Here is a 56,421-nt window from a genome sequence, read left to right on the forward strand (position 1 = left end):
TTTGCGACTTCCTTATGTTAACATCTTCATTTTTCAATGTCAACTAAGTTTTTCAATTTCTTTTTTGTCGTTTTCTGCGTTTCCGCATCAGCGACGTTTATTAATTTACCATATACAAACTATTAACGTCAATACTTTTTAATAAAAAGTTCTTCTTCTTACATAACGAATACATTCCTCTGCGTTAGCAACTCTCCGAAACAAACAAAAAATGATTTTATATCTTTCTTCCATCGCCTTTTTTACAACTTCATGAATACGCTCATCTTCAAAATCAAATAAAAGTTCCTCTAACTCTCTCTTTAATATGTATTCCATCTCTTTTCTCTCTTCTTTTGTCAACATCAGCCCAAGCAAATGATCACCTCAATAATTCCTTACGTAACAATAAACGTTCCGCTCATTTTCACTTATTACAATCCTATCATTCATTATATCCACTACTTACGATATTAATCCTTTGTTCTCTTTTTTATATTTCCAGCATATATGTAACTGAAAAGGATTGGACAAAGGGGCGTAATATTATGTTTTTCTTTTTTATTACGAGTAAAAGAACTTTTAAACACATTAGCTTAATAGTGATACTTTCCTTATTTACAGCATGGCTACTCTTTTTAAAAACATATTCACATGAATCTGCTTTTTCAACTGCTACAGGCCCTAAAGTAATTTACAAAGGAGATACCGCTAAAAAGCAAGTTGCATTTACGTTTGATATTAGTTGGGGAGACAAAAAAGCAATTCCAATCCTTGATACTCTTAAAGAAAGAGAAATTAAGAATGCAACCTTCTTCCTTTCTGCTGCATGGGCCGAAAGACACCCCGATATTGTAGAGCGCATCATGAAAGATGGACACGAAATCGGTAGTATGGGTTACAATTACACATCTTATACTTCTCTAGAGACGAATGAAATAAGACGAGACCTTTTACGAGCACAAGATGTTTTTACAAAACTTGGTGTAAAACAAGTCAAACTGTTACGTCCACCTAGTGGCGAATTTAACAAGGCAACCCTTAAAATTGCAGAATCACTTGGATACACCGTCGTGCATTGGAGTAATAATTCAAACGATTGGAAAAACCCAGGTGTAAACCACATCGTTTCCACCGTCTCTAATAATTTGAAAGGTGGAGATATTGTCTTATTACACGCATCCGATTCTGCCCTTCAAACAAATAGAGCTTTACCGCTGCTCCTGCAAAAATTAAAAAGTGATGGATATGAGCAAATATCCGTATCACAACTTATTTCCAACACAAGTACGAAAAGTGAAGATGTGAAATAGCTTCGTCCCTACTACTCTTCACGTATAAAAAGCTCTACTACCTTTCAAGAAGGTGGTAGAGCTTTTTTAATCACACCATTTCCAGTAATATAACTGCCGGTGTATAAAACCTCTCTCTATTAAGCAGGTTTACTCGTTTTTCCGATTAAACGATGTAATACAAGTAATTGATATGCATTACATAACAATAGCGGTATAACCATTAAATATAACCAATCTGTATCATTAATCCGAAGCGCCGGTACCCATTCAAGAATTGTTACAACAACCATAAAGAACAGAGCTGGCACAAATGCTTTTTTATTTGTTTCTTTACTTTTTACATAAGCAACAATTGCTCCAAACACAAATAAAATTCCAGCAACAAGTATGTTATTCCCCAATGAGACTTCCCCATTTGCAATAAGTACAGACCTTAAATACACAAAATCAAATAATACGAATGCAATAAAGAAGAGCTGGACTGCATTCCATAAAGACGATGAGCGAAACATCCCTAGTCCAAAACGATGGATTGTTAAATATGCAAAGAATCCCATTTGACTTATAACGCTAAAAATAAATCCTACACCCATCAACCAGAAAGATACCGCTAAAATCTCCTTAACGTCGAAATTTTGAAAAAATTCATTGTACCTGTCCCACTCCAAAACAAAACCAATAATAACTGTGCTAATCCCACCAAGAAACAACGTCGTTAAAAATAGTCGTACCCACTTGCGGCTATTCACAACACATCCCCCATTATCCTTATATTTCTAATTAAATTGTATCAATGACAATTTCAAAAAGCTAGCCATGTTCATGTATAAATTCCTTAAAGATATTTATATTAAAAAGAGAGAACTGTGCTGAAAGGAGTTCCAACTTATGAAACGGATACTATTCATTTTCGTTTCTTCTTTTCTACTTATCGCACTTGTAGCATGCGCACAAGGAAAAGAAACGAAATCCGAACTAGATTACGATCAAACAAAGAAAATGATTGTTGATATTTTAAAAACAGATCAAGGTAAGAAAGCTATTCAAGATGTATTAACTGATGAAAAAATGAAACAAGCACTCATACTAGATGAAACAGTAGTAAAGAAAACGATTGAAGATGCAATGGTATCCGATAAAGGGCAACAATTCTGGGAAAAGCTCTTTAAAGATCCTGAGTTCTCATCGAAGTTCGCTAAAAGTATGGGGAAAGAACAAACCCAATTAATGAAAACCTTATTAAAAGACCCTGAATACCAAGCAGGCGTTATAGAAATCATGAAAAATCCTGAAGTAGAAAAAATGATGTTACAAACAATGAAGAGTAAAGAATACCGTCAATATCTACAACAAGTACTAACAGAAACTGCTGAAAGTCCACTCTTCCAATCCAAGATGATTGATATCATTAGTAAAGGTGTACAAAAGGCTGAAAAAGGTGGATCTGATAAGAAAGAAGCAGGCGGTGACGGTGGTTCTCAAGGCGAGAAGAAGGAAGAACAGTGAAAATAATAACTATAATAACGAGTGGACAATGTATAAATTGTCCACTCGTTATTACTTTATCTTGCTATTAACAGACAAAATGGCCCTCTAGTTAAGCGAAAAGTTTACTAGTAACAAAACCCTTATTGTTGCCAGTAACAGATGAACTCCACTGATTAAAGTTTCACTTTATTTTTGTGTAACAGCTGTTTTATCAATTACCACTTCGGCTATTTTACTATAAATAATGCCGGTTGTATGTGTATCTTCATATACTGAAGGAGCAAAGTCTTCTTTATTCCAATCAGGTTGTTGCAGCGGAATACGACCAAGAACATTTGTTTGTAGTTCGGTAGCCAACTTATCTCCCCCGCCTCTTCCAAATACATATTCTTTCTCACCAGTTACCTTACTTTCAAAATATGCCATGTTCTCAACAACACCGAGAATACTATGTTCAGTGCGTAATGCCATCGCTCCAGCACGCGCTGCTACAAACGCAGCTGTTGGATGAGGCGTCGTTACAATAATCTCTTTGCAAGATGGCAACATTGAGTGCACATCTAACGCAACATCACCTGTTCCTGGTGGTAAATCTAGTACTAAATAATCTAAATCGCCCCATTCCACTTCTGTGAAGAAGTGGTTTAACATTTTCCCAAGCATAGGTCCTCTCCAAATAACTGGTGCATTATCCTCTACAAAGAAGCCCATTGAGATTACCTTTACACCTAAACGTTCCACCGGAATTATCTTGTCACCTCTTACGATGGGACGTTTTTCTATCCCCATCATGTCTGGCACACTAAAACCGTAAATGTCCGCATCAATAATACCAACTTTTTTTCCTAAACGAGCTAAAGCAACTGCAAGGTTAACGGAAACGGTTGATTTTCCCACGCCACCTTTTCCACTCGCTACTGCTAAGAATGTCGTTTTTGAATTTGGTGACAATAAAGATTCACTTTGCTCTGCTTCTTGTTCTAGTGCAAACTGAGCTAATTCCTCTTCTGTAAATTCTGCAAAACGAAGTCCAACTGTTGCTGCTCCAAGTTCTTTTACTAACTTTACAATTCCAGACTGCAACTGCATTTGTTCCGCTGTACCAGTTTTTACGATTGCAATTTTGACACTCACATGTTCCTTCTCAGGCTTGACTGTTACCTCTTTAATTGCACTTGTTTCTTTTAATGTTTTATGTAAAAACGGATCTACAATCCCTTCTAACGCTTCAACCACTTGTTCTTTCGTTACCATAATTAACCCAGCCCCCTGTATGAAAAATAACGTAATGTTAATTGAATTCATCTTTGTTTATTCTTCAAATTAATGCGTTTACATTTCCAGTATAACATATTTTCCGAAAACTTCGTTAACGAGAGAAACTCAAAAAAATCCTCCTTATTCTGGAGGATTTCCTTTTTCCGTGAAATAACGCAATATACCACGGTATATTGCAGCTGCTACCTTCTGTTGATATTTCTCCGAATTTAACATATACCTTTCGTTCACATTCGATAAAAAGCCGGCTTCAATTAAAGCACCTGGTGTTTTCGCATACTTCAATAAGTATACGTGAGAGATTGTTTTAGCAGAACGATTCGTATTTTCTAAACTCGTTCTCAATTCAGCCTGTATAAATTTAGCAGCACGTTCATTTTCAATTGAAGAGCGATAGTAGAATGTTTGTGCGCCTTTCGATCCACTACTAGTTAAAGCATTTAAATGAATGCTTGCAAAAAAGTCTATATCTGGTTTATTGATGATTTCTACACGTTTTTTTAAATCCTCCGCTTTACGTCTACTATATGACTTTGTATCTTTGTTAGCTAAATCATAATCTCCCTCACGCGTTAAAATAACTAGTGCACCTTGTTCTTGTAAATAGTCTTGTACCTTTTTTGTAATTTCAAGCGTAATATCCTTTTCTATAATATCCTTTCCACCAACAGCCCCTCCATCTGGTCCACCATGCCCAGCATCTAATACGATTACTTTCCCTGATAAGGGTAAATTCCAAGCTCGCCACGATTTTGTGATTTGAAATTCTTGTTTGACTAAAAAAAACAAAACAACCGCAGCGAGTGCAAAAGAGATAATTCGAATTCTCTTCATACCTTTCCTCCTCCAGCTAGTCCCTCTAATTACTTATATGGGACAAGAGGAAAGTTTATGCTTGTCTTAATGAAGCTTTAATCGATATCTTCTTTCACCTTTTTCATACCCTTCTTGCCACCACAATCCTATAAACTGCTGACAAGATTCAAAAAGTAATTCCTCATCTTTCAACTTTATTTCTCGCATAGTCATACTCGTTAAAAATTGAAATAGCGTTTCAGTTAATTGTTGTTCTTCTTCTAAAGCTCTATATTTCACATCAAAAAACGATTCACCATAATAACCAAATTTACTATATCTCGCTCCTAATAAATAAGATTCTATCCCTAATTCAATACAGTAATCTTCATACTGACGATGAAGCTCTTGCATTTGAAAGGCATCACGAATATTTGAGCGCAATGTTTTTAATGATAATTCTCGCAGCATCTTCCGCTCGTATTTTAACTGCTTTTCTTTTTGTTTTTCTTGTAAGCTGACAATGACATTCATAGTACTTATAAACCTCCCTAATACGTATAGTCTAAACTTCTAAAGAAGAAGCATACGCGAGGCCGTAGCACTAAAATATTCCAAGCTAAAAAAATTGTAAAAGAGGAATGAAACACAAAAAAACCCCAACCAAAATGGTTGGGGTTTGTAGTTCGCAAAAATTAACGTTTTGAGAACTGAGGTGCACGACGTGCGCCTTTAAGACCGTATTTTTTACGCTCTTTCATACGTGCGTCACGAGTTAATAGACCTGCACGTTTTAGTGTTAGACGGTATTCTGGATCAGCTTTTAATAAAGCGCGAGAAATACCGTGACGAATAGCACCAGCTTGACCAGTGTATCCACCACCATTTACGTTTACAAGTACATCGTAGTTACCTAAAGTTTCTGTTGCAACTAGAGGTTGTTTCACTACTTCACGTAATGCAGCAAATGGGATATAGTTTTCAAAATCACGACCGTTAATGATAACGCGTCCTTCGCCTGGAACTAGGCGTACGCGCGCTACTGAACTCTTACGACGTCCAGTGCCATAGTATTGAACCTGTGCCAAAGTAAGCCCTCCTTTAATTAATTATCCGCGAAGTTCGTAAACTTCTGGTTTTTGTGCTTGGTGTGGATGCTCTGCTCCAGCATACACGTTAAGTTTCTTAGAAACTTGACGGCCTAAGCGTCCTTTTGGAAGCATGCCTTTAATTGCAAGCTCTAACATTTGTACAGGGTAGTTTGTACGCATTTCAAGAGCTGTTCTTTGCTTAAGTCCACCTGGGTGGTTAGTGTGACGGTAGTAAATTTTATCGTTTAATTTATTACCTGTTAAATGAATTTTCTCAGCGTTAATAATAATTACATGATCACCCGTGTCAACGTGTGGTGTAAATGTAGGTTTGTTTTTACCACGTAAAATGGATGCTACTTCAGTAGATAGGCGACCTAAAGTTTGACCTTCAGCATCAACCACATACCATTTACGCTCAACTTCGTTAGCTTTTGCCATAAAAGTCGTACGCATGTGTTTCCCTCCTCGTTATCTTTTCCATAGAAAAAATCTATTGTTTATCTTAAACACGATTTCCTTCCGGGGCTAATCGTGGTTTTAGAAACAATACCATATGTTATGATATACTTTTGAGTTTCTAATGTCAAGCAAATGTTACACCAGGATTAGTTGTTATAGTTTACCTCCCATAGGTAAAGCCCATGACCTGGAGCCATCTTTCCAGCAAACTGACGATTTTGTTTCGCTAAAATCTCTGGAATGCTATCAGGATCAAGCTTTCCTTGCCCTACGTTAAGTAACGTACCAACAATAATTCTGACCATATTATATAAAAATCCATTACCTACAAAACGAAAAATTAATTCATCATCTTGCTCAATTAACTCGATTTCATAAATTGTTCGCACTTTATCTTTTTTGTCAGTTTTTGCCGAGCAAAAAGAAGTGAAATCATGCGTTCCAATAAAATAAGGAATTGCTTTTCTTATAGAATTGATTTCGAGCGGATATGGATATTGATATACGTAATTTCTACGGAATACATCCGCAGTCTTTGATAATAATACACGATAACGATATTCTTTTTTCTCAACACCGTAACGTGCATGAAATTCTTCTGTTTTTTTCTCTACTCGCCTAATAACAATATCATCTGGCAACATTGTATTTAAAGCGTTATTCCATTGCCACTCCTCAAGAGACAAAGGAGTATCAAAGTGTATTACTTGCCCTTTTGCATGAACCGTAGAATCTGTTCTACCAGACGCCTGAACACGAACAAGTTCTCCCTTATGCAATTTCTGTAATGCTTTTTCTATCTCCTGTTGAACAGTACGATGCTTCGGCTGAATTTGATAACCACAAAAATGCATACCATCATATGCAACCGTACATTTTATTCTATCCATTTCTCTATTCTCCATTACGATCGCACCCATGCCAAAATACAAGCTAAACAAAATAAGCTTACAATCGTTACTGTATCGCTTGTTTTCCAGCGTAGTTGCCTAAATTTAGTACGTCCTTCACCACTTTGATATCCACGAGCTTCCATCGCAATAGCTAAGTCCTCTGCACGCTTAAAAGCACTGATAAACAGAGGAACGAGCAGTGAGATAATAGCTTTCATTCTATCTTTTATCGGTCCACCAGCGAAATCAATACCACGTGATGCTTGTGCTTTCATTATTTTACTCGTTTCATCCATTAATGTCGGGATAAAACGAAGAGAAATTGACATCATTAATGCGATTTCATGAACAGGAACCTTTATACGCTTCAATGGCTTTAATAACGTCTCCAAACCATCTGTAATTTCAATAGGTGTCGTCGTTAACGTTAATAATGTCGTCATTAAAATAATAACGAAGAACCGTACAGAAATGTATATCCCTTGCTCTAATCCTTTTTCATGTATCGAAAACCAACCAAGCTGGAGTAGTACATCCCCCTCTTTATTTGTAAAAATATGCAGGAAAAATGTAAAAAGAAAAATCCATAAAATTGGTTTTAAGCCCGAAAGTACATAACGAATCGGCACTTTTGCAAAAAATAAAGCAATGAGTGCATATAAAAATAAAAATCCATATGAAATCGCATTATTTGCTAAGAAAACAACAAATACATATAAAAAGACAATCAGCAGCTTCGTACGTGGATCAAGTTGATGAATAAGTGAATTCCCCGGGATATATCTCCCAATAATCAACTGCTGCATGATTCATGACCACCTTTTCGTAACACCTGCACAACTTCATGAGTAAGATCCTCTAAAGATAAGGTAGCCTTTGGAATTGAAATACCAAACTTCTCTTCAATTGCACGTTTATACTTTAATGACATAGGAAGATCCACACCAATTTTCTCTAGTTCATCAGCATGTGAAAATACTTCCTCTGCACTTCCTTGCAAAAAGACCGTTCCTTTATGCATAACTACAATTTGTTCCGCATACTGAGCAGCATCTTCCATATTATGCGTTACAAGGATAACTGTAAGCCCTTTCTCCTTATGCAACTTATAAAACATCTGCATAAGTTCGTTCTGCCCTTTTGGATCTAGACCTGCTGTAGGTTCATCTAATACAAGCACTTCAGGTTCCATTGCCAGTACACCCGCTATAGCAACACGTCTCATTTGTCCACCACTTAATTCGAACGGAGAACGTGTTAACAGTTCCGGTTCTAGCCCTACAAGTTCTATTGCCTCTCTAGCCTTTTGCTTCGCTTCGTCTCCAGATACCCCGAAATTAGTAGGTCCGAAGCAAATATCTTTCTCCACAGTTTCTTCAAACAACTGATGTTCCGGGAATTGAAAGACAACCCCTACTTTTTTACGTAGTGACTTTAGCTTTTTTTCTTTCTTTCCTGCCGAAATCAAATGTTCACCAATTTGAACTGTACCATTTGTCGGCTGCAATAAACCATTTAAATGTTGAATCATCGTCGACTTACCTGAACCAGTATGACCGATAATGGCATAATAGCCCCCACTTGGAAACGACACGTCTACATCATAAAGTGCGCGTCTTTCAAATGGAGTTTTATATTGATAACGATGTTCTACTTTTTGGAATGTAATCTCCAAAGTTCGTTCACCAAGCTTTCCATTGTAAGATGCGTATTTTGCAAAAGAATTTCATTTCTTTTTAATAATTCTGCTATTTTCACCGAAAACGGTACATCTAAGCCAATTTCTTGGAGCATATGAGAGGACTTGAAAATTTTCTCTGGAATCCCTTCCTCTAATATTTCTCCCTTATTTAAAATAATGACACGATCTGACTGCGCCGCTTCTTCTAAATCGTGCGTAATTGATAACACGGTAATACCTTTTTGATTAACAAGTTGTCTAACCGTTTCTACTACTTCACGTCTTCCTTGAGGATCTAACATTGACGTTGCTTCATCTAATATTAAAATAGATGGCTGAAGTGCTAAAACGCCTGCTATTGCCACTCGCTGTTTTTGCCCACCAGATAAGGAATGAGGCTCATCATTAAGAAAATCTTCCATACGGACAAGTCGTAAGGCCTGTTCTAATCTTTCAATCATTTGTTCTCTTGGCATTCCGATATTCTCTAAACCAAATACAACATCATCTTGCACTGTTGTTCCAACAAATTGATTATCTGGATTTTGAAATACCATTCCAATTTGTTTTCGAACATCCCATACCGTTTCCTCTGATAAAACCATTGAATCATTTACTGTAATAGTCCCTGCTTCGGGCAAAAACAAACCATTCAATAATTTTGCAAGTGTAGACTTTCCTGAACCGTTTTGTCCAATAATAGATACCCATTCTCCCTCATATAAGGAAAATGAAACATCTTTTAATGCATACGTGGCTGCCCCAGGATATTGAAATGATATATTTCCTATCCGAAGTTTCTCTTTTTTCAATAGAAGGCACCCTTTCCTTCGCCAAGCTCGCCTATTTTTATATTTAAAAAAAAGGGCCATGACCAGTTTCTTGAAAAGAACTGTCCTGCCCTTTTAATTATCATTATACTAACTCGATAATTACCATTGGTGCTGCGTCTCCGCGACGTGGACCAATTTTTGCAATACGAGTGTATCCGCCTTGGCGCTCAGCATAGCGTGGAGCTACATCAGCGAATAATTTTTGAAGTGCATCTTGACCAGTCTCAGCGTTAGCTACTTCATTGCGAATGAAAGCTGCTGCTTGACGACGAGCATGAAGATCTCCGCGTTTACCTAAAGTGATCATTTTTTCCACTACAGAACGAAGTTCTTTTGCACGAGTTTCTGTCGTTTGGATGCGCTCGTTGATAATTAAATCAGTAGCTAAGTCACGTAACATAGCTTTACGTTGCGCACTTGTACGGCCTAATTTTCTGTATGCCATTCGTAGTTCCCTCCTTTGTTCATGGGTTTAAATCCTCAGTCGTCTTTACGTAAACCTAAACCTAATTCCTCAAGTTTATGTTTAACTTCTTCTAAGGATTTACGTCCTAAGTTACGAACTTTCATCATATCTTCTTCTGTTTTGTTCGCAAGCTCTTGTACAGTATTAATTCCTGCACGTTTTAGGCAATTATAAGAACGAACAGAAAGGTCTAGTTCTTCGATAGTCATCTCAAGAACTTTCTCTTTTTGATCTTCTTCCTTCTCGACCATAATCTCAGCATTTTGTGCTTCATCAGTTAAACCAACAAAGATATTTAAATGCTCAGTTAAGATTTTGGCACCTAAAGAGATAGCTTCTTTTGGCCCGATGCTTCCATCCGTCCATACATCAAGCGTAAGCTTATCATAATTAGCCACTTGTCCGACACGTGTCTTTTCCACTTGGTAAGTCACACGTGATACTGGAGTATAAATAGAATCAATAGGAATTACTCCTATTGGTTGATCTTCGCTTTTATTTGCATCAGCTGGCGTATACCCACGGCCACGCTTTGCAGTTAAACGCACGCGGAAATGCGCATCTTTTGCTAACGTTGCAATGTGTAAATCTGGATTTAAGATTTCTACATCACTATCGTGAGTAATATCAGCAGCTGTGACAATACCTTCGCCCTGCACATCAATTTCCAACGTCTTCTCTTCTTCAGAGTAGATTTTAAGAGCTAACTTTTTCAAGTTTAAGATGATCGTCGTAACGTCTTCTACTACGCCCTCAACTGTTGAAAATTCATGTAATACGCCATCGATTTGGATAGCAGTAACAGCGGCACCAGGGAGTGAGGATAAAAGAATACGACGTAAGGAGTTACCCAAAGTAGTACCATATCCACGCTCAAGCGGTTCAATTACGAATTTACCATATTTAGCATCTTCGTTAAGTTCAACCGTTTCGATTTTCGGCTTTTCGATTTCAATCATTAACTAAACCCTCCTTCAAAACGTCGAAACCCCGGTTAAACAAAGGTATAACCCCTGTCTAACCGAAAGTCCCCCTTAGGCAGTTCCCGATTGTGCACAACAAGCGATGTTTCTGTACGAAATTTCTCGATAATGCATCATATCCATTATAGACAAAAGGGAAAATTCTATACAGAAAAATTACACACGACGACGTTTTGGCGGACGACATCCATTATGAGGAACTGGAGTAACATCTCTAATTGCTGTTACTTCTAGACCTGCAGCTTGAAGAGCACGAATTGCAGCTTCACGACCAGCACCAGGACCTTTAACAGTAACCTCTAAAGTTTTTAAACCGTGCTCCATTGCAACTTTAGCAGCAGCTTCAGCAGCCATTTGCGCAGCGAATGGAGTAGATTTACGAGATCCACGGAAACCAAGTGCACCAGCACTAGACCAAGAAAGTGCGTTACCGTGAGTATCTGTAAGTGTTACGATTGTGTTGTTGAAAGTAGAACGAATATGAGCTATACCAGCTTCGATATTCTTTTTCACACGTTTTTTACGAGTGTTTGTTTTACGTGCCATTGTTAGTTCAACCTCCTTTACTTATTATTTCTTTTTATTTGCTACTGTACGACGTGGACCTTTACGTGTACGAGCATTGTTTTTAGAATTTTGACCACGAACTGGTAAACCACGACGGTGACGAAGACCACGGTAAGAACCGATCTCCATTAGACGTTTAATGTTAAGAGATACTTCACGACGAAGGTCTCCCTCAACTTTAATACGATCGATAACATCACGGATACGTCCTAATTCGTCTTCCGTTAAATCACGAACTCGTGTTTCTGAAGAAATACCAGCTTCAGTAAGAATTTTTTCAGCAGTTGTGCGACCAATGCCGAATACGTAAGTTAAAGAAATAACAACGCGTTTGTCTCGAGGAATATCTACACCTGCGATACGTGCCATTCTGAATGCACCTCCTTCTGATTAACCTTGTTTTTGTTTATGTTTAGGGTTTTCACAAATAACCATTACTTTTCCACGTCTACGAATAACTTTACATTTTTCGCAGATTGGTTTAACTGACGGTCTTACTTTCATGTCTCGAACCTCCTTAAAGATTACGGAGTGCTATATTATTTAAAACGGTACGTAATACGACCACGATTTAAATCGTACGGAGATAATTCTACCGTAACTTTGTCTCCTGGTAAAATACGAATGAAGTTCATACGGATTTTACCAGAAACGTGAGCCAATACGACATGCCCATTCTCTAATTCTACTTTGAACATAGCATTTGGCAACGTTTCAAGAACGGTACCTTCGACTTCAATTACATCATCTTTAGCCATTCAATAGTTCTCCCTTCTTCAAATCAGTAACATTTTACACTGCTCTGAAATCCCGGAGAGCCAGCTACTTATAAAGTGGTAAGGATTTCGTATCCTGCTTCTGTAAGAGCAATCGTGTGCTCAAAATGGGCACACCATTTACCATCTACCGTTACCACTGTCCAGTCATCAGATAGTGTTTTTACATATCGTCTTCCTTGATTCACCATCGGCTCAACACAGATGACCATTCCCGGCTTTAATCTAGGGCCTCTATTTGGTGGACCATAGTGCGGGATTTGAGGGTCCTCATGTAAGTCTTGCCCGATTCCGTGACCAACATACTCCCTAACGATCGAGAATCCATTCTCTTCAGCATGGGTTTGAACCGCATGTGAGATATTTGATAATCTCTCGCCTGGTTTTACTTGTTCTAGACCAAGATACAACGATTTTTCTGTGACATCAAGTAGCTTTTGAACAGATTCAGAAATGTTTCCAACTGGATACGTCCATGCAGAATCTCCATGGTACCCATTGTATTTCGCACCAATATCGATACTGATGATATCGCCCTCTTTGAGCTTGCGCTTTCCTGGAATTCCGTGTACAAGCTCTTCATTTACAGAAGCACATATGCTCCCCGGAAATCCGTTGTATCCTTTAAAAGATGGCGTAGCACCATATTTTTGAATCGTCTTTTCCGCTATTTGATCGAGCTCTTTCGTTGTAATTCCTGGAGTAATGTGCTGTTTCAACTCTTGATGAGTTAAAGCAACGATTCTGCCAGCTTCTCGCATGATTTCTATCTCGCGAGGAGTTTTGCAGATGATCATTACGCTAAGCCTCCGATGAGAACATCGATATCAGCAAATACTTTATTGATATCTTGCTCACCATTAATGCTTTTTAAGTAACCAAGCTCGTCGTAGAAATCAAGCAAAGGTTTTGTTTGCTTAATATTTACATCTAAACGATTTGCTACAGTTTCTTCATTGTCATCAGAACGTTGGTATAATTCGCCACCACATTTATCGCACACATCAGCTTTTGCTGGTGGATTGAATTCTAAGTGGTAAGTCGCACCGCACTCTTTACAAATGCGACGGCCTGTAAGGCGTTTTAATAACAACCCTGAATCCACATTAATGTTTAAAACATAGTCGATTTTTTTGCCAAGATCTTTCATAATCTCTTCAAGAGCTGATGCTTGTGCAACAGTTCGTGGGAAACCGTCTAGTAAGAAACCTCTTACGCAGTCTTCTTGACTTAAACGTTCACGAACAATTCCGATTGTAACTTCATCTGGAACAAGTGCACCTTTATCAATAAAAGATTTTGCTTGTAGACCCATTTCAGTTTCAGCCTTCATAGCTGCACGGAACATATCTCCTGTTGAAATGTGAGGGATGTTATACTTGGCTACAATCTGTTCGGCTTGTGTACCTTTACCAGCACCAGGAAGCCCCATTAAAATTAAGTTCATCCTTGTTCCCCCTCAGTACATGAGCATGTAGGGAAGATAGTTCTTCCCACTTACTCACTGCTTGATAAACCCTTTGTAATGGCGTTTTACCAGTTGGCTTTCTAGCTGCTTCATTGTTTCTAAAGCAACGCCGACAACGATTAACATACTCGTTCCACCAATCTGTGCAGATGGAGGAAGATTTCCCAATTTCGTAAAAATAACTGGTAAGATTGCAATCGCTGCTAGGAAAATTGATCCTACAAAGGTCAAACGATACAAGATTTTTGTTAGATATTGTTCTGTATTCTTACCCGGACGAATACCTGGAACATATCCACCTTGCTTGTTTAGATTCTCTGACATTTGCTCTGGATTAACCTGAACAAATGCATAGAAATATGTGAAGGCTACAATGAGCGCAACATATATGATCATTCCCACTGGGTGAGAATAGTTAAAGTTTGCAATAATCCACTGCGATACATCATGTTTCGGGAAGAACTGTGCAATAGTTGGAGGCGTAATTAAGAATGAAACAGCAAAAATGACTGGAATAACACCCGCACTATTTACCTTAAGCGGTAAATGTGTGTTTTGTGCTCCAGCATGATTCCCATTCCCTCCTGTTACACGCTTCGCGTATTGAATTGGGATCTTTCTAACAGCTTGTTGAATGAAAATAACACCAACAATAACTGCTAGCACAGCTAGTAAAATCAATGCAACTTTAACGATACTCATGAACAATTGATCTCCGATATTTTGAAACTGTTGTTGATACACTTGAGATATAACACTTGGAATCGCTGCAGCAATACCGCCAAAGATAAGGATGGAAATACCATTACCTACACCTTTAGCTGTAATCTGTTCGCCTAACCACATTAAAAATGCAGTACCAGCAGTCAGTACCGTAGCAATGTATAAATAAGTGCTCCAACCAGGATTCAAAATTAATTGCCCACCTACCATACCGTTAAAACCGATTGACATACCAAACCCCTGAATAAACGCAAGAACAATTGTAAAGTAACGCGTGAATTGCGTTAGTTTACGACGGCCCATTTCACCTTGCTTCGACCATTCCGAAAATTTAGGAACAACATCCATCTGCAATAATTGCACGATGATGGATGCTGTAATATACGGCATGATTCCCATCGCGAAGATGGAGAAGTTTTTCAAGGCGCCACCGCCAAATGTATTTAGGATGCCTAAAGCATTTAATTGGTCTTGTGCTTTCAGTACGTCTCCATTTGTAAATGGCACTGGGATAAACGTGCCAATCCTGAATACGATTAACATCGCTAAAGTGAATAATATTTTACGTCTTATCTCAGCAACGCGCATAAAGTTGGAGATTGTACGAAACATTAGATCACCTCAACTGATCCGCCAGCTGCTTCAATTGCTTCTTTAGCACTTGAAGAGAACTTGTGCGCTTTAACAGTTAGTTTTTTCTCTACTGCTCCGCTTGCAAGAATTTTAACACCGTCGTTTAACTTGCTGATAACGCCAGTTTCCAGCAATAATTCAGGTGTTACTTCTGTACCATCTTCAAAACGATTTAACGTTGATAAGTTTACAATAGTAAACTCTTTACGGTTAATGTTTGTGAAGCCGCGTTTTGGTAAACGACGGAATAATGGAGTTTGACCACCTTCGAAGCCAAGACGAACACCGCCACCAGAACGTGCGTTTTGTCCTTTATGACCTTTACCAGCAGTTTTACCGTTACCAGAACCGATACCACGACCGACACGGTTACGTACTTTACGAGAACCTTCTGCAGGTTTTAATTCATGAAGTTTCATTCCCAGGCACCTCCTTATATTAATGAGTTATCCTTAAGCTTCTTTTACAGTTAAAAGGTGAGAAACTTTGTTGATCATACCAAGAATAGCAGGAGTTTCTTCCTTAACTACAGTTGAATTCAACTTTTTAAGACCTAAAGCTTCTACCGTCGCACGTTGATCTTGTGGACGACCAATTACACTACGAGTGAGGGTAATTTCTAACTTTTTCGCCATTTGTTTTCCCTCCTTAACCTAGTAGCTCTTCTACAGATTTACCGCGTAATTTTGCAACATCTTCAGCGCGCTTAAGTTCGCTTAATCCGTTCACAGTAGCGCGAATCATGTTGATTGGTGTGTTAGAACCAAGAGATTTCGAAAGAATATCTTGTACACCAGCTAATTCAAGAACCGCACGAACAGGTCCACCAGCAATAACACCAGTACCCTCAGCAGCAGGTTTTAAGAATACTTCACCAGCTCCAAAGTGACCGTTGATTGTGTGTGGAATTGTTGTACCAACTAATGGTACAGCGATTAAATTTTTCTTAGCGTCTTCGATAGCTTTGCGAATTGCGTCTGGTACCTCTTGTGCTTTACCAGTACCGAATCCAACATGACCGTTTTTATCGCCAACTACAACTAGTGCAGCAAAGCGGAAACGACGACCACCCTTAACAACTTTCGCGACACGATTTATCGTAACTACACGTTCTTCAAGTTCTAATTTACTTGGGTCAATGCGATGCATCAATTTTCCCTCCTTTGACCATTAAAATTGTAATCCAGCCTCACGAGCAGCTTCAGCTAGAGCTTTAACACGGCCATGGTATAAGTAACCACCGCGATCGAATACTACTTCTTTAACGCCTTTCTCTACAGCACGCTTAGCAACTGATTCTCCAACTTTCGTAGCAGCTTCAGTATTGCTAGTACCGTTAAGAGCAAGGTCTTTATCAAGAGTAGATGCACTTACTAACGTTACACCATTCACATCATCAATAACTTGAGCGTAAATATGTTGGTTAGAACGGAACACGTTTAAACGTGGACGCTCTGCAGTACCAGTAAGTTTAGCACGTACACGTGCATGTCTTTTCTTACGAGTCGCATTTTTATCAGCTTTAGTGATCATTTTCTTGTCACTCCTTTCTCTCACCTAACGGGTTTACTTAGCAGTTTTACCTTCTTTACGACGAACAACTTCGCCTTCGTAACGAATACCTTTACCTTTGTAAGGCTCAGGAGCACGTACAGCACGGATGTTAGCAGCAAATTCGCCAACACGTTGCTTGTCGATACCTTTAATTACGATTTTAGTTGGTGCAGGTACTTCAACTTCAAGACCTGCTTCCGGAGTCATTTCTACTGGATGAGAATAACCTACGCTTAAAACAAGTTTATCTCCTTGTTTTTGAGCACGGTAACCAACACCGACTAATTCAAGTCCGCGTGCGAAACCTGCAGTTACACCTTCAACCATGTTTCCGATTAAAGCACGAGTTGTACCGTGTAATGCACGGTGTTCCTTCTGTTCAGATGGACGCTCAACTGTTAGTGTATTTTCTTCAATTTTGATAGACATATCAGCATTGAATTTACGAGTTAATTCACCTTTAGGGCCTTTTACTGTTACAGTATTGTCTTCTGCAATTGTAATAGTAACACCTGCAGGGATTTCAAGAATCTTTTTACCAATACGAGACATGTGGTCACACCTCCGTTCGTTTTAAATATATATTACCAAACGTATGCTACTACTTCTCCACCAGTTTGTAATTGACGAGCGTCTTTGTCTGTCATTACTCCCTTAGATGTAGAAACAAGAGCGATACCTAATCCGTTAAGTACACGTGGTACTTCGTCAGCTTTAGCGTAAACGCGTAAGCCAGGTTTACTGATACGTTTTAATCCAGTGATTACACGTTCATTGTTTGCACCATATTTCAGGAAAATACGAAGGATACCTTGTTTGTTATCCTCGATGTATTCTACATCACGAATGAAACCTTCACGTTTTAAAAGTTCAGCGATCTCTTTTTTGATTTTAGAAGCAGGAACCTCTAATTTCTCATGACGTACCATGTTCGCATTACGGATGCGAGTAAGCATGTCTGCAATTGGATCTGTCATCACCATGTGTTTTACCTCCTTCCCATTTGTGGGTTTTACCAACTAGCTTTTTTAACACCAGGAATTTGACCTTTATATGCAAGTTCACGGAAACAAATACGGCAAAGTTTAAATTTGCGGTATACAGAATGCGGACGACCGCAGCGTTCGCAACGTGTATACTCTTGTACTTTAAACTTAGGAGTACGCTTTTGTTTCGCTATCATAGATTTTTTAGCCACGTTTTCGCCTCCTCTACTTAGCGTTGGCTTCCATTATTTTTGGAATGGCATACCGAATTGTGTTAAAAGTTCACGAGCTTCTTCATCAGTTTTCGCTGTAGTAACGATTACGATGTCCATACCGCGTACTTTGCTTACTTTATCATAATCAATCTCAGGGAAGATAAGTTGCTCTTTAACACCTAATGTGTAGTTCCCACGACCATCGAATGATTTCTTAGAAACACCACGGAAATCACGTACACGTGGTAAAGAAACCGATACTAATTTGTCGAAGAACTCATACATTTGCTCGCCGCGTAAAGTTACTTTCGCACCGATTGGCATACCTTCACGAAGACGGAAACCAGCGATTGATTTTTTAGCACGAGTTACAACAGGTTTTTGACCTGCGATTTGTGTTAATTCTTCTACTGCATTGTCTAAAGCTTTTGAGTTAGATACCGCGTCACCAACACCAGTGTTGATTACGATCTTTTCGATTTTCGGTACTTCCATCACAGATTTATAGTTAAACTTGCTCACTAGAGCAGGAGTAATTTCCTTTTGGAACTTCTCTTTAAGGCGATTCAATGAAGTGACCTCCTTTCTTAAGAAAATTATTTATCTAATAATTCACCAGATTTTTTTGCAATACGAACTTTTTTACCATCTTCTACTTTGAAGCCTACGCGAGTAGGTTCACCTGTTTTCGGATCTAAAATCATAACGTTAGAAACGTGAATAGGTGCTTCTTTAGTAATAATTCCACCTTGTGGATTTAATTGAGATGGCTTAGAGTGTTTTTTAACGATGTTAACACCCTCAACGATAACACGGTTTTGCTTTGGGAAAGCCACAAGGATAACGCCTTGTTTTCCTTTGTCTTTACCAGTGATTACCTGTACTTTATCACCTTTTTTTACATGCATCTTAATTCTGCACCTCCTTAGCAAGGCAATACCTTAAATTATAGAACTTCTGGAGCTAAAGAAACGATCTTCATGAAGTTGCTATCACGTAATTCACGAGCTACTGGTCCGAAGATACGAGTACCACGTGGGCTCTTATCGTCTTTAATGATAACCGCTGCGTTTTCATCAAATTTGATGTAAGAACCGTCCGGACGACGAGCTCCGCTCTTCGTACGTACTACTACTGCTTTAACAACGTCACCTTTTTTAACAACGCCACCTGGTGTTGCTTGTTTTACCGTAGCAACGATAATGTCACCAATGTTAGCATATTTACGACCAGAGCCGCCTAATACTTTAATTGTTAAAAGTTCACGTGCACCAGAGTTGTCAGCAACTTTCAAACGAGATTCTTGTTGGATCATGTTATGAAACCTCCCTTCGGACTAAAAATTCCGATTCGTCTATTTAGATAATAACCGCTTCTTCAACGATTTCAACTAAACGGAAACGCTTAGTAGCAGAAAGCGGGCGAGTTTCCATGATTTTAACGATATCGCCAAGTTTCGCTTGGTTTTGCTCATCATGGGCTTTGTACTTCTTAGAATACTTAACACGTTTTCCGTACAAGGAATGAGTTTTGTAAGTTTCAACTAAAACTGTAATCGTTTTGTCCATTTTGTCAGACACTACACGACCAGTATAAACTTTGCGTTGGTTACGTTCGCTCACTATGCAAACCTCCCCTCAATTTATCGATTAATTCCGATCTCTCTTTCACGAACTACAGTTTTCATACGAGCAATTGCTTTACGCACTTCACGAATGCGAGTTGGATTCTCTAATTGTCCTGTAGCAAGTTGGAAGCGAAGATTAAACAACTCTTCCTTTAAAGCTTTAACTTTTGTTTCGATTTCGGCAGTGGTTAATTCACGAATATCATTAGTTTTCATTAGATTCACCACCATTTTCTTCACGTTTTACGAATTTACATTTCACAGGTAACTTGTGAGCTGCAAGACGTAATGCTTCGCGTGCTACCTCTTCAGATACACCCGCGATTTCGAACATAATTTTCCCAGGTTTTACTACTGCTACCCAGCCTTCTGGTGCCCCTTTACCGGAACCCATACGTACTTCTAGAGGTTTTGCAGTGTAAGGTTTAGAAGGGAAAATTTTAATCCATACTTTACCGCCACGTTTCATGTAACGAGTCATTGCACGACGAGCAGCTTCGATTTGACGGTTTGTAATCCATGAAGCAGCTTGTGCTTGTAAACCGAATTCACCGAAAGCAATTTCAGTTCCACCTTTAGCACGACCACGCATTTTACCACGATGCTCTCTACGATATTTTACGCGTTTTGGCATTAACATATTATTTTCCTCCTTCCTCAGAAGCTTTCTTTTTTGTAGGAAGGACTTCTCCACGGTAGATCCATACTTTTACGCCTAATTTACCGTATGTTGTATCAGCTTCAACTGCTGCATAGTCAATATCAGCGCGAAGTGTATGAAGTGGAACAGTTCCTTCACTGTAAGATTCTGCACGAGCGATATCAGCTCCGCCAAGACGACCAGAAACCTGTGTTTTAATACCTTTAGCACCTGCACGCATAGCACGTTGAATAACTTGCTTTTGTGCACGACGGAATGATACACGGTTTTCTAATTGACGAGCGATGTTTTCGCCTACTAATTTAGCGTTAAGATCAGCTCTCTTAACTTCTAAAATGTTGATGTGTACACGCTTGCCTGTTAATTGGTTAAGAGCTTTACGAAGTGCTTCAACTTCAGTACCACCTTTACCAATTACCATACCAGGTTTTGCAGTGTGAATTGTAACATTTACACGATTTGCTGCACGTTCGATTTCTACTTTAGCAACAGCAGAATCTTTTAAGCGTACATTAATGTACTCACGGATTTTGATGTCTTCATGTAATAATGTAGCGTAATCTTTCTCAGCGAACCAACGAGATTCCCAGTCACGGATAACACCGACACGAAGACCAATTGGATTAACCTTTTGACCCATCGATTATCCCTCCTTCTTTTCTGATACCACAACTGTGATGTGGCTTGTGCGTTTGTTAATTTGGCTTGCACGACCCATTGCACGTGGACGGAAACGTTTCAACGTTGGACCTTCGTCAACGAAGACTTTTTCAACAACTAGGTTGTTAATATCCATCTCATAATTGTGCTCTGCATTTGCGATTGCAGATTTTAAAACTTTTTCTACAACTGGAGAAGCAGTTTTTGGTGTGTGGTTAAGGATAGCAATCGCTTCACCCACTTGCTTACCTCGGATTAAGTCTACTACTAAACGAACTTTACGAGGAGCAATACGAACTGTTCTCGCTACTGCTTTAGCTTGCATTGAAGTGCCTCCTCTCATTATCTTCTAGTTTTCTTATCGTCAGCAAGGTGACCTTTATACGTACGAGTTGGTGCGAATTCACCTAACTTATGGCCAACCATATCCTCAGTGATGTACACAGGTACGTGTTTACGACCATCATATACAGCGATTGTGTGTCCGATGAACTGAGGGAAGATTGTTGAACGGCGAGACCAAGTTTTAACAACTTGTTTTTGCTCAGATGCAACTAATTTTTCCATTTTGCTCATTAAGTGATCATCGACAAATGGTCCTTTTTTTAAGCTACGAGCCATTTTGGTGCCTCCCTTCGTGATTGGCGTACGGTTCTAGAAATGAACCGTACTACAATCCCATTATTTTTTACGACGACGAACGATAAATTTGTCAGACGCTTTGTTTTTCTTACGAGTCTTGAATCCAAGAGTTGGTTTACCCCATGGAGACATTGGAGACTTACGTCCGATTGGAGAACGACCTTCACCACCACCGTGTGGGTGATCAACCGGGTTCATTACAGAACCACGAACTGTTGGGCGTTTACCTAACCAGCGAGAGCGACCTGCTTTACCGATTTTGATAAGTTCATGTTGTTCGTTACCTACTTGACCGATTGAAGCGCGACAAGCAGATAATACAAGACGTACTTCACCAGAAGTTAAACGTACAAGTACGTATTTACCTTCTTTACCAAGTACTTGAGCAGATGTACCAGCAGAACGAACTAATTGTCCGCCACGACCAGGCTTAAGCTCGATGTTATGAACAACAGTACCTACTGGAATGTTGATTAATGGTAATGCGTTACCGATTTTGATGTCAGCTTCTGGGCCAGACATAACTTCCATACCTACTTCTAATGATTTAGGAGCAAGAATGTAACGTTTTTCACCGTCAACGTAGTTAATTAATGCGATATTCGCAGAGCGGTTTGGATCGTATTCGATCGTAGCAACGCGTCCTGGAATTCCATCTTTGTTACGCTTAAAGTCGATGATACGGTATTGACGCTTATGTCCGCCACCTTGATGACGTACAGTAATTTTACCTTGGTTATTACGACCAGCCTTCTTGCTTAAAGGAGCAAGTAAAGACTTTTCGGGTCTGTCAGTCGTGATTTCAGCGAAATCATTCGTAGTCATATTACGACGACCGTTAGTAGTTGGATTATACTTTTTAATTCCCATCTCAATTTCCCTCCTTCTTTAGTAAGAATTAAACGCCTTGGAAGATTTCGATTTCTTTGCTGTCAGCAGTTAGCTTAACGATTGCTTTACGACGACGGCTAGTAAAACCAGCGTGACGACCAACGCGTTTTGCTTTCGGCTTGTAGTTCATGATGTTCACTTTTTCTACTTTAACACCAAAGATCGCTTCAAGAGCATCTTTAACTTCTGTTTTATTAGATTTAACGTCCACATCGAACGTGTATTTTTTTTCAGCCATCATTTCCATAGAACGTTCAGTGATAACTGGGCGCTTAATGATATCACGAGGATCTCTCATTATGCAAGCACCTCCTCTACTTTTTCCACTGCCGCTTTTGTCATGATTAGCTTATCATGATGAAGCACGTCTAAAACGTTTACGCCATCAGCAGTGATTACTGTTACTCCAGGGATATTGCGAGCAGATAACTCTACAGATTCGTTTGCATCAGCAGTTACGATAAGAGCTTTCTTCTCAACAGTTAATCCTTTAAGTACTGCTAGCATGTCTTTTGTTTTTGGTGCATTTAATACTAGGTCTTCAAGAACTACAATGTTGTTCTCAACTACTTTAGTAGCTAATGCAGATTTAATTGCTAAACGACGAACCTTCTTAGGAAGTTTGTACGCATAGCTTCTTGGTGTAGGTCCGAATACCGTACCACCACCACGCCATTGAGGAGAACGGATAGACCCTTGACGAGCACGTCCAGTTCCTTTTTGACGCCATGGTTTACGACCACCACCGCGAACTTCAGAACGAGTTTTTACTTTGTGTGTACCTTGACGTAAAGATGCACGTTGCATCATTACAGCTTCGAAAAGTACAGCTTCATTTGGTTCGATACCGAAAATAGCTTCAGCTAATTCGATTTCACCAACCTGTGAACCAGTTTGGTTATATACAGTAACTTTTGGCATTGGAATTCCTCCTTCCTATTGTGAATTATTTGCTAACCTTCACAGCGCCTTGAACAACTACAAGAGATTTCTTAGCACCTGGAACGTTACCTTTTACTAGTAATAAGTTGCGCTCAGTGTCAACTTGAACGATTTCTAAGTTTTGGATAGTAACTTGGTCTCCACCCATACGTCCAGCAAGTTTTTTGCCTTTGAATACACGGTTCGGAGCAACTGGGCCCATTGAACCTGGACGACGGTGATAGCGAGAACCATGAGACATAGGTCCGCGAGATTGTCCGTGGCGTTTGATAACACCTTGGAAACCTTTACCTTTAGAAATTCCTGTTACGTCAACGATTTCACCTGCAGCGAAAACTTCAACTTTTACCTCTTGACCAACCTCTAATCCGTCCACGTCTGCATCGCGGATTTCGCGAATGAAGCGCTTAGGAGTTGTAGATGCTTTAGCAGTGTGGCCTTGTTCAGGTTTGTTAGTTAACTTTTCACGTTTATCTTCAAATCCTAACTGGATTGCATTGTAGCCATCAGTTTCAGTTGTTTTCTTTTGAAGAACAACGTTTGGATTAGCAGCGATAACTGTTACTGGGATTAACTCACCGTTCTCAGCAAATACTTGAGTCATACCGATCTTTCTTCCTAAGATTCCTTTGGTCATGAGTTACACCTCCTACATTTTTAAGTTATATAATTTATAGTTTAATTTCGATATCTACACCAGACGGTAAGTCTAAACGCATTAATGAATCTACTGTTTGTGGAGTAGGACTCACGATATCGATTAAACGTTTGTGTGTGCGCATTTCGAATTGCTCACGAGAATCTTTGTACTTATGAACAGCACGAAGAATTGTGTAAATAGTCTTCTCAGTTGGTAATGGGATCGGACCAGAAACTGTTGCCCCAGAACGCTTAGCTGTTTCTACAATTTTCTCAGCTGATTGATCAAGAATACGGTGATCATAAGCTTTTAAACGGATACGAATTTTTTCTTTTGCCATTATTTTCCCTCCTTCGTTCGCCTATTTCTAAAATAGACCTTCTCCATGGAAATTTCCCCACACCATGCCATGGCAAAGCGGCCGGGTGTGTCAGCAACCTTCCACTTCATCGCAGTCAAAGACCAACATTGTCTATTATACAATGTTATTAGTCTAGATGCAAGCATCTTTTTGTTTGCATCTGCTTTTCTCTACTTTTGCTATTATACATGGCACTTTAAAGAATTTCAAGTTTTCATCTACTAGAATTCATTTTACAGTTTTTGGGTTTCGTTTTAATGTTTTTATATACTATAGAAGAAACTCGTCAAAACATAAAGATATCATCCAATTCATTATATAAACACAAACAAAACCCCCCAAGGGAAATCCCTTGGGGGGTTTTATATCAGTTAAGATTACTCAACGATAGTAGCAACTACACCGTAACCTACTGTACGTCCACCTTCACGAATAGAGAATTTAGTTCCCTCTTCGATAGCGATTGGAGCGATAAGTTCGATAGTCATTTCGATGTTGTCACCAGGCATTACCATTTCAGTACCTTCTGGTAATTGGATGATACCAGTTACGTCAGTTGTACGGAAGTAGAACTGAGGACGGTAGTTAGCGAAGAATGGAGTGTGACGTCCACCTTCTTCTTTAGATAATACGAAAACTTCAGCTTTGAATTTAGCGTGTGCTTTTACAGAGCCAGTTTTAGCAAGAACTTGTCCACGTTGGATGTCTTCACGAGCAACCCCACGAAGAAGAGCACCGATGTTGTCTCCAGCTTGAGCTTGGTCAAGAAGTTTACGGAACATTTCTACACCAGTTACAGTTGTAGAAGCATTCTCTTCAGCAAGACCGATGATTTCTACTACGTCACCAACTTTAACGATTCCGCGCTCTACACGACCAGTCGCAACTGTACCACGACCTGTGATAGAGAATACATCCTCGATAGGCATTAAGAATGGTTTGTCAGTTTCACGTTCTGGAGTTGGGATGTAAGCATCAACTTCAGTCATTAATTCAATGATTTTTGCTTCCCAATCAGCTTCTCCTTGAAGAGCTTTAAGAGCAGAACCTTTGATTACAGGAATGTCGTCGCCTGGGAATCCGTATTCAGATAATAGGTCACGAACTTCCATTTCTACTAATTCTAATAATTCTTCGTCGTCAACCATGTCGCATTTGTTTAAGAATACAACGATGTAAGGAACACCTACTTGACGAGAAAGAAGGATGTGCTCACGTGTTTGAGGCATTGGGCCATCAGCAGCAGATACTACTAAGATACCGCCGTCCATTTGAGCAGCACCAGTGATCATGTTTTTAACATAGTCAGCGTGACCTGGGCAGTCAACGTGTGCATAGTGACGAGTTTCAGTTTCGTACTCAACGTGTGCAGTTGAGATTGTGATTCCGCGCTCTCTTTCTTCTGGAGCAGCGTCGATTTGATCGTATCCGCGTGCTTCAGCACCACCAGCTTTTGCAAGAACTGTAGTGATCGCAGCAGTTAATGTAGTTTTACCATGGTCAACGTGGCCGATTGTACCGATGTTAACATGGGGTTTAGAACGTTCGAATTTAGCTTTAGCCATTCTAAATTCCTCCTTAGTTTATATAGGTTATTTTATATTTAGACTAGAAAGCGAAACTTACGTCCCACTTTCTAAGCTTACATAAGTAGTTATACTCGAACAATTGATAAAAATCAATTATTCGCCTTTATTTTTTTTAATAATTTCTTCTGAAACAGACTTCGGTACTTCTTCATAATGATCAAATGTCATTGAGAATGTTCCGCGTCCTTGAGTGTTAGAACGTAATGCTGTCGCATAACCGAACATTTCAGAAAGCGGAACCATAGCGCGAACAACTTGTGCGTTACCGCGAGCTTCCATACCTTCTACACGTCCACGACGAGATGTTACGTCACCCATGATGTCTCCCATGTATTCTTCAGGGATTACAACTTCAACTTTCATCATTGGCTCAAGAATTACTGGGTTACATTTAGAAACCGCAGCTTTAAGTGCCATAGATGCAGCGATTTTGAACGCCATCTCAGATGAATCGACATCATGGTAAGAACCGTCAACTAATGCTGCTTTAATGTCAACTAGTGGGTAACCAGCTAGTACACCATTTTTAAGTGAGTCTTCAAGACCCGCTCCAACAGCTGGGATGTATTCACGTGGAACTACACCGCCGACGATTTTGTTTTCGAATTCAAATCCTTTACCTTCTTCGTTAGGTGCAAACTCAATCCAAACGTGACCGAATTGTCCACGTCCACCAGATTGACGAGCAAACTTACCTTCAACTTTCGCAGCAGCGCGGAAAGTTTCACGGTATGCTACCTGAGGAGCACCAACGTTTGCTTCGACTTTGAATTCACGGCGCATACGGTCAACGATGATATCAAGGTGAAGTTCACCCATACCAGCGATGATAGTTTGGCCAGTTTCTTGGTCAGTGTGAGCACGGAATGTTGGATCTTCTTCAGAAAGCTTAGATAATGCTGTACCCATTTTATCTTGGTCAGCTTTAGATTTTGGTTCGATAGCTACAGAGATAACTGGCTCTGGGAATTCCATAGACTCAAGGATAACAAGACTCTTCTCGTCACAAAGAGTATCACCAGTAGTAGTATCTTTTAAACCTACAGCAGCAGCGATATCACCAGCGTAAACTGTTGAAATCTCTTCACGGCTGTTAGCGTGCATTTGTAGGATACGTCCTACACGCTCACGCTTACCTTTAGTTGAGTTTTTCACGTATGATCCAGAGTTTAACACACCAGAGTACACACGGAAGAACGTTAACTTACCAACATAAGGGTCAGTCATGATTTTGAATGCTAGAGCTGCGAATGGTTCTTCATCGCTAGACTTACGTTCTACTTCTTCATCTGTATCCGGAAGAGTACCTTTAATAGCAGGTACATCTAATGGAGATGGTAGGTAGTCGATAACTGCGTCTAACAGGATTTGAACACCTTTGTTTTTGAATGCAGAACCACAGATTACTGGGAAGAATTCTACAGAAGTTGTAGCCTTACGGATACCAGCTTTAAGCTCTTCTACAGTGATTTCTTCACCTTCTAGGTACTTCATCATCATTTCTTCATCAAGCTCAGCTACCGCTTCAATAAGCTTTCCACGGTATTCTTCAGCTAGTTCTTTGTGCTCTTCAGGAATTTCGACACGCTCGATGTCTGTTCCTAAATCGTTACCGTACATGTAAGCACACTCTTCAACAAGATCAATGATACCATTGAACTCATCTTCAGCACCGATTGGTAACTGAATTGGATGTGCGTTTGCTTGTAAACGATCGTGGATTGTTCCTACAGAGTATAAGAAATCTGCACCGATCTTATCCATTTTGTTAACGAATACGATACGAGGTACACCGTAAGTAGTAGCCTGACGCCAAACAGTTTCTGTTTGTGGTTCTACACCAGATTGTGCATCAAGTACTGCTACCGCACCATCAAGTACGCGTAAAGAACGTTCTACTTCTACTGTGAAGTCTACGTGTCCTGGAGTATCAATGATGTTTACACGGTGACCTTTCCATTGAGCTGTAGTTGCAGCAGAAGTAATTGTGATACCACGCTCTTGCTCTTGCTCCATCCAGTCCATCTGAGATGCACCTTCATGAGTTTCACCGATTTTATGAATACGTCCTGTGTAATACAGAATACGCTCAGTTGCTGTTGTTTTACCAGCATCGATGTGAGCCATGATACCAATATTACGAGTGTTTTCTAAAGAGAACTCTCTTGTCATTTGGTGTCTTGCTCCTTCCATATATGGATTGGATTTTTTATTTTAAGTAGCAAAAAAGCCACTTTATATTGTTACATATGCCAGTGTCCAGTACCCTCATTATGTAAAACGAGCGCCCAACGAAAGGGAGAGGCATTCTCCCTCTCCACACTTCCATAAGCGACAAATAAAGCGGTTTATGCTTACATTTATTTTACGTTGAATCCTACCAACGGTAATGAGCAAATGCTTTGTTAGCTTCTGCCATTTTATGAGTGTCTTCACGTTTCTTAACAGATGCACCAGCGTTGTTAGCTGCATCTAAGATTTCGTAAGCTAGACGCTCTTCCATAGTTTTTTCACCACGAAGACGAGCATAGTTTACTAACCAGCGAAGACCTAAAGTTGTACGGCGTTCTGGACGAACCTCAACTGGAACTTGGTAGTTAGCACCACCAACACGACGAGCGCGTACTTCAAGAACAGGCATGATGTTCTTAAGAGCTTGCTCGAATACTTCCATTGGTTCTTTATCTGAACGTTCACGAACGATATCGAAAGCGTTATAAAGAATTGTTTGAGATTTACCTTTTTTACCGTCAACCATCATTTTGTTGATAAGGCGTGTTACTAGCTTAGAATTGTACATTGGATCTGGTAACACGTCACGTTTCGCAACAGGTCCTTTACGAGGCATATTGAGTTCCTCCTTTCATTATAAGTTTATTATTTTTTAGCAGGTTTTGGTCGCTTAGTACCATATTTAGAACGTCCTTGCATACGTTTGTCAACACCAGCTGTATCAAGCGCTCCACGAACGATGTGGTAACGTACCCCTGGTAAATCCTTTACTCGACCACCGCGAATTAATACTACGCTATGCTCTTGTAAGTTATGACCGATACCTGGGATGTAAGCTGTAACTTCAATCCCGTTTGTTAAACGTACACGAGCGTATTTACGTAACGCTGAGTTAGGTTTCTTTGGAGTCATTGTACCAACACGAGTACATACACCACGTTTTTGAGGTGCAGAGATATCAGTTGATTTTTTCTTTAAAGAGTTAAAACCTTTGTTTAACGCAGGTGATTTAGATTTCCATACTTTATCAGTACGACCATTTCTCACTAATTGGTTAATAGTAGGCATTTGATTATCCTCCCTTCGCATGTTTGTATGACCACATATCCAGGTGGTTCATTATTAGTTGAAAACAAAGTTTTTGCAAGGAAGAGCAAATGCTCTCTCCTCACAAAAACAGTTTTAACTTATTATTCCTATTGCTGAAGCTCCCACTTGAATCCCCGAAACTTTTCCAAGCTTACGAACTGATTCAACTTTTGTTATGGGTATGTTATGTTGCAAAGCAGTGCGAATGATAACATGGGTTAACCGCACATCAGCATCTTCTGCAATAACAACTTCTTTAACTATACCATTTTTGATTGCTTCCAATGTTCGTTTATGACCAACGACTACATTTTCAGCATTTGACACTTTTTGATAAGACATATAAATATCCTCCAAAGCATCGTTCAGGAGCAACCTTGATTATAGTAACATTTTGACTCATACAATGTCAACTAGGATTAGCTGTTTTTATACAAAATTTACGACGGAAAATTTTACTGTTCCACATAAACTTCATCGTTTTCTACATTCATGTTATCTTGTGTTGTTTTTACAAGATCCACTTTACGATAACGATTCATACCTGTTCCAGCAGGAACAAGCTTACCGATAATAACATTCTCTTTCAATCCTAGAAGCTCATCGCGTTTACCTTTAATTGCTGCATCCGTTAAAACACGAGTTGTTTCTTGGAACGAAGCTGCAGATAAGAACGAATCTGTTTCAAGTGAAGCTTTTGTAATACCAAGTAGAACAGGTCTAGCTGTCGCTGGTTGTTTACCTTTCAGTAACACCTTCGCATTCGCATCAGTAAACTGATGGATATCTAGTAATGTTCCTGGTAATACATCTGTTTCACCTGCATCACTTACACGAACTTTACGTAGCATTTGGCGTACCATTACTTCTACGTGTTTGTCACCAATTTCTACCCCTTGCATACGGTATACTTTTTGAACTTCACGTAATAAGTATTCTTGCACTGCTGTAATGTCCGTTACTTTTAGTAATTCTTTCGGATCAATAGAACCTTCAGTTAACTCTTTACCGTGGCTAATTGGCTGTCCTGGAGTTACTTTCAGACGAGCACCGTAAGGAATAGCATACGTACGAGCTTCAACTTCACCCTGTACAACTACTTCTTGGCGATCTTTAACATCGTTGATCGCTGCGATAACACCGTCGATTTCACTGATAACTGCCTGACCTTTCGGATTACGAGCTTCGAAGATCTCTTGGATACGAGGTAAACCTTGAGTGATATCATCTCCGGCAACCCCACCTGTATGGAATGTACGCATCGTTAACTGTGTACCTGGCTCACCGATAGATTGAGCTGCGATAATACCTACCGCTTCTCCTACTTCTACGTCTGTACCAGTTGCTAAGTTACGGCCGTAACACTTCTTACATACACCGTGGCGAGTGTTACACGTGAACGCTGAACGAATGTTTACAGTTTCAACACCCGAATTTTCAACGATATGAGCGATATCTTCAGTAATTAATTGGTTTTCACTAACTAATACTTCACCTGTTTCAGGATGTTTTACAGTTTTTCTTGCAAAACGTCCAACAAGACGATCATATAATGACTCAATTACTTCATTACCCTCTTTAATCGCACCAATTAATAGACCACGATCTGTTCCACAATCATCTTCACGGACAATTACATCTTGTGCAACGTCTACAAGACGACGCGTTAAGTAACCAGAATCGGCAGTTTTAAGTGCTGTATCGGCAAGACCTTTACGCGCACCATGCGTAGAGATGAAGTACTCAAGTACTGTTAAACCTTCACGGAAACTTGATTTAATTGGAAGTTCGATAATACGACCAGATGGATTGGCCATCAGACCACGCATACCAGCAAGCTGAGTAAAGTTCGATGCGTTACCACGGGCACCGGAATCACTCATCATGAAGATTGGGTTGCGTTTATTCAAGGATTTCATCAGTTTTCCTTGGATAACATCTTTTGCATTACTCCAAATAGAGATAACGCGATCGTAACGTTCTTCTTCCGTGATTAAACCGCGACGGAATTGTTTAATTACATTATCTACTTTTGCTTGTGCTTCATGGAGAATTTCATCTTTTTCACCTAATACAAGAATGTCAGATACCCCAACTGTAATACCAGCCTTTGTAGAGTACTTAAATCCTAAGTTTTTCATACGGTCAAGCATGCGAGATGTTTCCGTAATTTGGAAACGTTTGAACACTTCCGCAATGATGTTACCAAGGATTTTCTTGCTAAATGGTGCCACTTCTTCGCGACTAGCAATAATTTCTTTAATGTTCGCACCTTTTTCAACGAAATATTCCGCTGGTGTTTCTTTTTCAAGGTTTGAGTTTGTCGGTTCATTAATATAAGGGAACGACTCTGGTAAGATTTCGTTAAATATTAATTTACCAACTGTTGTTAATAGAAGCTTACCCTTTTGCTCTTCAGTAAACGTTACGTTATTTACTGAACTTGCAGCAACTGCAACACGTGTGTGCAGATGTACATATCCATTTTGGTATGCAAGTATTGCTTCGTTTGCATCTTTGAAGACCATACCTTCACCGATTGCGCCTTCACGCTCAAGTGTTAAGTAGTAGTTACCTAATACCATATCCTGAGATGGAGTAACAACTGGTTTTCCGTCTTTTGGATTCAAGATGTTTTGTGCCGCTAACATAAGAATACGAGCTTCTGCTTGTGCCTCTGATGATAACGGAACGTGAACCGCCATTTGGTCACCGTCAAAGTCCGCGTTGTATGCAGTACATACAAGTGGATGAAGACGAATTGCGCGACCTTCTACTAATGTAGGTTCAAACGCCTGGATACCAAGACGGTGAAGTGTTGGTGCGCGGTTTAGAAGTACTGGATGCTCTTTAATCACAGATTCTAAAACGTCCCAAACTTCAGGGTGTACACGCTCAATTTTACGTTTCGCACTCTTAATATTGTGTGCTAAGCCTTTTCCAACTAACTCTTTCATAACGAAAGGTTTGAACAGTTCAAGCGCCATTTCTTTCGGTAATCCACACTGGTACATCTTTAAGTTCGGTCCTACAACGATTACAGAACGGCCAGAGTAGTCAACACGTTTACCTAATAAGTTTTGACGGAAACGTCCTTGTTTACCTTTAAGCATGTGAGATAGTGATTTTAATGGGCGGTTACCTGGTCCAGTAACCGGACGGCCACGACGGCCATTATCGATTAATGCGTCTACAGCTTCTTGTAACATACGTTTTTCGTTTTGAACGATGATGCTTGGAGCACCTAGGTCCAATAGACGTTTTAAACGGTTGTTACGGTTAATTACACGACGATATAAGTCGTTTAAGTCAGAAGTAGCAAAACGTCCACCATCTAACTGTACCATTGGGCGTAGTTCTGGTGGGATTACTGGTAGAACATCTAAGATCATCCAAGATGGTTCATTTCCAGAGTTGCGGAATGCTTCTAATACTTCTAGACGTTTAATAGCACGAGTACGGCGTTGTCCTTGTGCTGTTTTTAATTCTTCTTTTAAGAAGTCTACTTCTTTATCTAAATCGATGTCTTGTAGTAGCTTTTTAATCGCTTCTGCACCCATAGCAGCTTGGAATGTGCTACCATATCGATCACGATATGCACGGTATTCTTTTTCAGAAAGTAATTGCTTCTTATCAAGTGGTGTATCTCCACTTTCTGTTACAACATAAGAAGCGAAATAAATTACTTCTTCAAGCGCGCGAGGGGACATGTCTAAGACAAGTCCCATGCGGCTCGGGATACCTTTGAAATACCAAATATGAGATACAGGAGCAGCTAATTCAATATGACCCATACGTTCACGACGTACTTTTGCACGCGTTACTTCAACGCCACATCGATCACAAACTACACCTTTATAACGTACACGTTTGTATTTTCCGCAATGACATTCCCAGTCCTTTTGTGGTCCGAAAATACGCTCACAGAACAAGCCATCTTTTTCAGGCTTTAACGTACGATAGTTAATAGTTTCTGGTTTCTTAACTTCACCGTATGACCAAGAACGAATCTTGTCAGGTGAAGCAAGTCCAATCTTCATATATTCAAAGTTATTTACATCTATCAAGGGGCCTACCTCCCTTTTAGTCTACAGGTTATCCCAATTATTCCTTAGTTGTCTCAACTTCAACATTCAATTTATCTGCTGATTGATGATCATCATCATCTTCTGTATCACGCATTTCAATTTCTGTATCGTCGCTAGACATCATTTTAACGTCCATACCTAAACTTTGCAGCTCTTTAATCAATACTTTGAATGATTCAGGAACGCCTGGTTCTGGAACATTTTCGCCTTTAACAATTGCTTCATAAGTCTTAACACGTCCAACAACATCATCAGACTTCACTGTTAAGATTTCTTGAAGAGTATAAGCAGCACCGTAAGCTTCAAGTGCCCAAACCTCCATCTCACCGAAACGCTGTCCACCGAACTGAGCTTTACCTCCAAGAGGTTGCTGCGTTACAAGTGAGTATGGTCCAGTAGAACGAGCATGAAGTTTATCGTCAACCATGTGCGCAAGTTTGATCATATACATGACACCAACAGATACGCGGTTATCGAATGGTTCACCAGTACGTCCGTCATACAGGATTGTTTTCGCGTCATTTGCCATACCAGCTTCTTCAATTGTGCCCCAAACATCTTCCTCACGAGCACCATCGAATACTGGTGTTGCAATGTGAATGCCCAGGTATCTTGCTGCCATACCAAGATGAAGCTCTAATACCTGACCGATATTCATACGAGATGGTACCCCTAATGGGTTTAACATAATATCGATTGGCGTACCGTCTGGTAAGTAAGGCATATCTTCTTCTGGTAAAATACGAGAAATAACACCTTTGTTACCGTGACGTCCGGCCATCTTGTCACCTTCAGAAATTTTACGTTTTTGAACGATATATGCACGTACAAGTTGATTCACACCTGGTGGCAATTCATCGCCATCTTCACGGTTGAATACTTTTACGTCTAAGATAATACCGCCACCACCGTGTGGTACACGTAGTGATGTATCACGTACTTCACGCGCTTTTTCTCCAAAGATAGCATGTAATAGACGTTCTTCAGCTGTTAATTCTGTTACACCTTTAGGTGTTACTTTACCAACAAGTAAATCTCCATCTTTTACTTCAGCACCAACGCGAATAATACCGCGCTCGTCAAGGTTACGTAATGCGTCTTCCCCAACGTTTGGAATGTCACGTGTAATTTCTTCTGGTCCAAGCTTCGTATCACGAGCTTCTGATTCATATTCTTCAATATGAATAGAAGTGTACACATCATCTTTTACAAGGCGCTCACTCATGATAATCGCATCCTCGTAGTTATAACCGTCCCAAGTCATGAAGCCAACAAGCACGTTACGTCCAAGTGCTAGTTCACCTAATTCCATAGAAGGACCATCCGCAAGGATTTCACCTTTTACAACTTCATTTCCAACACTTACGATTGGACGTTGGTTGTAACAAGTTCCTTGGTTAGAACGAATGAATTTTTGCATTTTGTAGCGATCTAAGTCGCCTTTTACTGTTTGACCGTCAACTTCTACATAGCGACGTACCCAAACTTCACGTGCTTCTACGCGCTCAACAACACCAGGATGTTTACAGATTACTGCAGCACCCGAGTCTTTTGCTGATACGTACTCCATACCTGTACCTACAATCGGAGATTCCGGATTCATTAACGGAACCGCCTGACGTTGCATGTTCGCTCCCATAAGTGCGCGGTTAGAGTCATCGTTTTCTAAGAACGGAATACAAGCTGTCGCTGCCGACACTACTTGTTTTGGAGATACATCCATGTAGTCGATGCGTTCTCTATTTGTGACAATATTTTCGCCACGGAAACGAGCTACGATATCTTCACTTAGGAATTCACCTTCATCAGATAATTTCATATTCGCTTGGGCTACAACATAGTTATCTTCTTCATCTGCTGTTAAATAATCAACATGCCCTGTTACAAGACCAGTTTCTGGGTCAACACGACGGTATGGTGTTTCAATGAAACCAAACTCATTTACTTTCGCGAACGAAGATAATGAGTTAATCAAACCAATGTTTGGTCCCTCTGGTGTTTCAATCGGACACATACGACCATAGTGGGAGTAATGAACGTCACGTACTTCAAAGCCTGCGCGCTCACGCGTTAAACCACCAGGTCCTAATGCAGATAGTCTTCGTTTGTGAGTTAACTCTGCTAATGGATTTGTTTGGTCCATGAACTGAGATAACTGAGAACTTCCGAAGAACTCTTTAATAGATGCAATAACAGGACGAATATTAATTAGTGCCTGTGGTGTAATTGCATTTGTATCTTGGATCGACATTCTCTCACGAACAACACGTTCCATACGAGAAAGGCCGATACGGAATTGGTTTTGTAATAGTTCTCCAACAGAACGCAGACGACGGTTTCCTAAATGGTCAATATCATCTGTATCTCCTACTTTGTATAGTAGGTTGAAGAAGTAACTGATAGAAGCAAGGATATCACCTGGTGTGATGTGTTTCACATCACGAGTAATGTTTGCATTACCAATTACATTAATTACGCGTTCGCCTTCCGACTCAGGAGCATAAATCTTAATAGATTGCAGCTCAACATCGCCTTCTACCACTCCACCCATTGGTTTCGCTGTTTTGAATCCAATGTTTTTCTCTAAGTAAGGTAAAATGCGATCAAGTGTACGACGATCTAAGATTGTTCCTTCTGCCGCTAAAATTTCACCAGTTTCTGGATCCACTAATGTTTCAGCTAAACGTTGATTAAACAATCTGTTTTTAATGTGTAACTTCTTGTTGATCTTATAGCGACCTACATTTGCTAAATCGTAGCGCTTTGGATCGAAGAAACGAGACACAAGTAAGCTCTTAGCATTTTCTACTGTTGGTGGTTCACCAGGACGTAGACGCTCATAAATTTCAAGCAATGCTTTTTCTGTGCTATCTGTGTTGTCTTTTTCTAATGTGTTGCTTAAGTATTCGTTATCACCTAAAAGCTCGGTGATTTCTTGATCAGAGCCAAACCCTAATGCGCGTAACAAAACAGTTACAGGAAGTTTACGCGTACGGTCAATACGCACATATACAACATCCTTAGCATCTGTCTCATACTCTAACCAAGCTCCGCGGTTTGGAATTACAGTAGCAGTAAAACCACGTTTTCCGTTTTTATCCACTTTGCCACTATAGTATACGCTTGGAGAGCGAACTAACTGGGAAACGATAACACGTTCTGCACCGTTAATTACGAATGTTCCAGTCTCTGTCATGAGTGGGAAATCTCCCATGAACACATCTTGTTCTTTTACTTCACCAGTTTCCTTGTTGATTAGACGCACTTTTACACGAAGTGGTGCTGCATACGTCACATCACGCTCTTTGCATTCGTCTACAGAGTATTTAGGTTCACCTAAGCTGTAGTCGATAAATTCAAGCGATAGATTTCCCGTAAAGTCTTCAATCGGAGAAATGTCTTGGAACATTTCTCGCAAACCCTCATCAAGAAACCACTGATAAGAAGAGGTTTGAATTTCGATAAGATTTGGTAACTCTAATACTTCACTAATACGGGCATAACTTCTTCGTTGGCGGTGGCGTCCGTATTGAACTAGTTGACCTGTCAACTGCTTCACCCCTCAAATCATGAGTATTATAAATGCACAAAAAAATTTGTGCAAAATCACAAATAAATACAACTACTGCTATTAGCGTAGTCTTTTTCTCTTAAAGATAAATACGTTGAGTCTTTCTACCTGCTCAAAAAAGAAAAATGGCTTCTATAAGAAAACCATCATTCTGTTTCATAATCTGCTGATTTTACTATCTTTTCCAAGAGAAACAAAAATATACATCTTTCTCAACGCAGAAAATCATATATTGGCATTGTATAATGTTAACATAGCCAAAAATAACCGTCAACGTTTTTTTGATTTTATGATATAATATCCTTTTTTCTTTTCTACAACCTCAACTTCAGAAAATACTTCCTCTAGTTTTTTCAGCGCAGATGGTGCACCTTGCTTCTTTTGAATAACAATCCAAAGTTCTCCACCTGGAACTAAATACTCCACAGCTTTTTCTAAAATTTCATGTACGACATCTTTACCCGCACGAATTGGAGGGTTAGACAGAATAGCAGCATACTTGCCATCTACATTTTCATAGACGCTACTTTGAAAAATACGTATATTCTCGATTTTGTTATTAGCGGCGTTTTCTTTCGCAAGTCCAAGCGCCCTTTCATTCACATCCACCATGTGAACTTCACGACCTTGAAACTCTTTCGCTAGCGACAAACCAATAGGACCGTATCCGCAACCTACATCTAATATATTACCTTTAATATCTGGCATTTGAAAAGCTTCAATTAAAAGACGGGAACCAAAGTCCACTTCGTTTTTCGAGAACACCCCATGGTCGGATAAGAAAGTAAATTGAGATCCACGAAGTGCAAATTCCCATCGCTTACGATCACTTTTACTAGAAGGGTCGTTAGAAAAATAATGGTCTGCCATATGGCCACCTCTCTTCTTTACAGTTAAAAAAAAAGCTCGCATGAGAGCGAGCTTTTTTTAAAGCATCAAAAGTTAATTACTTAACTTCTACAGCAGCGCCAACTTCTTCAAGTTTAGCTTTGATTTCTTCAGCTTCTTCTTTAGCAGCAGCTTCTTTGATTACTTTTGGAGTGTTGTCAACTAATTCTTTAGCTTCTTTTAAGCCAAGACCAGTGATTTCACGAACAACTTTGATAACTTTGATTTTTTGTGCACCAGCGCTAGTTAGTTCCACATCAAATTCAGTTTTCTCAGCAGCAGCTTCTCCAGCGCCACCAGCAACAGCTACAGGAGCAGCAGCAGTTACGCCGAATTCTTCCTCGATAGCTTTTACTAAGTCGTTAAGTTCTAATACAGTCATAGATTTAACTGCTTCAATGATTTGTTCTTTAGTCATTGTAAATATCCTCCCTTAAATAGGTTTGTATTGTTTTATCGATAATACGTAATTATCTTTTAAAAAATTAAGCGCCTTGCTCTTCCTTTTGTTCTGCAACTGCTTTAGTAGCAAGTGCAAGGTTACGGATTGGAGCTTGAAGAACGCTAAGAAGCATAGAAAGTAAGCCTTCACGTGATGGAAGAGTAGCGATTGCTTTAACCTCATCAAGTGTTACAAGTTTACCTTCGATTACGCCCGCTTTAATTTCTAAAGCTTCATGATTTTTAGCGAAGTCGTTTAATACTTTCGCAGGAGCAACTACATCCTCGTTACTGAACGCGATTGCGTTTGGTCCTGTTAAGAATTCGTTTAACTCAGCCATTTCAGCAGATTCTGCAGCACGACGAGTTAGAGAGTTTTTGTAAACTTTGAACTCAACGCCAGCTTCACGTAATTGCTTACGTAATTCTGTTGCTTCAGAAACTGTTAAACCACGGTAGTCAACAACGATCGTAGATTTACTAGCACGAAGTTTGTCCGCGATTTCAGTTACAACTTGTTGTTTAGTTTCGATTACTTTGCTCATGTTATTACACCTCCTGTAGATTATATAGAAGATGTACCGAAAGTGCACTAAAAACCTCCATGCCCAACTTGTAGACATGGAGGCATATAGTCACAGAAAAAAATTCCGTTTCGTATATTAACACCTAGGTAGGAAATTAAGTCTATTGACACCTACTGTCTACGGTACACTATTTAAATTCACAACATAAATGATTATATTAAATCTTCTTTATGAAGTCAACTTCCAATTTTTACGCTAATGTAGAAACGTCTACACGTACGCCAGGTCCCATTGTAGAAGCAACTGTTACGTTCTTCATGTAAGTACCTTTTGCAGCAGATGGCTTAACTTTTAATAAAGTATCAGCGATTGTTTTGAAGTTTTCTACTAATTTAGCATCTTCGAAAGATACTTTACCGATTGGAACGTGGATGTTACCAGCTTTATCAACGCGGTATTCAACTTTACCAGCTTTGATTTCGTTAACAGCTTTAGTTACATCGAAAGTAACTGTTCCAGTTTTAGGGTTTGGCATTAAACCTTTAGGTCCTAATACGCGACCAAGTTTACCAACTTCACCCATCATGTCAGGAGTTGCTACTACTACATCGAAATCGAACCAACCTTGTTGGATTTTACCGATGTAATCAGTATCGCCTACGAAGTCAGCTCCAGCAGCTTCAGCTTCTTTAGCTTTTTCACCTTTAGCGAACACTAATACACGTTGTACTTTACCAGTACCGTGCGGAAGAACAACTGCACCACGGATTTGTTGGTCAGCTTTCTTAGGGTCAACACCTAAACGGAATGCAGCTTCTACAGTTGCATCAAATTTAGCTGTGTTTGTTTTCTTTACTAATTCTACTGCTTCTGTTGCAGAGTAAGCAGCTGCACGGTCAACAAGCTTTGCAGCTTCTACGTACTTTTTACCTCTTTTAGCCATTTTTATTTCCTCCTCGAATGTGGTTTTAGCGGAATAACCTCCCACGTTTACGCCTGTTTTCAGGTATAACCTGAGGATGAGCGCCATCCATTTATTTAAAAACGATAATCATTTACGATAATAAAGGTTGCGAATTGGAATTCCAGACCCGCAACCTTTTTTTAAAAACAAATCGAATTAGTCTTCGATAACGATGCCCATACTGCGTGCAGTACCTTCAACCATACGCATTGCAGCTTCTACGCTAGCAGCGTTTAGGTCAGGCATTTTAGTTTCAGCGATTTCGCGTACTTTATCACGCTTAACAGTTGCCACTTTATTACGATTTGGTTCACCAGAACCAGACTCAATACCAGCTACTTTCTTAAGAAGAACAGCAGCAGGAGGAGTTTTAGTAATGAAAGTGAATGAACGGTCCTCAAATACCGTAATTTCAACAGGGATGATAAGACCAGCTTGATCTGCTGTACGAGCGTTAAACTCTTTACAGAAGCCCATGATGTTAACACCTGCTTGTCCTAATGCTGGACCAACTGGTGGAGCTGGGTTAGCTTTACCTGCAGGAATTTGAAGCTTTACCATTTTAATTACCTTTTTAGCCACGAGACACACCTCCTTAAGTCCGTGATGTGGTCAATTGGACAGTGATTTGCCCTCCCACGTCATATTTTATCTGTAAGGATAAAATCTTTCAAAAAACGCCTCCGATAATGAAGACGTACTGACTTAAAAGATATTATCACTTTTTACAATTCATTTCAAGTTTCATTTTATAATTTTTCAATTTGATGGAAGTCAAGTTCAACTGGAGTCTCGCGACCAAACATGTCCACAAGTACACTAACCTTTTTCTTCTCCACATCAATTTCTTCAATAGCACCTGTATAATCTGCGAATGGCCCCTCATTTACACGTACTGTCTCATGAAGTTCAAAGTCGAAATCAACCACTTCGTTGTCCATTCCCATATGTTTCATAATGGTAACAACTTCCTCTTCTAATAGAGGCGATGGCTTAGATCCAGAACCAGAAGAACCAACGAACCCAGTTACACCCGGCGTGTTACGTACAACATACCAAGAATCATCAGTCATGATTAATTCTACTAATACATAACCTGGGAACACTTTTCTTTTCATTAATTTTTCTTTTCCGTTTTTCATTTCTACTTCTACTTCTTCCGGGACAACAACACGGAAAATTTTATCTTGCATACCCATTGATTCTACACGCTTCTCTAGGTTTGCTTTTACTTTATTTTCATATCCAGAATAAGTATGGACAACATACCAACTTTTTTCCATTCATTTAGGACGAGCGTCCTTCCCTCCCTGACGTACATTTTTTTGCGCAAATGAAAAAACCCGTTCACCGGGCTTTTACACAGTTCTTATAAATAACATTATATCATGGATAAGTGCTTCTTATTCAAGAATTAACCAAGAATTAACCGAATTAAAGAAGAAATACCCATATCAACTACTGCGAAGAAAATCGCAAAGAACACAACTGTAGCAACAACAGTCGCTGTTGAGCGGAGTAATTCATCTTTTTTAGGCCAACTTACTTTTTTCATTTCGCGACCTACATCGCCGAAAAAGTTCGTTAAACGCATCTGCGGGACCTCCAGTGTATTATTTCAATTATTTATTTTGTTTCCTTGTGAACTGTATGCTGATTGCATGTTTTACAAAACTTTTTTATTTCAAGTCGCTCTATTGAGCTCGTATCTTTCATAGTAGAGTAGTTTCGATTTTTACACTCTTCACATGAGAGTACAACTTTTTTCCTCATTAGTTACACCAACCTTGTAACATTATGTCCCTAAAAATGTATCATACAATAAAAGACAATGTCAATGACATGCATTTTGTACGCTCTACAAAAGAAAACAGGTGATTTATTTTACACCTGTTGCACTTGTTATTTGTTATGAATTTAAAGTTGTACTTTCTCGCATTTCCATATATCGTTCCAATTTCCTCTTCACCCGCTGTAAAGCGTTATCAATAGATTTTACATGTCTGTTTAACTGTTCTGAAATCTCTTGATAAGAACGCCCATCTAGATATAAAGAAAGTACTTTTCTTTCTAAATCGCTTAATAATTCTGATATTTTTGATTCTATGTCTGTATATTCTTCTTGGCTAATAATCATCTCTTCAGGATCAGTTACCTTCGCTTCAGAAATAACATCCAATAATGTTCGATCAGATTCCTCATCGTAAATCGGCTTATCTAAAGACACATATGAATTTAAGGGAATATGTTTTTGTCTTGTTGCCGTTTTAATAGCGGTAATAATTTGTCGAGTGATACACAGTTCAGCAAATGCTTTGAATGAAGACAGCTTGTCCTCTTTATAATCACGAATTGCTTTAAACAACCCTATCATACCTTCTTGAACAATGTCTTCTCGATCGGCACCCACTAAAAAGTAAGATCTTGATTTCGCGCGAACAAAGTTCTTATACTTGTGAATTAAATATTCTAGAGCGTCAGTATTACCTTTTCGAACTAACTCAACGATTGCCTCATCCTCTAAATCACGAAATGTAACGTCGCCTACACTTACGAAGCCTGCTTCCACCTTGATCCCTCCGACCGCTATTTATTTAGCAATATTATACAGTAAAAAGACAAAGAGCGTCAATGCTTCAACGCTCTCCTCTTCTTAATTTTTCTAATTTTTCTGTAATATCTTTACTAAATATCTTTCGCATGGCGGGTTGCTGTTCTTTCGTGTCTTTTGTACGCCTTCTTACTTGTTGCTCCATTGCCTGTACTTCCAACTCTAATTCACGCGCAGATTTCCGAAGGGCACCTTGCGCAAATATAACCCATTGTTCCGTGTAATCAGAAGTCGCAACATATATTCGTGTATTTATATTTCTAAGCTCTATCGCAAGTTGCTCTATCTTTTCATCTGCAGTTTGATTCTTTCGTGTGAATATTACTTCCACACGAGATTGTTTCATCTTTTTTTCAATACCATGTACTGTATAGGCATCAAAGACTATCATCACTTTTGTGCCTGTATAACCTTGATAATCCGCCATCTTATCAATAAGTGCATCTCTTGATGATTGTAAATCTACATCCCGCAGTTTCTTCAAATCTCCCCAAGCTCCGATAATGTTGTAACCGTCAACGATTAAAATATCGTTCATCTTTTATTTACCAATTTCGTGACGTTTACGATATACCTCATACATTAACAAACTTGCGGCTACGGAAGCATTTAAGGATGTAACTTTACCAACCATCGGTAGAGTGATTAGGAAATCACACTTTTCACCAATAATACGGCTCATACCTTTTCCTTCACTACCAATTACTAACCCAATCGGCATTTTACCATCTAAATTACGATAATCCGTTTTTCCTTTGGCATCTGTACCAGCAATCCAAAGTCCACGTTCTTTTAATTCATCAATTGTACGGGATAAGTTCGTTACGCGTGCAACAGGAATGTATTCAATTGCTCCTGTTGATGCTTTCGCAACTGACGCTGTAAGCCCCACAGCCCTTCTCTTTGGAATAATAATCCCATGAGCTCCTGTCGCATCAGCAGTACGCATAATAGAACCTAAGTTATGCGGATCTTCAATCTCATCTAAAATTAAGAAGAATGGATCTTCATTACGTTTTTCTGCCACTTTGAATAAATCTTCTAACTCCGCATACTGATATGCAGCTACTTGAGCGATTACACCTTGATGATTACCCTCAACTAATTGATCTAACTTTTTCTTTGGTGCATGTTGTAAAATAACCTTATTTTCTTTCGCTAACGCTAGTACAATCTGCACTTGTCCTTTGGCAGCACCTTCTGCGATCCAAATTTTATTAATATCTCTCCCTGATCGTAACGCTTCAATTACAGGGTTACGTCCGATAATATATTCACTACTCATGATGATGTGCCCCCTTCCTTTTCTTCTAAAACTGCAATTGCCTTATATACAATTTCGTCTAATCTTTCACGGTTATTTAATAAATGATGATAACCAATTAGCGCTTCAAAGGCTGTACTATGTCGATATGTTTGTACATCCGTATTTTTCGGAACCGTACCTGAATTTGCATTACGTCCTCTTCTTAATACCACCTCTTCTTCCTCTGTCAAAAACGACGTCTCTAATAAATGATAAACAACTTTCGCCTGTGCTTTTGCTGAAACAAAGCTCGTCCCTAAGCGATGTAATTGATTAGGGCGAACCTTTCCTTTTTGAAGGAGGTGATAGCGGATATATTGTTCATATACCGCATCACCCATATACGCTAACGCCAAGCTGTTTAATTGCTTTGCATCAATCATCCTTATCCTCTTTTCCATCTTGTACCTTGAGCGGTATCTTCTAAAATAATATTACGTCCTTTTAAATCGTCACGAATTTGATCAGACAATGCGAAATCGCGATTTTTACGAGCCTCAATGCGCTTTTGGATAAGTTCTTCAATTTCTTCATCCAGCAATTCTTCTTGCGTTAATTCTAATCCTAAAATATCAAATAACGTTTCCAATTGTTTTACGTATGCTTCGATCACAACTTTAGATGTATGCTCTTCAAGTAAATATTGATTTGCATGATTGGCTACATTGTATAATTCGGTAATTGCATTCGCAGTGTTAAAGTCATCATTCATTGCCTCTTCAAATGCAGTCTGGAATTTCTCTATTTCAACTAACCATTTCTCATTATGGTCTGTTAAATCCGTACTGCTTTCCATACGATGCTTTAAGTTTCCATAAGCTGTTTTAATTCTTTCCAGCCCATTATTCGTACTTTGTAATAACTCTTCACTAAAGTTAATCGGATGACGATAGTGTACTGATAACATAAAGAATCTAATTAACTGTGGGTCGTATTGCTTAATAATATCGTGAACTAAAATAAAGTTACCAAGCGATTTAGACATCTTCTCATTGTTAATATTAATATATCCATTATGCATCCAGTAACGTGCAAACGTTTTTCCAGTCAATGCTTCCGACTGCGCAATTTCATTTTCATGATGCGGGAACGCCAAGTCTTGACCACCAGCATGAATGTCAATTGTATCCCCTAAGTACTTACGTGCCATTGCTGAGCATTCAATATGCCACCCTGGACGCCCTTGCCCCCAAGGGCTTTCCCAGAAGATTTCTCCTTCTTTCGCAGCTTTCCATAAAGCAAAATCAAGAGGGTCTTGTTTCTTTTCCCCTACCTCAATACGAGCACCGTGACGTAAATCTGCGATTGGTTGATGTGATAATTTACCGTAACCTTCGAATTCCTTCGTTTTAAAGTACACATCACCCTCTGATTCGTATGCATACCCTTTATTCACAAGTTCTTGAATAAATTCAATAATGATATCCATATTTTCTGTTACACGAGGATGGACTGTTGCGTGTTTGCAACCTAGCGCTGTTACATCTTCAAAGTACGCTTCAACAAAACGATCAGCAATTGTCGGTACATCTTCACCTAATTCATTTGCCGCTTTAATTAATTTATCATCTACGTCCGTAAAGTTCGATACGTATTGCACATCGTACCCTTTATATTCTAGATAGCGACGTACTGTATCGAATACCATAGGAGGTCTTGCATTGCCAATATGAATGTAGTTATAGACTGTAGGTCCGCATACATACATCTTTACCTTATTTTCTTCTAATGGAACAAACTCTTCTTTTTGACGTGTTAACGTATTATAAATGTGAATAGTCATTTTTATCCTTCCTTTCTACCTTTACTTCCAGTTGTTTCTTCAATTTATCAAGTTCTACTTCCATAGCCTTTAATTTGTCAAAAATTGGATCCGGAAGGTCAGAGTGATTTAATTCTTGACCAATCTTTACTCCATTTTGAATAACGACTCGGCCAGGTATACCTACAACTGTAGAATGTGCAGGAACTTCTTTTAATACGACAGACCCTGCCCCGATTTTAGAATTCTCTCCCACAGTAATAGAACCAAGGACTTTAGCACCCGTCGCAATTAATACATTATCCTGAATTGTTGGATGCCTCTTGCCTTTTTCTTTTCCTGTACCACCTAATGTAACCCCTTGATAAATTGTTACATTATCACCAATTTCACAAGTTTCTCCAATTACAACTCCCATTCCATGGTCTATGAAAAAGCGTCGACCAATAGTTGCTCCTGGATGAATCTCAATGCCAGTAAAAAAACGACTAACTTGTGAAACAAAACGTGCAAGAAAGAAAAAATCCCTTTTATAAAAAGCATGTGCAATTCGATGAGCCCAAACTGCATGTAATCCAGAGTAAGTTAAAATGACTTCGAAATAACCTCTTGCCGCTGGATCCTGTTCAAAAACGACTTCAATATCTTCCCGAAGCCTCTTAAACATCGATGTTCCCTCCCCTTTATGGGCTGCTTTTTCGAGTGAACTAACTCCCTACTTATCTCCCTAAATCTTTATACACGTAGATAAAATTTATACTCATACCCAGTTTTACGGTATAAAAAAAGACGCCTCTGTCATATTGACAGAGACGCCTTTTAAGCGCGGTTCCACTCTGTTTAGGCTAAAAAAGCCTCAAACTCATCTCTGATAACGGTGTACACCGCTTCTGCTTACTTTAACGCCTTAAGATGTTTCACAAAACATTTTGCTGTTCAGCAGAAGACTCGAAGGGGCATTTCAAAAACCCGCTTATAAACCACTTCCAGCCTAAAGGTGGTTCTCTCTGTAAAAAGCCTGATTTTCTACTTCTCCTTCTCGTCGCTTTTCCTTATTAGGTTTTAAGTATACTTATTATATTTCTAAACCTAGAAAATGTTAACCAATTACTTTTTGAAGACGATTTAAAACTTTTTCTTTTCCAAGAAGTGCAATAGCATTAGGAAGCTCTGGGCCATGTGTTTGACCAGTAGTTGCAACACGGATTGGCATAAATAAGTTTTTACCTTTATGACCTGTTTCCTTTTGAACTGCTTTAATAGCCGCCTTAATTGCTGCTGGTTCCATCGCCTCTAGTGCTTCTACTTGACCAGCAAATGCACGAAGTACTTCTGGTACTTGTTCACCTTTTAATACTTCTTGTCCTTCTTCTTCATGATCAACATGATCTTTGAAGAACATTTCAGAAAGCTCTACAATTTCAGCTCCAAAACTCATTTGTTCATGATATAACGCAATTACATCACGAATCCAAGCTTGCTCTTGTTCACTTAAAGTTTCACCTATACGTCCAGCTTTCACTAGATGCGGTAAGCTTAATTCTACCACCGTATCTAAATCTTGCTTTTTCATATATTGGTTGTTCATCCATTTTAATTTTTGAGAATCAAATAATGCAGGTGATTTTGATAAACGAGCTGCATCGAACATTTTGATAAACTCTTCTTGAGAGAAGATTTCTTCTTCTCCTACCGGCGACCAACCTAGTAGTGCAATAAAGTTAAAGATTGCTTCTGGAAGATATCCAAGCTCTTTATATTGCTCAATAAATTGAATAATAGATTCATCACGCTTACTTAATTTTTTACGGCTTTCATTTACAATTAAAGTCATATGGCCAAATTGCGGGATATCCCAACCGAAAGCTTCATAAATCATCATTTGTTTTGGCGTATTTGAAATATGGTCATCACCACGAAGTACATGTGTAATTTCCATTAAGTGATCATCTACTGCTACCGCAAAGTTATAAGTTGGAATTCCATCTTTTTTCACGATAACGAAATCACCGAAATCATTTGAATGGAATGCTACTTCACCTTTTACGATATCTTTAAATGTGTAATCACGATCAGCTGGTACACGGAAACGAATACTTGGAATACGTCCCTCAGCTTCAAATTCTTTCATTTGTTCTTCAGTTAAATCACGGTGGTTACCTGCATAACGAGGTGTTTCACCACGAGAAATTTGTCCTTCACGCTCTGCTTCTAGCTCTTCTTCTGTCATATAACATTTGTAAGCTAAACCACGCTCTAATAAATCTAGATATAATTTTTTATAAATATCTAAACGCTCTGTTTGACGATATGGTCCAAATTCACCACCAACATCAACACCTTCATCCCAGTCCATACCGAGCCATTTCAAGTATTTTAATTGGCTTTCTTCTCCACCAGCCACGTTACGTTTTACATCAGTATCTTCAATACGAATAATAAACTTGCCATCTAAATGACGAGCAAATAAATAATTAAATAATGCCGTACGCGCATTTCCGATATGTAAGTGTCCTGTTGGACTTGGCGCATAGCGCACTCTCACTTGCTTTTCCATAATTGGTACACCTTCCATTCTTAATGTCTACACATTCTATAATTGTACAACAAAAAAATGTGATTATCCATCTTACGAATTAAAAACCATTATTTTTTCTGTAATAATACCACTGCTTGAGAAGCAATTCCTTCTTCTCTACCTGTAAATCCTAATTTCTCTGTTGTTGTTGCCTTTACATTAATGTTATCTATAGACGTTTCTAACAGTTCACTAATACGTTTACGCATACTTTCAATATGCGGTGCCATTTTTGGCTTTTGAGCAATAATTGTACAATCTAAGTTCCCTAACTCGTAACCTTGTTCACGCACAAATTCCCAAACTTTTTGTAACAATACAGCTGAATCTGCATCTTTAAAAGCTGGGTCTGTATCAGGAAAATGCTTTCCAATATCTCCTGCTGCAATGGCACCTAAACATGCATCAGCAATCGTATGTAACAATACATCTGCATCTGAATGACCGATTAATCCTTTCTCGTGTGGAATTGTAATTCCGCCAATAATTAACGGTCTACCTTCCGCAAATTCATGCACATCAAAACCTTGTCCAATTCGAAACATTCTTTACATCCTCCTTGAGCTAAACCACTGAGCTTTATGACTCTATATTATATTGATATCCCTACAAAGAAAAGCCCGGCCATTGCCGAGCTTTCCTTTGTTATACACCATCACGGCTATTTTTTCTGAACATGAAGGAAACTTTCAGCAATTAGTAAATCCTCTGGAGTCGTCACTTTAATATTATAGTAACTCCCCTCTACTACACCTACTTGCTTACCAATACGTTCCACGAGACTTGCATCATCTGTACCAAGAAAACAACTCTGTTTTGCACTTCTATGAGCTTCTAACAAAAGAGAAACAGAGAACCCTTGCGGTGTTTGTACAGCCTTAAGCTGAGATCGTTCTACCGTTTCGACAACAACACCTTGCTCTACTTTCTTAACTGTATCCTTTACTGGCACTGCACAAATGGAAGCTCCATATTTTTCTGCTGCTGTTAATACGTCTTGAATCACTTTATTCGTTACGAATGGGCGCGCTCCGTCATGTACAAGAACGTATTCAACATCACTCGCATGCTGAATCGCGTTATATACACTATCTTGTCTTTCGGCTCCACCCTGAATAAATTGTACCTGTTTTTCAATCGGATACTTCTGCATTAATTCCTCAAAATACGGGCGTTCCTCTTCGTTAATTGCCATAACAATACTTTTGCACTCTTTATCTCTTTCAAAAGCACGTAATGTATGAACGATAATCGGTACTTCGTTTATAAGTAAGAACAACTTATTTTTGCCAGCACCCATCCGCTTTCCTTGGCCGGCTGCCGGAATAATTAATGTATACATATTAATAATCCTCTACCTATAATGCTTTTTCTAATAATTTACGTTTTGCGAAAATCATACGACCAGCCGATGTTTGTAATACGCTAGTAACCAGTACATTAAGTTGCGAACCTACATACTCTCTACCATCTTCTACTACAATCATCGTACCATCATCTAAGTACGCAACACCTTGGTTTTGCTCTTTACCATCTTTCACAACATAAACATTTAATTCTTCGCCAGGGAGTACAACTGGTTTAATTGCATTAGCTAAATCATTAATGTTTAACACCGTTACTCCTTGTAATTCAGAAACTTTATTTAAGTTGAAATCATTCGTTACTACAGTTCCACCGGTGATTTTTGCTAACTTTACAAGTTTGCTATCCACCTCTTGGATATCCTCGAAATCGCCTTCATAAATTTCTACCGGAATCGGCATCTCTTTTTGAATACGATTTAAAATGTCTAGTCCTCTGCGACCACGATTACGCTTTAAAGCATCGGAAGAATCGGCAATATGCTGAAGCTCTTCTAATACGAATTGTGGAATCACAATTGTTCCTTCCAAAAACTTCGTTTGGCAAATATCAGCAATACGTCCATCGATAATTACACTCGTATCGAGAATTTTCCAATGAGTCGTAGATTTTTCTGCTTCTACCTCTTCGTTCTCGCTATTATTTTTCTTCTTACCTCCGCGTTGGGGTAATGTAAATAATCCTAGCAATTCATTCCTCTTTTTAAATCCTACTTGGAATCCTAAATATCCAAGTAAAAGAGTGAAGAACACTTGCAACACCGTACTAATAACCGGAATTGTAAATTCACGAATCGGTATTAAAATTAAATATGCAACAATAAGACCAGAGATCAATCCTAATGTACCAAATAAAACATCTGCTACAGGCGCCTTTACAAGAGCCTCTTCAATATGCTTAATAAGTTGAACAATATAATCTACAAGCCAAAATGTTGTTAAAAATAAAATAATTGCACCAATAATCGCACGAACATACGATCCTTCCAATAAAGGAACAGCACCGATGTCTAATACATTAATAACTTTTGGGATTAAGTAAATCCCTAACGCTCCCCCGATTACTAGAAAGAAGAGCTGTACGATCCGTTTTAACATCCAACCACCTCCTACTCATTATTAACCATTGTTTCGCTAATCAAAACGCCGAATGCAAAAGCGGACGTGTTTTTTTTATAAATAGTTTTATTTACCAATATATCATATCATATACCAAAAATGTTCTAGTGTCGTTATATTATGGAATCAATGTAATATTCTTAATTGTGTCTACTCATATAGAGATGCTCTTGAATTCTTTTTAGGCCTTCTCGTATTTTCTTCGCCCTTACTTCCCCAATTCCTTCCACATCATCCAATTCATGAATCGTCGCGCGACAAACTCCTTGCAACGTTTTGAATCGATTAATTAAATTTTCAATGATAAGTGGCGGAACACGAGAGATTTTGCTTGTAATTCGATATCCCCTTGGCGTCACACTTTCTTCTAAACTAGTTTGCCCTGGATAGCCAAGTAATTTAACTAAATCACTATCCTCTAAAAGTTGTGTATTTGCAAGGTCCTGTAACTTTTTCAAAATTTGATGATGGTCTTGTGTTTTCTCCTGGTGATAATCTTTAATTAACAATGCTGCCTCTGCTTCTAAATCAGCTAGCAATTCTGTAAGCTGTAAACGAATTAACCTACCTTCTGTTCCGAGCTCATGAATATAGCTCAATATTTCATTTTTAATACGCAGTACCATTTCAACACTATGTAAAACGTGAACTACCTCAGACATTGTAACGACCTCTTCAAATTCTAGAATGCCCAAATTCGTAATACCATCATTCCATACAGCCTTATATTTTTCTAACGTTTGAATAGCTTGATTTGCTTTTGTTAAAATAACCCCTATATCTTTTAGTGTATAACGTAAGTTCCCTTGATATAGCGTAATTACGTTACGTCTTTGTGAAATGGCCACAACAAGGCTGCCCGTCTGCTTCGCTACACGTTCTGCTGTTCGGTGACGCATACCTGTTTCAATAGAATCAATAGATGCCTCTGGAACTAACTGTGCATTCGCTATTAAAATTTTACTTCCCGTTTCATTTAAAATAAGTGCCCCGTCCATTTTTGCTAATTCATATAAACTAGCAGGAGAGAATGCACAATTAATGTGAAAACCACCATCCACAATACTTTTAATCTGCTCATTATATCCAAGAACAATTAGCCCCCCTGTTTGTGCGCGAAGTACATTATCTATCCCTTCACGCAGTGGTGTTCCTGGGGCCACGAGCTGTAAAATATTAATCATACTTTTGACACGTTGCTTATTTTCTTCCATAGCCTAGCCTCCTAATGTCAAACGAAGCGCTTCTCCTAAATTAGAAACACCTACAACCTCAATCCCATCCGGAATTGTCCATCCTCCTAAGTTTTTTCTAGGAATAATAACACGTTGAAATCCTAATTTAGCCGCTTCTTGTACACGTTGTTCGATTCTTGATACTCTTCTTATTTCTCCAGTTAATCCTACTTCTCCTATTACTGCATCAGTTGGTGCCGTAGATTTATCCCTAAAACTTGAGGCTATACTTAAAGCCACTGCTAAATCAATTGCCGGTTCGTCTAATTTCAAACCACCAGCTACTTTTAAATATGCATCTTGATTTTGCAATAGTAAACCTGTTCTTTTTTCTAATACTGCCATAATAAGCGAAACACGGTTATGATCAATTCCCGTCGCCATTCTTCGAGGATTTCCAAAACTAGTAGGGGAGATTAATGCTTGTATTTCTACTAAAACCGGTCTTGTTCCTTCCATTGAAGCAACTACTGTTGATCCTGCAACACCAACCGGCCTTTCCTCAAGGAAGATTTCAGAAGGATTTAAAACTTCCGCAAGACCAAGCTCTTTCATTTCAAAGATACCCATTTCATTCGTGGAACCAAAACGGTTCTTCACAGCCCGTAAAATACGATACGTATGGTGTCGATCTCCTTCAAAGTAAAGAACTGCATCGACCATATGTTCTAACATACGAGGTCCTGCAATTGCTCCTTCTTTTGTCACATGCCCGACAATGAAAATAGGGATTCCTTTTGTTTTTGCAAGTTTCATTAATTCCGCTGTACATTCACGTACTTGTGCCACACTTCCTGGTGCTGACGTCACTTCAGGTAAATGTATCGTTTGAATAGAATCAATAACAACAAAAGCTGGATTCATCTCTTCAATATGTGCTGCAATACGCTGCAGGTCTGTCTCTGCTACAACAAATAGATTGCTACCCTTTACATGCAAACGATCTGCACGAAGTTTAATCTGCTTTGCCGACTCCTCACCCGATATGTATAATACATCATATGAAGAATCTGCTAATTGTGATGAAATCTGTAATAGTAATGTTGATTTTCCAATCCCAGGGTCTCCACCAATAAGCACTAAGGACCCATCTACAATTCCACCACCAAGCACACGATTAAACTCTTGAAATTCCGTTTCAATACGTGCCTCAGACTTTGTTTCTACTTCGGTAAGACGTCTTGGTTTTGTTACTTCCGTTTGAATTGCATTCGCGTAATTAAGGCGCCTAGATGATACAACTGGCTCCATTTCTTCAACAAGTGTATTCCATTGACCACATCCAGGACATTTACCCATATATTTTGGTGACTGATAACCACATTCTTGACATATAAATTTCGTTTTCTTTTTAGCCATACCTTTTTATAGTTCACTTCACTTTCGTCTATAAACGTTTATCCTTCTCGTACAAGAAAGAGGGCTATCGCGTAGCCCTCTTTGTTTGTCTATACTTATTTTACCTTTTCCGCACTATGAATGACAAATGATTCTCCTTCTACATCAAAGATAACTTTTTGTCCTTTCTCAATAGCACCTTTTAAAAGTTCTTCTGATAGTCTATCTTCTACATGTTTCTGAATTGCTCTGCGAAGTGGACGAGCGCCATACTCACGATCAAATCCTTTATCTGCAATAGCTGAAATTGCCCCTTCCGTTAAGTGCAATTCGATTTCTTGTTCTTTTAAGCGATTTACTAACTGATTTACCATAAGAGTTACAATCTCTTGAATATGTTTTTTCTCAAGCATATGGAATACGATAATTTCATCAATACGGTTTAAGAATTCTGGACGAAATGCCTTTTTCAACTCATCCATTACTTTACCTTTCATATCCGAATAATCACGGCTTTCATCTTGGACATTAAATCCAAGATGTTTGTTACGTTTTAACGCCTCGGCACCAACGTTAGACGTCATAATAACAATTGTATTACGGAAATCAACTGTACGTCCTTTAGAATCTGTTAAACGACCATCTTCTAATACTTGTAGTAGAATATTAAATACATCCGGATGAGCTTTCTCTACCTCATCTAATAATACAACTGAATATGGCTTGCGACGAACTTTCTCTGTTAATTGTCCACCTTCTTCATATCCAACATATCCTGGAGGAGAACCAACTAAACGGGAAGTAGAATGCTTCTCCATATACTCTGACATATCGATGCGAATCATTGCATCTTCATCACCGAACATAGATTCTGCTAGTGCTCTTGCAAGTTCTGTTTTACCTACACCTGTTGGTCCTAAGAAAATAAATGAACCAATCGGGCGCTTCGGATCTTTTAATCCTGCTCTTGCACGACGAACAGCTTTTGCTACTGCTACTACTGCTTCATCTTGACCAATCAAACGATCATGAAGAATGGATTCTAAATTTAATAATTTATCAGTCTCTGTTTGTGCAAGTTTAGAAACTGGGATACGCGTCCATGTAGAAACGACATTTGCAATATCTTCTACCGTAACCTCTGAATTTTCTTTTCCTTGTTGCTCTTTCCATTGACGTTTTGTATCTTCTAACTTCTCACGTAAGCGTTGCTCCATATCACGTAAGGATGCAGCCTTTTCAAATTCTTGACTTTGTACAGCTGCATCTTTTTCTTTTCGAATCTCCTCAAGCTTCACTTCAAGCTCTTTTAAGTTTGGTGGTGTTGTATAAGAACGTAAGCGAACTTTTGAAGCAGCTTCATCAATTAAATCAATTGCTTTATCCGGTAAAAAGCGATCTGTAATATAACGATCTGAAAGTTTTACAGCTGCATCAATAGCGTCATCTGTAATAGATACACGGTGATGCGCCTCATAACGATCACGTAAACCTTTCAAGATTTGAATCGATTCTTCTAAACTTGGCTCATCAACATGAATTGGTTGAAAACGTCTTTCTAAAGCCGCGTCTTTTTCAATATATTTACGATACTCATCTAAAGTTGTTGCCCCAATACATTGTAGCTCTCCTCGTGCTAAAGATGGTTTTAAAATATTCGATGCATCGATTGCACCTTCTGCTCCACCTGCACCAATTAATGTATGAAGCTCATCAATAAATAGAATAATATTGCCTGCTTGGCGAATTTCATCCATCACTTTCTTTAAACGATCTTCAAATTCACCGCGATATTTTGTTCCAGCTACCACTGTACCCATATCTAGTGTCATAACACGCTTATCTCTTAAAGTTTCAGGAACTTCATTATTTACAATTTGCTGTGCTAATCCTTCTGCAATTGCCGTTTTACCTACACCAGGCTCACCAATTAATACTGGGTTATTTTTCGTTCTACGGCTTAATACCTCAATTACACGTTGAATTTCTTTACCGCGTCCAATAACAGGGTCTAAGCGATTTTCACGTGCAACAACTGTTAAGTCCCTTGCTAAACTGTCCAGTGTCGGTGTATTTGCATTTGTTGCTGAACCACCTTGATGACCTGAACTAGCTTCATTACTTCCAAGAAGTTGTAACACTTGTTGTCTTGCTTTATTTAGACTTACACCTAAATTATTTAAAACACGTGCGGCTACACCTTCACCTTCACGGATTAAACCGAGTAAAATGTGTTCTGTTCCAACGTAAGAATGGCCTAGCTTACGCGCTTCATCCATAGATAATTCAATAACCTTTTTAGCACGAGGTGTATAATGTACAGTTTGAGAAGCTTCTGTTCCTCGCCCAATTAACGCTTCTACTTCTTTTTGAACTTTCTCTGGACTTAATCCAAGAGCAATTAATGCTTTTGCTGCAATTCCTTCACCTTCGCGTACAAGCCCAAGTAAAATATGTTCTGTTCCAATATTATTATGCCCAATACGAATTGCTTCCTCTTGAGATAAAGCTAACACTTTCTGTGCTCTTTCTGTAAATCTTCCAAACATCATAGAAATCGCCTCCTACTTGCGCTTAGTTTTTTTCAATACGTAATCGCTCACGGATTAAGGTTGCTCTTCGATAATCTCTTTCTTCTGGCCCTAAAGGTCCACCTGCGTATTGTTGTAAAATACCTGGTTGCGTAAGAACCATTAGCTCAGTCAAAATATTTCTCGATATACCTTTTATATATCCTAGATCAATACCAAGTCGTACATCTGATAAGCAATTGGCTGCTTCTGCAGATTGAATTAAACGACTGTTTGCTAGTATGCCGTAAGAACGATAAACCTTATCTTCAAGTTCAATACTTGAATTTTGTACAATTAATTCTCTAGCCATTTTTTCTTGCTGTATAATTTGTTGAATGACACTCTTTAAATCTGCAATAATATCTTCTTCAGACTTTCCTAGCGTCATTTGATTTGAAACTTGAAATATATTACCTAACGCTTCGCTACCTTCACCGTATATTCCTCTTACTACTAACCCTAATTTTTGAATTACTTGTATAATACGGCTAATTCTTTTTGTTAAAACCAGTCCCGGTAAATGTATCATCACAGAAGCTCTTAACCCTGTGCCAAC

At 39.0% G+C, this 56,421-nt stretch carries 72 protein-coding genes and 2 other annotated features (1 of these 74 only partly in view); of the genes, 2 read left to right on the forward strand and 70 right to left on the reverse strand.

Translation table 11 applies throughout. From position 1 onward, the window contains the following. Positions 1-138: 138 nt before the first annotated feature. Entirely contained in the window at positions 139-357 is a 219-nt protein-coding gene (locus ACLBXA_RS27510; protein WP_000901146.1) for a hypothetical protein, read from the reverse strand. Positions 358-527: 170 nt separating this feature from the next. Here ACLBXA_RS27510 and pdaB point away from each other — a divergent pair, with 170 nt between their 5' ends. Then, entirely contained in the window at positions 528-1,292 is a 765-nt protein-coding gene (pdaB, locus tag ACLBXA_RS27515) for a polysaccharide deacetylase family sporulation protein PdaB (RefSeq protein ID WP_000464716.1), read from the forward strand. Between the two features lie 119 nt (positions 1,293-1,411). Here pdaB and kbaA read toward each other — a convergent pair whose 3' ends face one another. Next, complete coding sequence (gene kbaA, locus ACLBXA_RS27520) at positions 1,412-2,023, reverse strand: KinB signaling pathway activation protein KbaA (RefSeq protein ID WP_001088533.1); 612 nt, start codon at positions 2,021-2,023, stop codon at positions 1,412-1,414. 139 nt (positions 2,024-2,162) lie between these two features. Between kbaA and gerD the strand changes: the two genes are divergently transcribed. Beyond that, positions 2,163-2,780 carry a spore germination lipoprotein GerD gene (gerD, locus tag ACLBXA_RS27525; RefSeq protein WP_000821601.1) on the forward strand — a complete coding sequence of 206 codons (618 nt, stop codon included), beginning with the start codon at positions 2,163-2,165 and terminating at the stop codon, positions 2,778-2,780. 168 nt (positions 2,781-2,948) lie between these two features. Here gerD and ACLBXA_RS27530 read toward each other — a convergent pair whose 3' ends face one another. The 68 genes from ACLBXA_RS27530 to ACLBXA_RS27865 form a co-directional block, all read right to left on the reverse strand. Continuing rightward, entirely contained in the window at positions 2,949-4,016 is a 1,068-nt protein-coding gene (locus ACLBXA_RS27530) for an Mrp/NBP35 family ATP-binding protein (RefSeq protein WP_447617628.1), read from the reverse strand. A gap of 144 nt (positions 4,017-4,160) precedes the next feature. Beyond that, entirely contained in the window at positions 4,161-4,874 is a 714-nt protein-coding gene (gene cwlD, locus ACLBXA_RS27535; protein ID WP_000822437.1) for an N-acetylmuramoyl-L-alanine amidase CwlD, read from the reverse strand. Between the two features lie 66 nt (positions 4,875-4,940). After that, entirely contained in the window at positions 4,941-5,369 is a 429-nt protein-coding gene (locus ACLBXA_RS27540) for a DUF2521 family protein (protein WP_001101005.1), read from the reverse strand. Positions 5,370-5,530: 161 nt separating this feature from the next. Then, on the reverse strand, positions 5,531-5,923 hold the full coding sequence (gene rpsI / locus ACLBXA_RS27545; RefSeq protein WP_000079986.1) for a 30S ribosomal protein S9: 393 nt from the start codon (positions 5,921-5,923) through the stop codon (positions 5,531-5,533). Between the two features lie 21 nt (positions 5,924-5,944). Further along, positions 5,945-6,382 carry a 50S ribosomal protein L13 gene (gene rplM, locus ACLBXA_RS27550; RefSeq protein ID WP_001260795.1) on the reverse strand — a complete coding sequence of 146 codons (438 nt, stop codon included), beginning with the start codon at positions 6,380-6,382 and terminating at the stop codon, positions 5,945-5,947. A 152-nt stretch (positions 6,383-6,534) separates the two neighbouring features. Beyond that, entirely contained in the window at positions 6,535-7,278 is a 744-nt protein-coding gene (gene truA, locus ACLBXA_RS27555; RefSeq protein WP_002084072.1) for a tRNA pseudouridine(38-40) synthase TruA, read from the reverse strand. Between the two features lie 14 nt (positions 7,279-7,292). Next, positions 7,293-8,087 carry an energy-coupling factor transporter transmembrane component T family protein gene (locus tag ACLBXA_RS27560; RefSeq protein WP_001186530.1) on the reverse strand — a complete coding sequence of 265 codons (795 nt, stop codon included), beginning with the start codon at positions 8,085-8,087 and terminating at the stop codon, positions 7,293-7,295. Then, on the reverse strand, positions 8,075-8,956 hold the full coding sequence (locus tag ACLBXA_RS27565; protein WP_447617629.1) for an energy-coupling factor ABC transporter ATP-binding protein: 882 nt from the start codon (positions 8,954-8,956) through the stop codon (positions 8,075-8,077). Before ACLBXA_RS27565 ends, ACLBXA_RS27560 begins: the two co-directional genes overlap by 13 nt. Continuing rightward, positions 8,932-9,774 carry an energy-coupling factor ABC transporter ATP-binding protein gene (locus ACLBXA_RS27570; RefSeq protein WP_044783178.1) on the reverse strand — a complete coding sequence of 281 codons (843 nt, stop codon included), beginning with the start codon at positions 9,772-9,774 and terminating at the stop codon, positions 8,932-8,934. The genes ACLBXA_RS27565 and ACLBXA_RS27570 overlap by 25 nt, the downstream gene beginning before the upstream one ends. Positions 9,775-9,877: 103 nt before the next feature. Then, positions 9,878-10,240, reverse strand: coding sequence for a 50S ribosomal protein L17 (gene rplQ / locus ACLBXA_RS27575; RefSeq protein ID WP_000331490.1), 363 nt, complete (start codon positions 10,238-10,240; stop codon positions 9,878-9,880). 35 nt (positions 10,241-10,275) lie between these two features. Beyond that, positions 10,276-11,220 carry a DNA-directed RNA polymerase subunit alpha gene (locus ACLBXA_RS27580; RefSeq protein WP_000569643.1) on the reverse strand — a complete coding sequence of 315 codons (945 nt, stop codon included), beginning with the start codon at positions 11,218-11,220 and terminating at the stop codon, positions 10,276-10,278. A gap of 180 nt (positions 11,221-11,400) precedes the next feature. Beyond that, positions 11,401-11,790 (reverse strand): 30S ribosomal protein S11, encoded by a 390-nt coding sequence (rpsK, locus tag ACLBXA_RS27585; protein WP_000101797.1) that lies wholly within the window; start codon positions 11,788-11,790, stop codon positions 11,401-11,403. A gap of 24 nt (positions 11,791-11,814) precedes the next feature. Next, positions 11,815-12,180: a 30S ribosomal protein S13 gene (gene rpsM, locus ACLBXA_RS27590; RefSeq protein ID WP_000090792.1), complete on the reverse strand. Its 366-nt coding sequence runs from the start codon at positions 12,178-12,180 to the stop codon at positions 11,815-11,817. Positions 12,181-12,201: 21 nt separating this feature from the next. Next, positions 12,202-12,315 carry a 50S ribosomal protein L36 gene (gene rpmJ / locus ACLBXA_RS27595; RefSeq protein ID WP_000868344.1) on the reverse strand — a complete coding sequence of 38 codons (114 nt, stop codon included), beginning with the start codon at positions 12,313-12,315 and terminating at the stop codon, positions 12,202-12,204. A 35-nt stretch (positions 12,316-12,350) separates the two neighbouring features. Continuing rightward, entirely contained in the window at positions 12,351-12,569 is a 219-nt protein-coding gene (gene infA, locus ACLBXA_RS27600; RefSeq protein WP_001029884.1) for a translation initiation factor IF-1, read from the reverse strand. A gap of 68 nt (positions 12,570-12,637) precedes the next feature. Next, the gene (gene map, locus ACLBXA_RS27605; protein WP_000582539.1) at positions 12,638-13,384 is read right to left on the reverse strand and encodes a type I methionyl aminopeptidase; all 747 of its coding nucleotides are present in this window, start codon (positions 13,382-13,384) and stop codon (positions 12,638-12,640) included. Continuing rightward, complete coding sequence (locus ACLBXA_RS27610) at positions 13,384-14,034, reverse strand: adenylate kinase (protein ID WP_001048995.1); 651 nt, start codon at positions 14,032-14,034, stop codon at positions 13,384-13,386. Before ACLBXA_RS27610 ends, map begins: the two co-directional genes overlap by 1 nt. A 54-nt stretch (positions 14,035-14,088) precedes the next feature. Then, entirely contained in the window at positions 14,089-15,390 is a 1,302-nt protein-coding gene (gene secY / locus ACLBXA_RS27615) for a preprotein translocase subunit SecY (protein WP_000490118.1), read from the reverse strand. Beyond that, positions 15,390-15,830, reverse strand: coding sequence for a 50S ribosomal protein L15 (rplO, locus tag ACLBXA_RS27620; protein ID WP_000766083.1), 441 nt, complete (start codon positions 15,828-15,830; stop codon positions 15,390-15,392). The genes secY and rplO overlap by 1 nt, the downstream gene beginning before the upstream one ends. A 33-nt stretch (positions 15,831-15,863) precedes the next feature. Then, positions 15,864-16,046, reverse strand: a complete 183-nt coding sequence (gene rpmD / locus ACLBXA_RS27625; RefSeq protein WP_001085233.1) for a 50S ribosomal protein L30 — start codon at positions 16,044-16,046, stop codon at positions 15,864-15,866. Between the two features lie 13 nt (positions 16,047-16,059). Beyond that, positions 16,060-16,560, reverse strand: a complete 501-nt coding sequence (gene rpsE / locus ACLBXA_RS27630; RefSeq protein WP_000554646.1) for a 30S ribosomal protein S5 — start codon at positions 16,558-16,560, stop codon at positions 16,060-16,062. Between the two features lie 21 nt (positions 16,561-16,581). Continuing rightward, on the reverse strand, positions 16,582-16,944 hold the full coding sequence (gene rplR, locus ACLBXA_RS27635; protein ID WP_000628818.1) for a 50S ribosomal protein L18: 363 nt from the start codon (positions 16,942-16,944) through the stop codon (positions 16,582-16,584). 33 nt (positions 16,945-16,977) lie between these two features. After that, positions 16,978-17,517, reverse strand: a complete 540-nt coding sequence (gene rplF, locus ACLBXA_RS27640) for a 50S ribosomal protein L6 (RefSeq protein ID WP_000086551.1) — start codon at positions 17,515-17,517, stop codon at positions 16,978-16,980. Between the two features lie 32 nt (positions 17,518-17,549). Next, complete coding sequence (gene rpsH, locus ACLBXA_RS27645; protein WP_000245511.1) at positions 17,550-17,948, reverse strand: 30S ribosomal protein S8; 399 nt, start codon at positions 17,946-17,948, stop codon at positions 17,550-17,552. A 29-nt stretch (positions 17,949-17,977) separates the two neighbouring features. Then, on the reverse strand, positions 17,978-18,163 hold the full coding sequence (rpsN, locus tag ACLBXA_RS27650) for a 30S ribosomal protein S14 (RefSeq protein WP_001085700.1): 186 nt from the start codon (positions 18,161-18,163) through the stop codon (positions 17,978-17,980). 33 nt (positions 18,164-18,196) lie between these two features. After that, the gene (gene rplE / locus ACLBXA_RS27655; protein ID WP_001080829.1) at positions 18,197-18,736 is read right to left on the reverse strand and encodes a 50S ribosomal protein L5; all 540 of its coding nucleotides are present in this window, start codon (positions 18,734-18,736) and stop codon (positions 18,197-18,199) included. A 26-nt stretch (positions 18,737-18,762) separates the two neighbouring features. Next, a complete protein-coding gene (rplX, locus tag ACLBXA_RS27660) occupies positions 18,763-19,074 on the reverse strand; it encodes a 50S ribosomal protein L24 (protein ID WP_000558200.1) in 312 nt (103 codons plus the stop codon). A 38-nt stretch (positions 19,075-19,112) separates the two neighbouring features. Then, entirely contained in the window at positions 19,113-19,481 is a 369-nt protein-coding gene (gene rplN, locus ACLBXA_RS27665; RefSeq protein ID WP_000615912.1) for a 50S ribosomal protein L14, read from the reverse strand. A gap of 43 nt (positions 19,482-19,524) precedes the next feature. Next, positions 19,525-19,788: a 30S ribosomal protein S17 gene (gene rpsQ, locus ACLBXA_RS27670; RefSeq protein WP_000004106.1), complete on the reverse strand. Its 264-nt coding sequence runs from the start codon at positions 19,786-19,788 to the stop codon at positions 19,525-19,527. A 20-nt stretch (positions 19,789-19,808) separates the two neighbouring features. Continuing rightward, positions 19,809-20,009, reverse strand: a complete 201-nt coding sequence (gene rpmC, locus ACLBXA_RS27675; RefSeq protein WP_000855718.1) for a 50S ribosomal protein L29 — start codon at positions 20,007-20,009, stop codon at positions 19,809-19,811. After that, positions 19,999-20,433: a 50S ribosomal protein L16 gene (gene rplP / locus ACLBXA_RS27680; protein ID WP_000928969.1), complete on the reverse strand. Its 435-nt coding sequence runs from the start codon at positions 20,431-20,433 to the stop codon at positions 19,999-20,001. Before rplP ends, rpmC begins: the two co-directional genes overlap by 11 nt. Before the next feature lies 1 nt (position 20,434). Further along, positions 20,435-21,094: a 30S ribosomal protein S3 gene (gene rpsC / locus ACLBXA_RS27685; protein WP_000529956.1), complete on the reverse strand. Its 660-nt coding sequence runs from the start codon at positions 21,092-21,094 to the stop codon at positions 20,435-20,437. 3 nt (positions 21,095-21,097) lie between these two features. After that, positions 21,098-21,439 carry a 50S ribosomal protein L22 gene (gene rplV, locus ACLBXA_RS27690; RefSeq protein WP_001148024.1) on the reverse strand — a complete coding sequence of 114 codons (342 nt, stop codon included), beginning with the start codon at positions 21,437-21,439 and terminating at the stop codon, positions 21,098-21,100. A 17-nt stretch (positions 21,440-21,456) separates the two neighbouring features. Beyond that, on the reverse strand, positions 21,457-21,735 hold the full coding sequence (rpsS, locus tag ACLBXA_RS27695) for a 30S ribosomal protein S19 (RefSeq protein WP_000124454.1): 279 nt from the start codon (positions 21,733-21,735) through the stop codon (positions 21,457-21,459). A 60-nt stretch (positions 21,736-21,795) separates the two neighbouring features. Then, positions 21,796-22,626 (reverse strand): 50S ribosomal protein L2, encoded by an 831-nt coding sequence (gene rplB / locus ACLBXA_RS27700; RefSeq protein ID WP_000511583.1) that lies wholly within the window; start codon positions 22,624-22,626, stop codon positions 21,796-21,798. Positions 22,627-22,654: 28 nt separating this feature from the next. Next, the gene (gene rplW, locus ACLBXA_RS27705; RefSeq protein ID WP_001205558.1) at positions 22,655-22,945 is read right to left on the reverse strand and encodes a 50S ribosomal protein L23; all 291 of its coding nucleotides are present in this window, start codon (positions 22,943-22,945) and stop codon (positions 22,655-22,657) included. After that, entirely contained in the window at positions 22,945-23,568 is a 624-nt protein-coding gene (gene rplD / locus ACLBXA_RS27710; protein ID WP_001127258.1) for a 50S ribosomal protein L4, read from the reverse strand. The genes rplW and rplD overlap by 1 nt, the downstream gene beginning before the upstream one ends. Positions 23,569-23,593: 25 nt before the next feature. Continuing rightward, a complete protein-coding gene (gene rplC / locus ACLBXA_RS27715) occupies positions 23,594-24,226 on the reverse strand; it encodes a 50S ribosomal protein L3 (protein WP_000160209.1) in 633 nt (210 codons plus the stop codon). 34 nt (positions 24,227-24,260) lie between these two features. Next, positions 24,261-24,569 carry a 30S ribosomal protein S10 gene (gene rpsJ, locus ACLBXA_RS27720; RefSeq protein WP_001040595.1) on the reverse strand — a complete coding sequence of 103 codons (309 nt, stop codon included), beginning with the start codon at positions 24,567-24,569 and terminating at the stop codon, positions 24,261-24,263. A 398-nt stretch (positions 24,570-24,967) separates the two neighbouring features. After that, positions 24,968-26,155, reverse strand: coding sequence for an elongation factor Tu (gene tuf, locus ACLBXA_RS27725; protein ID WP_001029617.1), 1,188 nt, complete (start codon positions 26,153-26,155; stop codon positions 24,968-24,970). A 117-nt stretch (positions 26,156-26,272) separates the two neighbouring features. After that, positions 26,273-28,351 carry an elongation factor G gene (gene fusA, locus ACLBXA_RS27730; RefSeq protein ID WP_000196384.1) on the reverse strand — a complete coding sequence of 693 codons (2,079 nt, stop codon included), beginning with the start codon at positions 28,349-28,351 and terminating at the stop codon, positions 26,273-26,275. Between the two features lie 205 nt (positions 28,352-28,556). After that, a complete protein-coding gene (gene rpsG, locus ACLBXA_RS27735; protein WP_001137492.1) occupies positions 28,557-29,027 on the reverse strand; it encodes a 30S ribosomal protein S7 in 471 nt (156 codons plus the stop codon). A 29-nt stretch (positions 29,028-29,056) separates the two neighbouring features. Then, entirely contained in the window at positions 29,057-29,479 is a 423-nt protein-coding gene (gene rpsL, locus ACLBXA_RS27740) for a 30S ribosomal protein S12 (protein WP_001142341.1), read from the reverse strand. Positions 29,480-29,593: 114 nt separating this feature from the next. Beyond that, positions 29,594-29,842, reverse strand: coding sequence for a 50S ribosomal protein L7ae-like protein (locus ACLBXA_RS27745; RefSeq protein WP_000121833.1), 249 nt, complete (start codon positions 29,840-29,842; stop codon positions 29,594-29,596). 113 nt (positions 29,843-29,955) lie between these two features. Further along, positions 29,956-33,567, reverse strand: a complete 3,612-nt coding sequence (gene rpoC / locus ACLBXA_RS27750; RefSeq protein ID WP_000567944.1) for a DNA-directed RNA polymerase subunit beta' — start codon at positions 33,565-33,567, stop codon at positions 29,956-29,958. 37 nt (positions 33,568-33,604) lie between these two features. Beyond that, a complete protein-coding gene (rpoB, locus tag ACLBXA_RS27755; protein WP_000147553.1) occupies positions 33,605-37,138 on the reverse strand; it encodes a DNA-directed RNA polymerase subunit beta in 3,534 nt (1,177 codons plus the stop codon). A 291-nt stretch (positions 37,139-37,429) separates the two neighbouring features. Next, the gene (locus ACLBXA_RS27760; protein ID WP_000763259.1) at positions 37,430-38,029 is read right to left on the reverse strand and encodes a class I SAM-dependent methyltransferase; all 600 of its coding nucleotides are present in this window, start codon (positions 38,027-38,029) and stop codon (positions 37,430-37,432) included. 76 nt (positions 38,030-38,105) lie between these two features. Further along, entirely contained in the window at positions 38,106-38,465 is a 360-nt protein-coding gene (rplL, locus tag ACLBXA_RS27765; protein WP_000159736.1) for a 50S ribosomal protein L7/L12, read from the reverse strand. 67 nt (positions 38,466-38,532) lie between these two features. Continuing rightward, the gene (rplJ, locus tag ACLBXA_RS27770; protein WP_000048717.1) at positions 38,533-39,033 is read right to left on the reverse strand and encodes a 50S ribosomal protein L10; all 501 of its coding nucleotides are present in this window, start codon (positions 39,031-39,033) and stop codon (positions 38,533-38,535) included. Positions 39,034-39,072: 39 nt separating this feature from the next. After that, positions 39,073-39,216: a sequence feature (ribosomal protein L10 leader region), on the reverse strand. A 49-nt stretch (positions 39,217-39,265) separates the two neighbouring features. Beyond that, entirely contained in the window at positions 39,266-39,958 is a 693-nt protein-coding gene (gene rplA, locus ACLBXA_RS27775) for a 50S ribosomal protein L1 (protein ID WP_002084079.1), read from the reverse strand. Between the two features lie 177 nt (positions 39,959-40,135). Then, positions 40,136-40,561: a 50S ribosomal protein L11 gene (gene rplK / locus ACLBXA_RS27780; RefSeq protein WP_001085872.1), complete on the reverse strand. Its 426-nt coding sequence runs from the start codon at positions 40,559-40,561 to the stop codon at positions 40,136-40,138. Between the two features lie 167 nt (positions 40,562-40,728). Further along, entirely contained in the window at positions 40,729-41,262 is a 534-nt protein-coding gene (gene nusG, locus ACLBXA_RS27785) for a transcription termination/antitermination protein NusG (protein ID WP_000415794.1), read from the reverse strand. Positions 41,263-41,393: 131 nt separating this feature from the next. Further along, positions 41,394-41,573: a preprotein translocase subunit SecE gene (gene secE / locus ACLBXA_RS27790; RefSeq protein ID WP_001241323.1), complete on the reverse strand. Its 180-nt coding sequence runs from the start codon at positions 41,571-41,573 to the stop codon at positions 41,394-41,396. A gap of 32 nt (positions 41,574-41,605) precedes the next feature. Beyond that, a complete protein-coding gene (gene rpmG, locus ACLBXA_RS27795) occupies positions 41,606-41,752 on the reverse strand; it encodes a 50S ribosomal protein L33 (RefSeq protein WP_014481927.1) in 147 nt (48 codons plus the stop codon). A gap of 136 nt (positions 41,753-41,888) precedes the next feature. Continuing rightward, positions 41,889-42,548, reverse strand: coding sequence for an RNA polymerase sporulation sigma factor SigH (locus ACLBXA_RS27800; RefSeq protein WP_000387198.1), 660 nt, complete (start codon positions 42,546-42,548; stop codon positions 41,889-41,891). Between the two features lie 67 nt (positions 42,549-42,615). Next, on the reverse strand, positions 42,616-43,128 hold the full coding sequence (locus tag ACLBXA_RS27805) for an NYN domain-containing protein (RefSeq protein ID WP_000997887.1): 513 nt from the start codon (positions 43,126-43,128) through the stop codon (positions 42,616-42,618). A 3-nt stretch (positions 43,129-43,131) separates the two neighbouring features. Further along, positions 43,132-43,875, reverse strand: a complete 744-nt coding sequence (rlmB, locus tag ACLBXA_RS27810; protein WP_000093762.1) for a 23S rRNA (guanosine(2251)-2'-O)-methyltransferase RlmB — start codon at positions 43,873-43,875, stop codon at positions 43,132-43,134. Then, positions 43,872-44,279, reverse strand: coding sequence for a Mini-ribonuclease 3 (locus ACLBXA_RS27815; protein WP_087968734.1), 408 nt, complete (start codon positions 44,277-44,279; stop codon positions 43,872-43,874). Before ACLBXA_RS27815 ends, rlmB begins: the two co-directional genes overlap by 4 nt. Before the next feature lie 2 nt (positions 44,280-44,281). Continuing rightward, positions 44,282-45,679, reverse strand: coding sequence for a cysteine--tRNA ligase (gene cysS, locus ACLBXA_RS27820; protein WP_000152279.1), 1,398 nt, complete (start codon positions 45,677-45,679; stop codon positions 44,282-44,284). Then, entirely contained in the window at positions 45,660-46,325 is a 666-nt protein-coding gene (gene cysE / locus ACLBXA_RS27825) for a serine O-acetyltransferase (RefSeq protein WP_000476495.1), read from the reverse strand. Before cysE ends, cysS begins: the two co-directional genes overlap by 20 nt. A gap of 138 nt (positions 46,326-46,463) precedes the next feature. Further along, positions 46,464-46,710, reverse strand: a binding site (T-box leader). A 47-nt stretch (positions 46,711-46,757) separates the two neighbouring features. Further along, positions 46,758-48,215: a glutamate--tRNA ligase gene (gene gltX / locus ACLBXA_RS27830; RefSeq protein ID WP_447617630.1), complete on the reverse strand. Its 1,458-nt coding sequence runs from the start codon at positions 48,213-48,215 to the stop codon at positions 46,758-46,760. An 89-nt stretch (positions 48,216-48,304) separates the two neighbouring features. Then, complete coding sequence (gene ispF / locus ACLBXA_RS27835; protein WP_000488386.1) at positions 48,305-48,781, reverse strand: 2-C-methyl-D-erythritol 2,4-cyclodiphosphate synthase; 477 nt, start codon at positions 48,779-48,781, stop codon at positions 48,305-48,307. A 116-nt stretch (positions 48,782-48,897) separates the two neighbouring features. Further along, the gene (gene ispD / locus ACLBXA_RS27840; protein WP_000288312.1) at positions 48,898-49,578 is read right to left on the reverse strand and encodes a 2-C-methyl-D-erythritol 4-phosphate cytidylyltransferase; all 681 of its coding nucleotides are present in this window, start codon (positions 49,576-49,578) and stop codon (positions 48,898-48,900) included. A 16-nt stretch (positions 49,579-49,594) separates the two neighbouring features. After that, positions 49,595-50,698 carry a PIN/TRAM domain-containing protein gene (locus ACLBXA_RS27845; protein ID WP_000919681.1) on the reverse strand — a complete coding sequence of 368 codons (1,104 nt, stop codon included), beginning with the start codon at positions 50,696-50,698 and terminating at the stop codon, positions 49,595-49,597. 161 nt (positions 50,699-50,859) lie between these two features. Continuing rightward, complete coding sequence (gene disA / locus ACLBXA_RS27850) at positions 50,860-51,933, reverse strand: DNA integrity scanning diadenylate cyclase DisA (protein WP_000392164.1); 1,074 nt, start codon at positions 51,931-51,933, stop codon at positions 50,860-50,862. Positions 51,934-51,936: 3 nt separating this feature from the next. After that, positions 51,937-53,313, reverse strand: a complete 1,377-nt coding sequence (radA, locus tag ACLBXA_RS27855; RefSeq protein ID WP_001085199.1) for a DNA repair protein RadA — start codon at positions 53,311-53,313, stop codon at positions 51,937-51,939. A gap of 95 nt (positions 53,314-53,408) precedes the next feature. Further along, positions 53,409-55,844, reverse strand: a complete 2,436-nt coding sequence (gene clpC, locus ACLBXA_RS27860; RefSeq protein WP_000971173.1) for an ATP-dependent protease ATP-binding subunit ClpC — start codon at positions 55,842-55,844, stop codon at positions 53,409-53,411. 22 nt (positions 55,845-55,866) lie between these two features. After that, positions 55,867-56,421: the 3' portion of a protein arginine kinase gene (locus ACLBXA_RS27865; RefSeq protein ID WP_000050837.1), read on the reverse strand. It continues 510 nt past the right edge of the window; the window shows 555 of its 1,065 coding nt (coding positions 511-1,065); its start codon lies beyond the right edge, outside the window — the gene reads right to left on this strand; the stop codon is at positions 55,867-55,869.

The sequence above is a fragment of the Bacillus sp. D48C genome (assembly GCF_053345735.1).

Excerpts from the sequence above, each read along its gene's own strand:
- pdaB (WP_000464716.1), top strand. The coding sequence starts at position 528 with ATGTTTTTCTTTTTTATTACGAGTAAAAGAACTTTTAAACACATTAGC.
- gerD (WP_000821601.1), top strand. The coding sequence starts at position 2,163 with ATGAAACGGATACTATTCATTTTCGTTTCTTCTTTTCTACTTATCGCA.
- ACLBXA_RS27530 (WP_447617628.1), bottom strand. The coding sequence starts at position 4,016 with ATGGTAACGAAAGAACAAGTGGTTGAAGCGTTAGAAGGGATTGTAGAT.
- cwlD (WP_000822437.1), bottom strand. The coding sequence starts at position 4,874 with ATGAAGAGAATTCGAATTATCTCTTTTGCACTCGCTGCGGTTGTTTTG.
- ACLBXA_RS27540 (WP_001101005.1), bottom strand. The coding sequence starts at position 5,369 with ATGAATGTCATTGTCAGCTTACAAGAAAAACAAAAAGAAAAGCAGTTA.
- rplM (WP_001260795.1), bottom strand. The coding sequence starts at position 6,382 with ATGCGTACGACTTTTATGGCAAAAGCTAACGAAGTTGAGCGTAAATGG.
- truA (WP_002084072.1), bottom strand. The coding sequence starts at position 7,278 with ATGGATAGAATAAAATGTACGGTTGCATATGATGGTATGCATTTTTGT.
- ACLBXA_RS27560 (WP_001186530.1), bottom strand. The coding sequence starts at position 8,087 with ATGCAGCAGTTGATTATTGGGAGATATATCCCGGGGAATTCACTTATT.
- rplQ (WP_000331490.1), bottom strand. The coding sequence starts at position 10,240 with ATGGCATACAGAAAATTAGGCCGTACAAGTGCGCAACGTAAAGCTATG.
- ACLBXA_RS27580 (WP_000569643.1), bottom strand. The coding sequence starts at position 11,220 with ATGATTGAAATCGAAAAGCCGAAAATCGAAACGGTTGAACTTAACGAA.
- rpsK (WP_000101797.1), bottom strand. The coding sequence starts at position 11,790 with ATGGCACGTAAAACAAACACTCGTAAAAAACGTGTGAAAAAGAATATC.
- rpsM (WP_000090792.1), bottom strand. The coding sequence starts at position 12,180 with ATGGCACGTATCGCAGGTGTAGATATTCCTCGAGACAAACGCGTTGTT.
- rpmJ (WP_000868344.1), bottom strand. The coding sequence starts at position 12,315 with ATGAAAGTAAGACCGTCAGTTAAACCAATCTGCGAAAAATGTAAAGTT.
- infA (WP_001029884.1), bottom strand. The coding sequence starts at position 12,569 with ATGGCTAAAGATGATGTAATTGAAGTCGAAGGTACCGTTCTTGAAACG.
- map (WP_000582539.1), bottom strand. The coding sequence starts at position 13,384 with ATGATCATCTGCAAAACTCCTCGCGAGATAGAAATCATGCGAGAAGCT.
- ACLBXA_RS27610 (WP_001048995.1), bottom strand. The coding sequence starts at position 14,034 with ATGAACTTAATTTTAATGGGGCTTCCTGGTGCTGGTAAAGGTACACAA.
- secY (WP_000490118.1), bottom strand. The coding sequence starts at position 15,390 with ATGTTTCGTACAATCTCCAACTTTATGCGCGTTGCTGAGATAAGACGT.
- rplO (WP_000766083.1), bottom strand. The coding sequence starts at position 15,830 with ATGAAACTTCATGAATTAAAACCTGCAGAAGGTTCTCGTAAAGTACGT.
- rpmD (WP_001085233.1), bottom strand. The coding sequence starts at position 16,046 with ATGGCGAAAAAGTTAGAAATTACCCTCACTCGTAGTGTAATTGGTCGT.
- rpsE (WP_000554646.1), bottom strand. The coding sequence starts at position 16,560 with ATGCATCGCATTGACCCAAGTAAATTAGAACTTGAAGAACGTGTAGTT.
- rplR (WP_000628818.1), bottom strand. The coding sequence starts at position 16,944 with ATGATCACTAAAGCTGATAAAAATGCGACTCGTAAGAAAAGACATGCA.
- rplF (WP_000086551.1), bottom strand. The coding sequence starts at position 17,517 with ATGTCTCGTATTGGTAAAAAGATTCTTGAAATCCCTGCAGGTGTTACT.
- rpsH (WP_000245511.1), bottom strand. The coding sequence starts at position 17,948 with ATGGTGATGACAGATCCAATTGCAGACATGCTTACTCGCATCCGTAAT.
- rplX (WP_000558200.1), bottom strand. The coding sequence starts at position 19,074 with ATGCATGTAAAAAAAGGTGATAAAGTACAGGTAATCACTGGTAAAGAC.
- rplN (WP_000615912.1), bottom strand. The coding sequence starts at position 19,481 with ATGATCCAACAAGAATCTCGTTTGAAAGTTGCTGACAACTCTGGTGCA.
- rpmC (WP_000855718.1), bottom strand. The coding sequence starts at position 20,009 with ATGAAAACTAATGATATTCGTGAATTAACCACTGCCGAAATCGAAACA.
- rplP (WP_000928969.1), bottom strand. The coding sequence starts at position 20,433 with ATGTTAATGCCAAAACGCGTAAAATATCGTAGAGAGCATCGTGGTAAA.
- rpsC (WP_000529956.1), bottom strand. The coding sequence starts at position 21,094 with ATGGGTCAAAAGGTTAATCCAATTGGTCTTCGTGTCGGTGTTATCCGT.
- rplV (WP_001148024.1), bottom strand. The coding sequence starts at position 21,439 with ATGCAAGCTAAAGCAGTAGCGAGAACAGTTCGTATTGCTCCTCGTAAA.
- rpsS (WP_000124454.1), bottom strand. The coding sequence starts at position 21,735 with ATGGCTCGTAGCTTAAAAAAAGGACCATTTGTCGATGATCACTTAATG.
- rplB (WP_000511583.1), bottom strand. The coding sequence starts at position 22,626 with ATGGGAATTAAAAAGTATAATCCAACTACTAACGGTCGTCGTAATATG.
- rplW (WP_001205558.1), bottom strand. The coding sequence starts at position 22,945 with ATGAGAGATCCTCGTGATATCATTAAGCGCCCAGTTATCACTGAACGT.
- rplD (WP_001127258.1), bottom strand. The coding sequence starts at position 23,568 with ATGCCAAAAGTTACTGTATATAACCAAACTGGTTCACAGGTTGGTGAA.
- rplC (WP_000160209.1), bottom strand. The coding sequence starts at position 24,226 with ATGACCAAAGGAATCTTAGGAAGAAAGATCGGTATGACTCAAGTATTT.
- rpsJ (WP_001040595.1), bottom strand. The coding sequence starts at position 24,569 with ATGGCAAAAGAAAAAATTCGTATCCGTTTAAAAGCTTATGATCACCGT.
- tuf (WP_001029617.1), bottom strand. The coding sequence starts at position 26,155 with ATGGCTAAAGCTAAATTCGAACGTTCTAAACCCCATGTTAACATCGGT.
- fusA (WP_000196384.1), bottom strand. The coding sequence starts at position 28,351 with ATGACAAGAGAGTTCTCTTTAGAAAACACTCGTAATATTGGTATCATG.
- rpsG (WP_001137492.1), bottom strand. The coding sequence starts at position 29,027 with ATGCCTCGTAAAGGACCTGTTGCGAAACGTGACGTGTTACCAGATCCA.
- rpsL (WP_001142341.1), bottom strand. The coding sequence starts at position 29,479 with ATGCCTACTATTAACCAATTAGTGAGAAATGGTCGTACTGATAAAGTA.
- ACLBXA_RS27745 (WP_000121833.1), bottom strand. The coding sequence starts at position 29,842 with ATGTCTTATCAAAAAGTGTCAAATGCTGAAAATGTAGTCGTTGGTCAT.
- ACLBXA_RS27760 (WP_000763259.1), bottom strand. The coding sequence starts at position 38,029 with ATGGCAGACCATTATTTTTCTAACGACCCTTCTAGTAAAAGTGATCGT.
- rplL (WP_000159736.1), bottom strand. The coding sequence starts at position 38,465 with ATGACTAAAGAACAAATCATTGAAGCAGTTAAATCTATGACTGTATTA.
- rplJ (WP_000048717.1), bottom strand. The coding sequence starts at position 39,033 with ATGAGCAAAGTAATCGAAACTAAACAACAAGTTGTAACTGAAATCGCG.
- rplA (WP_002084079.1), bottom strand. The coding sequence starts at position 39,958 with ATGGCTAAAAGAGGTAAAAAGTACGTAGAAGCTGCAAAGCTTGTTGAC.
- nusG (WP_000415794.1), bottom strand. The coding sequence starts at position 41,262 with ATGGAAAAAAGTTGGTATGTTGTCCATACTTATTCTGGATATGAAAAT.
- secE (WP_001241323.1), bottom strand. The coding sequence starts at position 41,573 with ATGCGTTTAACGAACTTTTTCGGCGATGTAGGTCGCGAAATGAAAAAA.
- rpmG (WP_014481927.1), bottom strand. The coding sequence starts at position 41,752 with ATGAGGAAAAAAGTTGTACTCTCATGTGAAGAGTGTAAAAATCGAAAC.
- ACLBXA_RS27805 (WP_000997887.1), bottom strand. The coding sequence starts at position 43,128 with ATGAACGATATTTTAATCGTTGACGGTTACAACATTATCGGAGCTTGG.
- rlmB (WP_000093762.1), bottom strand. The coding sequence starts at position 43,875 with ATGAGTAGTGAATATATTATCGGACGTAACCCTGTAATTGAAGCGTTA.
- ACLBXA_RS27815 (WP_087968734.1), bottom strand. The coding sequence starts at position 44,279 with ATGATTGATGCAAAGCAATTAAACAGCTTGGCGTTAGCGTATATGGGT.
- cysS (WP_000152279.1), bottom strand. The coding sequence starts at position 45,679 with ATGACTATTCACATTTATAATACGTTAACACGTCAAAAAGAAGAGTTT.
- cysE (WP_000476495.1), bottom strand. The coding sequence starts at position 46,325 with ATGTTTAAGAGGCTTCGGGAAGATATTGAAGTCGTTTTTGAACAGGAT.
- gltX (WP_447617630.1), bottom strand. The coding sequence starts at position 48,215 with ATGGAAAAGCAAGTGAGAGTGCGCTATGCGCCAAGTCCAACAGGACAC.
- ispF (WP_000488386.1), bottom strand. The coding sequence starts at position 48,781 with ATGTTTCGAATTGGACAAGGTTTTGATGTGCATGAATTTGCGGAAGGT.
- ispD (WP_000288312.1), bottom strand. The coding sequence starts at position 49,578 with ATGTATACATTAATTATTCCGGCAGCCGGCCAAGGAAAGCGGATGGGT.
- ACLBXA_RS27845 (WP_000919681.1), bottom strand. The coding sequence starts at position 50,698 with ATGTTAAAACGGATCGTACAGCTCTTCTTTCTAGTAATCGGGGGAGCG.
- disA (WP_000392164.1), bottom strand. The coding sequence starts at position 51,933 with ATGGAAGAAAATAAGCAACGTGTCAAAAGTATGATTAATATTTTACAG.
- radA (WP_001085199.1), bottom strand. The coding sequence starts at position 53,313 with ATGGCTAAAAAGAAAACGAAATTTATATGTCAAGAATGTGGTTATCAG.
- clpC (WP_000971173.1), bottom strand. The coding sequence starts at position 55,844 with ATGATGTTTGGAAGATTTACAGAAAGAGCACAGAAAGTGTTAGCTTTA.